Genomic DNA, 57671 nt, shown 5'->3' with positions numbered 1-57671 from the left:
AGTTTGGTTGGGTTCTCGCATCATAAAGCCTCCTTCTTAAACATTGAAACGGAAAAGCATAATATCACCGTCTTTGACCAGGTATTCCTTACCTTCCGACCGGTAATGACCGGCTTCTTTGACAGCGGACTCTGAACCGTAAGTGATCAGGTCTTGATAAGACATGGTCTCCGCTCGGATAAAGCCACGCTCGAAGTCCGAGTGGATCACACCAGCTGCTTGAGGTGCCTTCATTCCTTGCTTGAAGGTCCATGCCCGCACTTCCTTCTCACCCGCTGTAAAATAGGTCGCTAAGCCTAATAAGTGGTAAACGGATTGGATCAACCGGTCCAAGCCAGATTCGGTCATGCCATAGTCTTCTAGGAAGGACGCCTTCTCATCATCATCCAATTCCGCAATCTCTTCTTCCAGGCGGGCCGATACTGGAACGACTTCAGCCCCTTGTTGGCTGGCCAGTTCACGGACCTTAGCCAGGTGGGGGTTGGCTTCAGGATCTGCCACTTCTTCTTCCCCAATATTCGCCACATAGAGCATCTTCTTCCGTGTTAAGAGGAAGAGGTTCCGTACGTAAGGCAGCTGCTCATCATAGAAGTCGACCGCATTGGCCATCTGGTTATTTTCCAAGGCTTCCTTAAGCTTAATCAGGACTTCATACTCGGCGACTGCCTCTTTGTCCTTGGTTTTGGCAATTTTACTCACCCGTGTCAAACGTTTGTCAATGGTCTCTAAGTCAGCCAGGATTAATTCGAGGTTGATGGTCTCAATATCATCGATCGGATCCACCTTACCAGTCACATGGGTAATATTCGAGTCGTCAAAGCACCGTACGACATGACAAATGGCATCCACCTGTCGGATGTTGGCTAGGAACTTATTCCCCAAGCCTTCTCCCTTACTCGCCCCTTTGACAATCCCAGCAATGTCTGTAAATTCAATGGTCGTTGGAATGGTTTTTTGGGGATGGTAGATGGTAGCAATCTGGTCCAGCCGTTGGTCCGGCACTTCGACCACGCCCACATTAGGGTCAATGGTGGCAAAGGGATAGTTAGCGGCTTCGACACCCGCTTTGGTAATGGCATTAAATAGGGTTGACTTCCCAACATTAGGAAGTCCGACAATACCTGCTGTTAAAGACATATTTTCACTCTCTTTCTATTCTTGGTCTTGATGGTGGACGAGGACGCGCTTTAACTTCTTCTCGAAGTCGCGCCGTGTCATGGTCACGACATGGGCACAGTTTTGACATTTGATTCGAATGTCCATCCCCATCCGGATGACTTGCCAGGCATTGCTTTGACAAGCATGGGGTTTTTTCATTTCGACAATATCGTATTTGTCATAGTTCTTATCAACCATTGTTTCCTCCTCTGTCAAATGGTCCCTTAGCTTTGAATCTCAAGAATCTCTAGGATCCTTGTCAAATCTGCATCACTGACATATTCGATTTGAATCTTCCCTTTATCACCCTTTGACACAATCGTCGTGGTCGTGCCAAACTTCTCTTCCATCTTTTGCTCGAGGTCGCGGATAAAAGCCGGTTTCTTGGTGGGTTTATTGGGTTTCTTTTTGACAGGTTGCGTTTGATTATAGGTCTGGACTAATTCTTCCAGTTGGCGGACTGTCAAATGGTCTTTTACAACCCGTTGGGCGACTTTGATCATCTGTTGCTTATCCTTCAAGCCTAGAATGGTTCGGGCTTGACCCATTGACAACTTGTCTTCATTGACAAAGGCCTTGATCGGATCAGGCAATTGCAGGAGTCTGAGGTAATTGGCAATGTAAGGACGACTCTTACCGATCCGTTCAGCTACATCGGCTTGGGTCAAGTTCAAGGTCTCCATCAACATATTGTAGGCCTCAGCTTCTTCTAAGGGACTCAAGTCCTCCCGCTGCAAGTTCTCAATCACTGCGATCTCAATCATGGCTTCTTCATCTAAGTCCCGGATAATAGCTGGGATCGTCTCCTTACCTGCGAGGCGGGAAGCACGCACACGGCGTTCCCCTGCAATCAACTCATAACCCTTAATGGTCGACTTACGCAGAATGATTGGTTGGAAGACACCGGTCTTCTGGATCGAATCGGCTAATTCCTTCAAGCTGGCTTCATCAAATTGCTTACGTGGCTGGTAGGGGTTGGGTCGAATCTGGTCCAAGCGAATCTCAGTTACCACTTCATTGTCATTGGGAATCTCTTCATAGATGTTACCGAAGAGGGCATCCATTCCACGCCCTAGGCCTCCCTTAACCTTCTTATTGGCCATTCTTCACCACTTCCTTTGCAAGTTCTTTATACATGAGGGCTCCACGTGACCGGGGGTCATAATCAATGACGGACAAACCATAAGAGGGGGCTTCAGAGAGGCGGATATTGCGGGAGATGACCGTATCATAGACCTTCTCTTGGAAATACTTACGGACTTCATCTACCACTTCATAGCCTAAATTCGTCCGGGCATCGAGCATGGTTATTAAGACACCCTCGATCCGAAAGTGTGGGTTGTAGGATTTCTGGACCAGCCGAATGGTATTTAACAATTGGCTGAGTCCTTCTAAGGCATAATATTCAGCTTGGACTGGGATCAAAATGGTATCCGAAGCAGTAAAAGCATTAATTGAGAGCTGCCCCAATGAAGGCGGACAATCGACTAGGATATAGTCATACTGGTCCCTGACCGGTTGGAGAGCTTCTTTAAGCCGCGACTCACGGCCTTCAAGGTGGATCAATTCAATCTCAGCTGCTGCGAGGGAGATAGTTGAGGGAACAATATCTAAGTGGTCTCTTGAGGTATGGAGGATACTTTCTTCAATACTCACACCATCAATGAGCACTTCATAGAGACTATTCTTCACATCGCCTCGTTCAATCCCGAGACCTGAACTGGCATTGCCTTGAGAGTCTGAATCAATGATTAAGACTTTCTTGTCCATTGCCGCCAAGGCAGCTCCCAGATTGACAGTAGTCGTGGTCTTACCGACCCCGCCTTTTTGGTTTCCGATTGCGATCATTTTTCCCATTGAATCCCTCCTTGATTAGTGAATGGGTTGCTTGCTGGGCTTACCAGCCTTACGTGGGTACTTGTTCGGCGTGTCCAAGGTCTTCTGAACCTTTACCAGGCTGCGCTCTCCTGCCTGGTGGGGTAAGTGATAACACTGTACCCCTTCCAATTTACCCCCCAGGGTCTTGATGGCTACTTGGCCCGCTGCTACTTCTTCTTGGGTCTGTTGGTGGCCACCCTTTAAGGCGATGAAGTAGCCGCCTTTTCTAACCAGCGGTAGGCAGTATTCAGCTAAGATATCTAAGCTGGCTACCGCCCGTGCTGTCACCAGGTCAAATTGGCCGCGGTAGGCTGGGTTTTGCCCGACATCTTCTGCCCGGCCATGGACTAAGTGGAGGCCTTGCAAGCCTAGGTCTTCTTGGACCTGGTGGAGAAAGTTAATCCGCTTGTTCAGTGAATCCACAATAGTCAATTCAATTTCAGGATGGATCAACTTGAGGGGAATTCCTGGAAAGCCGGCTCCTGCCCCCACATCACATAGCTTCATTTGATAATGGTCAAAAGGTTCTTGCCACAAGACTGTCAAACTGTCAAAGAAGTGTTTCAAATAGACTTCTTTACGGTCGGTAATGGCGGTCAAATTCACCTTTTGATTCTCATCAATTAATCGTTGGTAGTAGCGGTCAAACTGGTCGATTTGTTGTTGACTGAGCTGAATGCCTACCTGGGCCAATGCTTGGATAAATTCTTCGAGGGTCATTCCCATCAGCTCCTTAAAGGGTTAATCTGTGAAACAATTGTTCCACGCTCTCCTTCACTTTACTAAAGTTAAGAATAAATAGCAATCACTTGAAAGATGATAATAACATTAAAAAAAGGAATGATAGCGGTTGTTTTATTACAAATTGTATTTATTACAATTGGAAAAAATGCTATAATTTCTCCTACTGTGGCTTTAACTGGCTTCATAGCCTGGTTTAGCTAGTCCTTATTTTAATAATTGTAATAGGAGGAAATTTCAGTGTCCGTATTTATGTCGAATGCTAAATTAAGACGTCTTCAACTGATTGAATACCTGGAGGATCAGATCCAGGTCAAGACTTTTAAAGAAGTGGCCGATCATTTTTCGACCACCCGGCGCAAGATCTATGAAGACCTCTTACATATTAAGTCAGTTTTTCCCGAGATCCTCATCAAGACCACACCCGAAACAATCTATTTGCAACTACCTGGCTATAAACGGATCGATTATTACTACCAACAGATGATCCAATCCTCCAACGCCTTCAAGCTCTTGAACCTGCTCTTGCGGGAAAATCAAATTGAACGTCCAGAAGCCATTCGGCGCTTAGAAGTCAGCCAGTCCTCCCTCTACCGTCTCGTCCAAGACTTAAATACAAATTTGCTGGAGGATTACCAACTGAACCTTCAGATCACCCCGCTGAGTCTGGATGGGAGTGAGGAAGCCATTCGGCGATTCTATTGCCAGCTCTTCTCTGAAACCTTCTCCATGATGGATTGGCCCTATCCGGAATTGGACGTCCACCAAGTCCACCAGGTCATGCGCTTAGGGGCCAAGGCCTTTGACTTTCACTTAAGCTTTGACAAGGTTCACAAATGGATGACACGAACGGCGATCAACCTGGTCCGCAATCATTATGGTTATTATTTAGATCTTGAGGAGGACTTGTTGAATTATGTCCACCAGCAGATCCAGCAAAGTCCTGATTGGCCAGCCTTCCAAGCAGCTTATCAAGCAGCAACCCATCTGACCTGCACACCCCGCCTCTTGATCGAGTGTTTCTATCCTCATATTCACGAAGCCTTTTGCATGGATCAACCCAAGTCCAAGCAAGAAGAAGCCAACCAGAATACCTATCAAGCTATTCAAGACTTTTTAGCGGGTTTTACAGACCATTTTAAGATTGAGCTCGAGGATACCCACGACTTAGTTCAAGACCTCTATGAAACCATCCAGCTAAACCAGCAAAACCTATTGCGTCCACTCTTTGTCAGTCGACGCGATCAGTTTATTCAAGGTTTCCGCATGGACTTCCCCCTCATCTATGACTATTTGACACAAGAGATTACCAGCATTGCCAACCACCTAAACTTGAAACCTTGCGAGGAGGATAGTCTCATTCACCAGCTCGTCTATACGGCAATTATTAAGCTCAGTCCTCTATTTGAACAGGTCTACCGCGAACAAACTAAGATCAAAGCACTCGTCGTCACAGATTTAGAACCCCAACAGCGACAATTTATCATGATTTGGCTCAAACAACGGATGGGGGACCTGGTAGAAATCATTAATTTCGCGGGTGAAACCCCCTGTCCCTACGAGATTAACAAGTATGACTGCGACATTATTGTGACCAACTTCCAGCTAACTGGTATCCAGGACCGCCCGATTTTGTGGGTCGAAGAATACCCTTCCGCCAAGAATTATATCAACTTGGCTTATATGATTAATGAGTGGCTTTACTTGCGAAAGTAGGATTTGACAAGCTAAACAAAAAGGATTTGACAAGCTTGTCAAATCCTTTTTTTATTTGTCATCCGGCTCTTTTTACGGTTTCACCCGGTCCGAAACACGCGCAATCTTACCTTGTTGGATATAGATGGACAGGATGGCGATGTCAGCGGGGTTCACACCCGATATCCGGCTGGCTTGACCAATATTTTCCGGTTGGATCAATTTCAGCCGTTCACGTGCTTCGGTGGCTAAACTATCGACAGCATCATAATCAATATCTTCCGGTATTTTCTTAGATTCCATGGCTTTGACTTTGTCAATCTTATGGAGGGCCTTGCGAATATAGCCCTCATACTTGATCTGAATCTCAACTTGCTCGGCTACTTGACGGGAAATCGGCTGGGGGGGAAGTGGGAGGAGGCTGGCCAAGCCGGCATAGGTAATTTCAGGCCGCTTCAAAAGTTCACTAGCGAGAATCCCATCCTTGAGGGGGGTGGAATGAACTTGCTGGAAGTATTCAGCAAGGCCTGGCGTCTTCGTTGTTAACCGAATCTTAGCTAACCGGTCTAATTCATCAGCCACTGCCTGCTGTTTGGCTATAAAGGCCTGATACCGGTCTTCAGACAGCAAACCAATCGAATAAGCCAATTCACTCAAGCGCAAGTCCGCATTATCATGGCGTAAAAGCAGCCGGTGCTCCGCTCTTGAAGTCAGGAGCCGGTAGGGTTCCGTCGTCCCCTTGGTAACTAAGTCATCAATCATCACACCAATATAAGCTTGTGACCGGGGGATGATGACGGCTTCCTTATCTAAAGCCTTATGAGCGGCATTAATCCCCGCTATAATCCCCTGACCTGCGGCTTCTTCATAACCTGAGGTGCCATTCATTTGACCGGCAGTAAAGAGGCCGGGGACCTGGCGGACCTCTAAACTGAGAGTCAACTGGTGAGGCACTAGGACATCATATTCAATGGCATAGCCGGGTCGCATTAGTTCAGCCCTCTTGAGACCTGGTACTTGGTGCAGAATCTGGAGTTGGACATCCTCTGGCAGGGAAGTTGACAGCCCTTGTACGTACATCTCCTTGGTGTGACGTCCTTCTGGTTCAATAAAGATTTGGTGGCGGGGCTTATCTGAGAATCGAACAATCTTATCTTCAATCGAAGGACAGTAGCGGGCTCCAACCCCTTCAACCATACCCGAGAACATGGGCGACCGGTCAAGGTTCTGCCGGATCACTTCATGACTGGCATCATTTGTATGGGTCAACCAGCAAGAAATCGAATCTTGGAGGTAGTCCTCATCCGGTGTCTCGTAAGAGAAGTGGTTTGGCTTTTGATCGCCTGGTTGCTCCTCTGTCTGGTCAAAGTCCACCGAATCGCGGTGAACCCGTGGCGGCGTTCCGGTCTTGAAGCGAACGAGGTCTAAACCTAATTCTTGAAGGTGGTGCGATAATTTGACCGAAGGTAGGGTGTTATTGGGCCCCGAAGCATAATTCAATTCTCCAATGATAATCCGACCTCTTGATGAGGTTCCAGTGGTTAGAACGACCGACTTAGACCGGTAAATGGCACCAGCTGAAGTGATGACACCATGACACTCCCCATCTTCAATGAGGAGTTGGTCGACCATGGCTTGTTTCAGGTCTAAGCCCACTTGGTTCTCTAGCGTCTCCTTCATTTGAACGGAATAAGAAGCCTTATCGGCTTGCGCTCTTAAGGCTTGAACGGCTGGGCCTTTACCTGTATTGAGTAGCCGCATTTGAATATAGGTCTGGTCAATATTCTTGCCCATCTGACCACCGAGCGCATCAATTTCTCGGACGACCACTCCCTTAGCGGGGCCACCGATCGAAGGATTACATGGCATGAAGGCAACCATTTCCAAACTGATCGTCACCAGCAAGGTCTTACAACCCAACCGGGCAGAGGCCAGGGCCGCTTCACAGCCTGCATGGCCGGCTCCAACGACAATGACATCATATTGTCCTGCTTCAAATTTTTCCATTAGATTGACTCACTCCTTTCTGGCATAAAGTCCACTTGGTAATCCATCAACCGACCATCGGCATCATAGCTAAACTTGGCCCAGAAGAAGGGCTTATGATCGAATAGCCACTTGAGGTAGATCAAGTCCCCTTCCCAGGTCGGTAGCTTTAGAACTTGATCATAGTCTACCCAAGCTAGGGTCCCCTCATCACAATCTTCAATCAAGTCTCCTTCAAATTCCGTCACCCGGTAGACAAAGGAGTACCAGTCCTGACCATCCTGAGTGAAGTTGGGGAAGGAAATAAATCCTTGAGGAATCAGGGTAATCGCCCGAAGCCCAGTCTCTTCTAGGATTTCTCTCTTGGCACAGTCGATCGGGCTCTCACCGGCTTCAAATTTGCCTCCGACACTGACCCATTTACCTTGGTGGATATCATGAGCCTTTTTATTCCGGTGTAATAAGAGAAATTGATGACCATTATCCAGATAACAGATGGTTGATAATTGTTGTAACATCTTATGCCTCCTATTTTCCTAAGCAGAATTGGCTAAACAATTTGTCCAAGAGTTCATCTTGAACACTTTCTCCAGTAATTTCACCCAGGAGGTCCCAGGCCCTGACGTAATCAATCTGGATCAGGTCAACTGGTAGTCCTGCTTGACTGGCTTGAATGACTTCATCCAGGGCTTGAATAGTTTGTTTCAAGAGTTGGGTATGTCGACTGTTCAAGAGGTAATTAACATCCTTCATATTAAGGCCACCTTGGTAGAAGAAATCCGCAATCCGGTCTTCTAGGGCCTGGAGATTTTGATCGGCAACCATTGACAAAACAATCCATTCATCCTTTGTCGCAAGCTTTGACAGTTGGTCTAAGTCCATTTGACAGGGTAAGTCTTCTTTGTTTAAGACAATCAGACGCTTTTGGTCCTTTGTCAATTCTAATAATTCTTTGTCGGTGTCGGTCAAGGGTTCGCTTTGGTTTAAAACCAAAATAATCAAATCAGCCTTAGCCATGATTTGTCGGCTCTTTGTCACACCGATTTGCTCAACCACTTCATCCGTCTCACGGATCCCAGCTGTATCAATCAAATGCAGGGGGACCCCTTTGACATTAATATATTCTTCAATACTGTCTCGGGTTGTCCCCTCGATCTCGGTAACAATTGCTTTGTCAGATCCTGTCAAACGATTTAACAGACTTGACTTGCCAACATTGGGCCGTCCAATGATGGCCGTTTGAATTCCTTCTCGGAACAAGCGTCCTCCCTGAGCTTCTTGTAAAATAGATTGGACTTGTTCTTTGACAGTCAAAGCAGTCTGACGCAATTGGTCATTTGACATGTCATCGACATCATCATATTCAGGATAGTCAATCGTTACTTCAACTTGGGCCAGGGTCTCCAGCATCTCTTGCCGGAGAGCACTGATCTTAGTGGAGAGAGAGCCTTGTAGTTGGTTCATTGAAGCTTCCATGGCCTGACTCGTCTTGGACTGGATGACATCCATTAGAGCTTCCGCTTGTGACAAATCAATCCGCCCGTTCAAGAAGGCCCGCTTGGTAAATTCTCCTGGTTGGGCCAGACGCGCACCCAGTGATAAACAGACATCGAGAATTGATTGAACAGCCATCATGCCACCATGACAGTTAATCTCGACAATATCTTCTCGCGTATAGGTCTTAGGCCCTCTTAAGATTGTCACCATGACTTCATCAATCACTTGGCCTTCTTGATTACAGAGATGCCCATAATGAATGGTGTGGGAAGCTACTTGATTCAAGTCCTTGCCCTTAAAGACTTGGCTGACCCAATCAATCGCTTCGGGCCCACTCATCCGAACAATGCCAATCGCGCCTTCACCCAAGGCAGTCGAAATCGCCGCAATGGTATCCGAAATGTACATTAGAAACGCTCCTTTCTCTTTCATATAAAAAAGTGCTCGACGAAGAACCCGGTTGGATCGATTCGTAAGCACTTTGACTGCTTTTATAATTGCTTTGGTTATTGTAGCAAAACCTCACCCAATCCGCAAGCCAGACTTAAGGACCCAGTATCAATTCTTCTGTCATTACAGCAGCTTCAGCTTGCTCACTCGCCTGAAGCCAATTCGGGTCGACCTGATAGGTTGAAGCAGGTGGTGCAGGGAAGGTGGTGGTTAACATCCAATTTCCTTGAACCAGGACTTGGACTTGTTGAACCTTGAAATGGTCTGCCACATTCTGGACAATGGCCGCAATCACCGCATATTCTCCAGCGGGATGCTGGCTAAAGCTGGCGACCACACCGGGACTAAAACTCACAGTGGCAATGCCTTGTTGGTTTAATGAGACATCCAGGACTTGGATATCTGGACCGATCCAAGCTTGGTCTTGGAAGAGCCGTTGAAAGGATTGAGCCAGGCCATCATTGGTCTGCCAAGTTCTGGCGACCCTCTCAGACTCCAGCATCGGTCCAGTCGTAGGGCCAGAGGCCTTGGGGATGTATGTTGGAGCTTGATAAACAAACATCACATCATCTTTGACGGATTTTAATAGGCGAATAGGATTAGCAGCCTCCTGCCAAGCAGCCACGCAGCCCAGCTGGGCCACATAGACTTCATGTAAATCTCCCCCTTCTTCTTGGGTGACCACTTCAATTGCATGTTGGTAGTCTTGGCCCGCAATGTGAATCTGGTCATAGAGGGCCACGATTTTACTTTGCTGGTTGGCGGTTCTTTGCCAAGTTTGACCCTCTTGTAAGGGGGCCTGCAAGATCACCTCAGCCTGGTCTAGTTGGTTTCCCTCCAAGGCTTCCTTTAGATAATTCGTTAAGGGCACTTCTGGAACCACTTGACCATAATGCTCAATAGACTGGTCATTCCAGCGGTAGAGTTGGTTGGTCACCTGGTCCCCTTGAAGCTGACGGACCTGCAGGGTCTTCTGGCTGTCATCTAAGTATTCCACGTATTCTTTGGTCCCAGATTGGTCGATCTTTAACTGGTTAGCGCGATAAGGGATGAAGTCTTGTAAATCATAGACCGCGGCCTGGTCTGCTGAGGTCCAAGTAGTTGGGTCAATCAAACTAGGAGACTCTACAGTGGTTTCCTGGGGTGATTCTGATAGGGAATCCCCTTCACGACTGGTCATTTTCTCTTGTAATTTTGCTTGATTTTCTTTACTCAACTGAATCATCGGTTCACTACTACATGCCGTTAAAGTCAAGAAGAATAAAGACAATAAGAATAATCGTTTGCTAATCCTGTCCACCCCCTTAAAGTAACTTTTATTATACCACAGACCATAGGTGTGTTCATACTTTGATTATCAGATATTAACCCTCAAAAGTCTCGCTAATAAAATTCCCTTAAAATAAAGCAAAAAACACCGAATGTTTAATGGTAGGAAGCTTGATGCAAGAGGTATACTTTTGCAGCTGGATCCCACTCTTAAAGGACCACTGAAAAACTATCAAGGAGAACAAGTGGTTGGTCCTATTTTACATCAAACATTCGATGTAGGATGGTTTCAAATTTGGAATTCTTCTCAAATGATTTGGGCAGTCGAGAAGGGCAGAGGATCATCTGATTAAATTAACTAAAGCGATAAACAACCGTTTCAAAAGCGTCCAAAATCAATTGGTTCTGGCCTTGATAAGTAGCTGGTGAGGCCCCATTTCCGATAAGCTTCTCAGCTTTTCGCCCTTGAAATTCTTCAGGAAGGTCTACTTCAAGACGTCCTTCACCAAAGTGGCCTAGTACGAGTAGTTGGTCAAGACCTTGATCGGTCTCTAATTCCCGCACATAAGCCATGATGGACGGATGGTCGAGCAAGAGCCCCCGATAGCTTCCTTCTTGAATGACGGGTAAGGCCTTACGAAGACGGATTAAGGACTGGTAGTAAGCGAAGATGTGGTCTTCTTCTCGTTCTCTGGCCACATTGACCTGTGGATAATTGCTGGCCACTGCAATCCAGGGCTGACCTTGGGTAAAGCCTGCATGGGCTTGGTCATTCCACTGCATAGGGGTCCGCGAATTATCCCGCGACTTGGCTTGGATAATAGCCAAGGCTTCTTCTTCAGACAGCCCATCCGCCAGCATTAATTGATAGTAATTCTTGGTCTCCACATCCTGATAGTCATGAATCGAGGTGAAATTAGGATTGGTCATCCCAATCTCTTCGCCTTGATAAAGATAGGGCGTTCCTCTTAGAAACTGGATGGTGGTGGCTAGTAAAGTCGCTGTCTCATAAGGGTATTGGTCAGGGTTACCGAAACGACTGGTTGCTCGGGGTTGGTCATGATTATTCAAGAAAAGGGCGTTCCAACCTTGAGTCATGCCGACTTGCCATTCATCAATAATCCGTTTGAATTTGAGGAAGTCGACCGGTGGATTGGACCATTTCTCACCCTCTGCATAGTCCACCTTCAAATGGTGGAAAGAGAAGATCATCGATAACTCTTGTTCTTGAGGATTGGTATATTGAACCCCAGCTGGTACAGAAGTGGAAGACATCTCGCCAACTGTAATAAAGGTCGGGTCCTTAGCAAAGGTGGCTTGGTTCATCTCCTTAATCCACTCATGCACAATCGGTTGGTCGGTATAAAGGGCCCGTTCCTCCAGCGAACCAGGTATCTGACTATCGACTAGGTCAGTTGGCTTGCCGATCACATTCAAGACATCAAAGCGAAAACCCTTGACTCCCTTATCGAGCCAGAAATTAATAATCCGGTAGATTTCCTGGCGCACCTGTGGGTTATGCCAATTCAAATCTGCTTGCGTACGATCATAGAGGTGCAGGTAATATTGGTCTGTTTGACCAAATCGTTCCCAGGCAGGTCCACCAAATTTGGAATGCCAATTGGTCGGTAGAGACCCATCGGCCTTCAAGGGACGTAGATAATAATAGTCTTGATAATAAGGATCTCCTGCCAGGGCCTTCTGGAACCATTCATGTTCGGTCGAAGTGTGGTTGAAGACCATGTCGAGCATGATCTCCATCCCACGTTCCTTGGCTTGCGTAACCAATTGGTCAAAATCCACCATGGTCCCAAATTTCGGATCGACTGCGCAGTAGTCTTGAACATCATAACCATTATCATTCTGAGGCGAAGGGTAAAAAGGGCTGAGCCAGATCATATCCACACCTAAATCGGCTAGGTAATCCAGTCGCTGGATGACCCCTTGTAAATCTCCAAATCCATCGCCATTACTATCTTGGAAAGATCGAGGATAGATCTGATAGATTACACGTTGGCCTAAATTCATACTGAGCCTCCTATTTGTTCTGGTTAAAGAATGGCAGGTCAAAGTCTAAGCCGGCATCTGTTAAGAAGTTGATCTTCTTAAATAAGAGGGTTAATCCAAAAGGTACGACAATCGCAACGAGCATGGCGATGATAAACCAGAGCATGGAAGGTTGTTGGATCACGAGGAAGCCAGGAAGACCCCCAACCCCGATCGAATTGGCTGTGACACCCGTCATGGTTGAAATCAGTCCCGCAATACCTGAACCTGTCATCGCGGCAATGAATGGGAAGACATACTTCAAGGTTACCCCGAACATGGCAGGCTCCGTTACACCGAGATAGGCTGAGATATACGAAGGAACGGTAATCTGGTTCTCTTCTTCATTCTGACGGGTCATCCACCAATAAGCCAGAACAGCAGACCCTTGAGCAATATTTGATAGGGCAATCATTGGCCAAAGCACAGTTCCACCATTGGAAGCAATCAATTGGGCATCGATCGCATTGGTCATATGGTGAAGCCCTGTGATGACTAGCGGTGCATATAAAGCACCAAATAAGAAGCCAAAGATGGCCTTCAATGGACCGGTTAAGCCCCATGTTACGCCCTTAGCAATCCAGTCCCCAATCCACCAACCTACAGGTCCAAGAATGGTATGGGCTAGGATAACCGCTGGTAAGAGGGCTAGGAAGGGCACAAGAATCATTGAGAGGTATTCAGGGATGTGTTTACGCCAGAATTTCTCCAGCCAAGCCAGGGTAATCCCTGCAAACATCGCAGGTAGAACTTGGGCTTGGTACCCAATCATGTCGAGCTTGAAGAAGCCAAAGTCCCACTGAGGAACGGTCCCTTGACTGATTGCATCAGCAGCCTCATAGGCATTCAAGAGTTGGCCCGATACTAAGGTAATCCCTAGGATAATCCCTAGGATCTGAGTGGTCCCCATCTTACGAGTGACGGACCAGGTAATTCCAACTGGTAGGAAGTGGAAGATCGCTTCCGCAGGTAACCACAAGAAGGCGTTCACCCCTGACCAGAATTGAGAAACATCGGTAATCGTATTCCAGATAGGTGTTCCATCGGCATTGGTCTGTAGGACGCCATCCACTACCTTTTGGCCGAGGCCTTGGAAGCCAACCCCTTCGAGAATGTTCCGGAAACCTAAAATCAAACCACCGACAATGATCGCTGGAATAATCGGTGCAAAGACTTCCGCTAAGAAGGTCATCAGCTTCTGCCACCAGACCTGGTTACTCTCAGCTGCCGTCTTCACGTCTTCCTTGCTTGAAGCCTGAATCTGAGTATGTTTAGCAAATTCTTGGTAGAAATCTGCCACCTTGTTACCGATAATTACCTGAAATTGCCCCGCTTGGGTAAAGGTCCCCTTAACGGATGGCAGGGCTTCGATTTCCTTCACAGCTGCTCGAGCTGGATCTTTAAGGGCAAAGCGCATCCGGGTCGCACAGTGAGTCACTGCCTGGATATTTTCATCGCCCCCAATGAGTTCGTGCAATTTTTTTGCATCTTCTTGAAAGTTTGCCATATGTCTTCCTCCTTTATATCTTGAAGATAGTTTGATCATACCATGAAAACGTTTGCTTCACAAACTTTTAGACAGGTAAAAATCAAGATTTTTCCCAAAGAAAAAACTTTCTCCCAGATATCTGGAAGAAAGTTGTGAAATATTATGCTTCATAATCAACAACTAGGTAGCGGTTAGGATCTTTCCCCTCTGAGTGAGTCGAAATATGGTCCACCTTACTTAAGTAGGCATGGATTTGTTTACGTTCGTAGGCTGGTAAAGGATCTAAAATCATGGTCTGCTTAGTCCGTAAGACTTCTTCTGCCGTACGTTGCGCCATCTGCTCTAGCACATTTAAGCGACGATCACGATAGTCGCCCACATTTAATAAGACAGACAAGCGACGACGGTTGCGGCGGTGGATGAGTGTCTGAACAAGAATTTGCAAGGAATTAATGATCCGACCATGCTTACCAATGACAAGACCCGACTTATCCGTCTCAATATTAAAGATCACTTGGTTATCGCTGGCAACATAGTGAACCTTGGATTCTGCCCCATATTCGCGGACAACAGCTTCTAAATAAGCGCAGACTTCATCAAATTCTGGGTAATCTTCAACTGCAGAGGCAACCTGTTCTTCAACTTCAGGCGAAGGTTGAATCGTGGATTCACCTAATTCATCCTCACTTGATGGAAGTGGTTCCTCGGCATCTTTAGATGCAACGACCTCTTTGGAATTAACTGCTGAAAGGACTTCATCTTGATTGTCATCTTCTTGATTGTCAGTTGAATCGAGTGGTTCAACCACTGGATGACTGGCTTGGTCTTGAGGGGCATCTTCATGCCTAGAAGTAATGGCTTGTTTTACGGGTTCATCGCTTTCTTCAAGGCTGACCGCAGCTTCCTCTCTTTGTTGATTATTTTGCTTGATATAATCCGCTGTCTTGGATGGTTTCTTAACCGATACCGTCTCAAGAGAGGACGCTTGGCGACCTGTTTCCTTTTCTAATTCACGCGTCATCTCTTTCATGGAAAGATCGGATTGACTGGTAATACTGACAACTGCTTCCTGCTTCCCAAAGCCTAGAAAACCTTTCTTCCCTTCGCTAATCACACGAATCTCTGCTTGGTCTTGAGTAATGCCTAACTGGTCCAAGCCTTTTTGGATAGCAAGTTCTACACTCTCAGCACGAATCACTGCATTCTTTAACATTGTATTTCCTCCTCTTCTTCTACCGACGCTTCTTGGCTTTTTTGAGCGCTTTGCGTAATTCCCGTTCACGTTCTCGCTCAGCTTGCAACTTGGCTTCCCGTTCTTGAATAATTGTGTATGGATTATTGAAGACGAGTGTCGTGACAACGGAGACAATATTTCCGACCACCCAATAGAGGCTGACGGCACTTGGTAAGCTCATTGAAATAAAGAAAATCATCAAGGACATCAGATACATCGGATACTTGGTGGCTGGATTTTGAACTGGATTTGCTTTCATATTTAAATAAGTCGTCCAAAATGTCAAGCCAGCTGCTAGAATTGGCAGAATAAAGTAAGGATCTTTTTGCCCTAAATTCATCCATAAGAAATGGCCCTGTCTTAGAACTTCCGTTCTCGAAATCGCTTGATATAAGGCCATCATGATCGGTAATTGAACCAAGAGGGGCAGACAGCCCGCAAATTGATTGACCCCTCGCTCTTCCATCAAGGCTTGTTGTTCAGTCTGCATCTGTTCCATCGAAGCCCGATCCTTATTGGGATATTTGGCCTTAATCGCCTCAATTTCAGGCTGAATCTCCATCATCTTACGCTGAGACTTCATCTGAAAAAGGTTCAAGGGCAGTAAGAGTAGGCGAATGACCAGCGTAAAGACAATAATTCCCAAGGCATAAGAGCCACCCAATAGTTGGCTTAACCAGATAATAAATTGGGAGAAGTGATACAGGATCACACCATCCCAGAGTCCTGTTGACTGTGAGGTAATCGGTTCATTGAGATTCCCACAAGCTGATAGAAGGACTACCATCCCCAATAAGGCGATTTGTTTCCATTGATTACTTCGATTTCTTTGCATGTTGACCCCCTGGTGATTGCTTAATTTGTGTCACATCGATAATATTGGCCAGCTTCATCACATGAATCAGTGATTCTTTGACTTGTTCGACTGATCGTCCTCGAATATCTTGGCGTGCGATCAATAAAAAGTCAATATCCGGCTTGATGGCAGCCTCTAGTTCATGGAGGGCTTGTCTTAGATAGCGCTTAATTTGATTGCGAACAACCGCATTGCCCAACTTCTTACTAACAGACAGCCCGACCCGAAAATGGTCTTGACCAGGCTTGGGATAAACATAGACCACCACTTGACGATTGGCAATGGACTTGCCTTGATGAAAGACACGCTGATATTCTTTTTCCTTTTTGACACGATATATTTTCTTCAACTGATTCCCTCATCACTTTATAAAGTCACTCTATCCATTATAACAAAAATGTTCTTAAATGAAATCTGAACCGATCTGAAATTTAATAAAAAAAGGATTCCCCTGAGGGAACCCTTGCTCTGGATTAAGCAGATAATTTCTTACGTCCCTTTAAGCGGCGTTTGCTTAGGACACGACGGCCATTCTTAGTACTCATACGAGCACGGAAGCCATGTACTTTACTGCGGTGACGTTTCTTTGGTTGGTATGTTCTTTTTGACATGCAATCCACCTCCTCTTGAAGATTTCTAAAACAATACTTAAATATCTTATAAGAATTGAGGATATAAAGTCAAGTATTTTTCGTATTTATTCACGAATTCTATCAGACCTTTTGGATCATGTCTTTCAATCCGATCAATCAGGTCTCTCACGATCGAATCCACCCTGGCTAGAAGGTCAAGGTCAAGCTTTAGAGGCTAGGCCGCCCCTTATTCTTATAATCCATCATGTAATCCCTACTTTAATTTATTTTGGTCTTTTCAAGAAATACAAAGACCAAGCCTTAATACCGGCTAAAATTAGACCCTAATCAACAGCTTATCCACAGGTCTGTCAAAATCTTGTGGATTCTTATTGCTTTTTTCCAACCTTATCCACCCAGGATTTATTTTTTATCCACTCATTGATTGGAAATGAAACTTTTAAAAACTTATCCACAGAAATTGTTGATAAGGTCTATAAAGCTTGATAGTGATTGGTTTTAATCCTATCTTTTATCCACAATTACCAGTTAATAACAGCTATTCTTTCAAGAGATCCACAACTTTTATTCACCTGTTGATAAGTGAGTCGTGGATATGTCAATAAGGTAAAGTCTGCCATTTTTGCTTGTGGAAAAGTCTAGATATGATACAATAAAAACAAATAAGCGCATAATGTTTAAGAGGTGATAGATGTGGAAGAAAAAGACCTCTTCTGGCAAGGTGCTTTAGATTACTTAAAAGATATCCTTTCAATTTCCTCCTTTAATGCCTGGGTCTCCCCTGCTAAGTTGACCCGGATTGGAAATCAATCGATCACAATTGCAGTTCCTAACCCAATGACCAAGAAGTATTGGGAGAACCACCTGGTAAATTTCATCCTGCAATATAGTCGAGATCACTATGGGGTTGAATACGAGCCCCAATTTATTATCTATAAGGAAACTAAAGCCCCCTCTCATGAGAATGCCATCAATGAAGACCAGCCGGTAGAAGTCCCCATGTTCTCTGATTCACGGCTCAACCCTTCCTATACATTTGATAATTTCGTCATTGGAGAAGACAATAAGATGGCAGCAGGTGCCGCCTTGGCTGTCAGTGACGGTCCGGGTAAGACCTATAATCCTTTTCTGATCTATGGTGGGGTCGGTTTGGGTAAGACCCACTTGATGCAAGCAATTGGGAATGAAATCCACCGCAAAAACCCACAAACTAAGATTAAATATGCGACCAGTGAGTCCTTTGTAAATGACTTTATAACGAGTATCCAGAATGGTTCGCAAAAGCAATTCCGTGAAATGTATCGCGAGATCGACGTCCTCTTAATTGATGATATTCAATTTCTCTCCAAGAAAGACGCTACCCAGGAAGAATTCTTTCATACCTTTAACGAACTCTACAATAATAGTAAACAAATCGTTCTAACTTCTGATCGTTTACCCAATAATATTGATAATCTTGAAGAACGGTTGATTTCCCGCTTTAAATGGGGCTTATCAACAGATATTACTCCTCCTGATTTGGAGACGCGAATTGCGATTCTACGCAAGAAAGCAGCGAATGACCGACTCGATATTGATTCTGAGACCTTAACTTATATTGCCAATAATGTGGATACCAATATTCGTGAATTGGAAGGAGCCTTAATGCGGGTCATTGCCTTTGCCGCTATTGAAGGGCGTGAAATTACCAGTAACCTCGCCTCAGAAGCACTGGCAAGTATCTTCGGTCAGGACCAAGAAAAATCCCTGACACCGGACTTGATTATGGACCGGTGCAGCCAATATTATGGGATTCCCGTTAAGGAAATTATCGGTAAGAAACGCAATAAAGAAATCGTCCATGCCCGTCAAGTCGCTATGTATCTGGTCCGCGAATTAACTGAGCTCTCATTCCCTAAGATTGGAGAAGCCTTTGGTAATAAGAATCACACAACCGTCATTCATGCCTACGAGAAAATTCATGCTGATCGTAAGTCTGATCCTGAATTACAGGATTCCATCAATGCCATCAAAAAAATCCTCACTTAACCCCTTGTGGATAAAGAGGAATTGATCAACAAGTAATAAACAACCCTATCGACAGGTAATTACCGCAACAGGATCGCCTTTCACCGCTTTATCGGCAGAATTCACATGCCCTACTATTATTACTTATTTAAAAAAATAATTATATAAAGGAGTTCCCCTATGAAATTCACCATTAACCGTGCTAGCTTCACGCAACAAATCAACCATGTTCAAAGAGCGATTCCCACTAAGACCACGATTGATATTCTCTATGGAATTAAATTAACGGCTAATTCAGAGGGTCTAACCTTAATTGGGAGTGATGCCGATATTTCAATCCTCAGTCTGATTGCTGCAGATGACTCGATGGCAGATTTAGTGATTGAGGAAGAAGGCGAAGTGGTTTTACCTGCTCGTCTATTAAATGACATCATCAAGAAACTACCCGCAGATGAAGTTTCCGTTTCTGTTAATGAACGACATGTTGCTACCATCCGGTCAGCTAAAGCCGAATTTCAAATTGCAGGTAAGGATGGCAACCAATATCCACGATTACCTGAAATTGATGCGACCACTGAGATTCAACTTCCAACCCTAGCCTTTAAGAATTTAATTAATCAAACGATTTTTGCAGCTTCTAACCAAGAATCTCGCCCCATCCTAACAGGTTTGCATTTAACACTTGAAGAGGGTTATATTAATGCAGTGGCAACAGACAGTCACCGTCTCTCACAACGGCAAATTCCATTAGAATTATCAGACCAACAAAAAGTCTTCCAAGCTTTGACTATTCCTAAGAAGACTATGAATGAATTGTCAAGGATTGTCCCTGATGAGGCTCAATTGACCCTGACCGTGTCAAACCAACAAATTATCTTCCATTTTGACGCGATTACAATTTATTCACGGCTCTTAGAAGGAAACTATCCTGCTACAGATCGTTTGATTCCTGAATCAAGTGAGACAGACCTAGTCGTTAATTCGCTCGATTTCCTCCAAGCGATCGAACGGGCTTCCCTAATGGCCCATGAGGGTAAGAATAATATTGTCCAATTAGACTTACAAAATAACCAGGCTGAACTTTCGGTAACAGGGAATGAAATTGGGAATGTCGCTGAAATGATTGACTATGAATCCTTGACCGGACCTGGTCTTAAGATTTCCTTCAATCCTGATTACATGAAAGAAGCCTTACGATCTTTCGGTGATTGTTCAATTCGGCTACAATTTAATTCACCTGTGCGTCCTATGCTCTTATCCCGTCTTGAAGTGAGTGAAGTGCCACATAATGAATTGATTCAATTACTCACTCCTGTTCGCACCCATTAATCATTTAATAATAAAAGCCGAAAAATTTTCGGCTTTTTTTGTTGGCTTAAAATAAAGGGTAAAATCTCGCAAATAAGCAAGATCACCTAGTCAGATGATCATGGGTATTTATAAGGGGGAAATAAGGCTAAAATCGACTTATTTCGCCAAAAATTTGAGTTTTAGGCCAATTAAGACTATAATTAAACTATCAAATAAATGGCTGAGAGGGATTCGATGGAGGAAGAAATCATTGTATTAGAAGATTCATTTATTACGCTCGGACAGGTTCTAAAGTTAGTGAATCTTATTTCAAGTGGTGGGATGGCTAAGTGGTATTTGAGTGAATTTACCATCCGTGTTAACGGTGAGATCGAGGATCGACGAGGTCGAAAGTTGTATCCTGGTGATCAAATTGAATTTGTAGAGGACCAATTAAAGGTGATTCTACAGGATCAAGAAGCTTAATCACCATGCAGATTGATCAACTCAATTTAACAAATTTTAGAAATTATGCGTCACTTGATTTGACATTACATCCAGGATTGACCCTAATCACTGGAGAGAATGCCCAAGGAAAGACCAACCTCCTTGAGGCAATTTTTTTGTTATCACTGGCCAAAAGTCATCGTACCAACCGTGACCAAGAGCTCATTCGTTGGGGAGCTGACTTTGCTAAGGTAGCTGGTCAGATTACCAGTAAGAATCAGACCTTTCCCTTGGAAATTCGCTTAACTGCTAAGGGAAAAGTTGCCCGCTACAACCATTTAGACCAAGCCAAGTTAAGCCAATTTATTGGCCGGTTAAATGTGATTCTCTTTGCACCAGAGGATATGCAATTTATCAAGGGATCGCCGCAATTACGCCGTCGCTTCCTGGATAGTGAGTTGGGTCAAATTCATCCTGTTTATTTACAGACCCTCTTGGATTACCACCGTCTACTCAAACAGCGCAATACCTATTTGAAACAAGGTCGTGATCAACAGCAATTGGATCCCTTGTATCTGGAGATCTTAACAGACCAGCTAATCGACCAGGCGGTCACGATTATCAAATACCGACTGACCTTTATTCAAAAGCTACAATCTATCTCTCAAAGCCTCCACCATCAATTATCTGATCAACGTGACCATTTGGAAATTGTCTATAAGGCTTCCTCTTCCCGCCTCGACTATCAAGCAGATCAGACCATTAAAGACCAATTGGAGGCCCTCTTTGCCCAGGCGAAGTCAAGAGAATTGGACCAAGGTGTGACCCTCTATGGCCCTCACCGAGATGATCTCTTATTCTATTTGAATGAGAATCTCGCCGCTCACTATGCTTCACAGGGCCAACAGCGGACGATTATTCTCAGCCTTAAACTAGCTGAGTTAGAGCTCATGAAGGACTTGACAGGCGATTATCCAATATTGCTATTGGATGACGTGCTTTCTGAATTAGATTCTAAGCGGCAATTGATCTTGATGAATCAAATTGAAAATAAAGTCCAGACCATTCTAACCAGTGCCACCCTTGACCAAGTCCAGATTAAAGATTTAGATCACGCTGAATTATTATGGGTACAACAAGGAACCGTAAGTAAAGGAGCAATTAAATAATGGCAGATACAAATCAAAATCAACAGTATAATGCAGACCAAATTCAAGTATTAGAAGGACTTGAAGCGGTCCGGAAGCGACCCGGTATGTATATTGGTTCAACCTCAAAGGAAGGACTCCACCATCTTGTCTGGGAGATTGTCGATAATGCGATTGACGAAGCCTTGGCAGGCTATTGTACCCATATTGAAGTGACCATTGAAGCAGATGGTTCGATTACGGTTGCGGATAATGGCCGGGGGATTCCGGTTGATATCCAGGCTAAGACCGGTCGACCAGCAGTCGAGACCGTCTATACGGTACTGCATGCCGGGGGTAAATTTGGTGGTGGTGGTTATAAGGTATCAGGTGGACTCCATGGTGTGGGGGCTTCTGTAGTGAATGCCCTATCCAGTCAGTTGTCAGTTGAAGTGGCTCGTAATGGCCAGATCCACCGCATTGAATTTGAACGTGGCAAGATTTTAAGTGAGTTACAAGTAGTTGGCCAACAGTCTGAGACTGGAACCAAGGTCAACTTCTTCGCTGATCCAACCATCTTTACTGAAACAACCGATTATCATTACCAAACGCTCAAGGAACGAATCCGAGAGCTCGCCTTCTTGAATAAGGGGCTCAAGATTAGTTTAGAAGACAAGCGATTAGACCGCGAAGTAGCAGATTCCTACCAATTTGAAGGTGGTATTAAGTCTTATGTGACCTATTTGAATGAAGATAAGACGGTCATCTTTGATGAACCGATTTACCTGGAAGGTGAAATGGATGGCATAGCCTTGGAAATTTCCTTGCAGTATACGGATTCCTACTATACCACCATTGCTTCCTTTGCCAATAATATTCATACCCATGAAGGGGGAACTCATGAATCTGGGTTCAAGACCGCTTTGACCCGGGTCATTAACGATTATGCCCGTAAAACCAATCTGATCAAAGAGAATGAAGAAAATCTAACGGGTGAAGATACCCGTGAAGGCATGACTGCGATTATCTCTGTCAAGCATCCAGACCCCCAATTTGAAGGGCAAACAAAGACCAAGTTAGGGAATTCAGAAGTGCGAACGGTGACTGACCGGTTATTTAGCCAGCACTTTGAGACCTATCTCTTAGAGAATCCGAAAGTGGCTCGGACGATTGTCGATAAAGGGATCTTAGCCGCTAAAGCTCGTCGAGCAGCCAAACGGGCCAGAGAGATGACCCGGAAAAAATCCGGCCTGGAAATTGCCAACTTGCCAGGGAAATTGGCCGATTGTTCTTCTAAAGAAGCTGAGAAATGTGAACTCTTTATCGTCGAAGGGGATTCAGCGGGTGGATCAGCCAAGCAAGGCCGGTCTCGGATGTACCAGGCAATCCTTCCAATTCGTGGTAAGATCTTGAATGTCGAGAAGGCTTCGATGGATCGGATTTTAAATAATATGGAAATACGGTCCCTCTTTACTGCTATGGGAACGGGCTTTGGCGAAGAGTTTGATGTCAAGAAGGCCCGCTACCATAAACTCATTCTGATGACGGATGCGGATGTGGATGGGGCACATATTCGTACCCTCCTCTTAACGCTCATTTTCCGCTATATGCGCCCTCTTCTGGAAGCAGGTTATGTGTATATTGCCTTGCCCCCTCTTTATAAGATTAAGCAAGGTAAAAAGGAATGGTACCTTGATACCGATGAGGAATTACGGACTTGGCAGGCTGAGAATCCTGATGCGCGGTATTCTCTCCAGCGTTATAAGGGTCTTGGTGAGATGAATCATGACCAATTATGGGAAACAACTATGAATCCAGCCAACCGGCGGATGCAACGTGTGAAGATTGAAGATGCCGAACAAGCCGATCGAATTATGGAAATGTTGATGGGAGAAGAAGTGGAGCCACGTCGAGATTTTATTGAGAAGAATGCTGTATATGTTCGTAATCTAGATGTCTAGTGATCCCTGGTTGAGTGGAGAAAGAAAGGAAACAAAATGACTGAAGAAAATTTTGATACAGCTCAGCAGACTTTTGAAGAAATTAATTTGCCAGATGAGATGCGCACCTCCTTCCTCGATTATGCGATGTCGGTCATTGTAGCACGTGCCTTGCCGGATGTGCGGGACGGTCTAAAGCCAGTTCATCGTCGAATTCTCTATGGGATGAATGAGCTCGGTGTGACACCAGACAAGCCCCATAAAAAATCGGCACGGATTGTCGGAGATGTCATGGGTAAGTATCACCCCCATGGGGACTCCGCGATCTATGAGGCCATGGTACGGATGGCGCAGCCTTTCTCTTACCGTCAGTTACTAGTCGATGGCCATGGTAACTTCGGTTCAGTGGATGGTGATGGTGCGGCCGCTATGCGGTACACTGAAGCAAGAATGTCCAAGATTGCTCTGGAAATGCTTCGAGATATCAACAAAGATACGATTGATTTCCAAGATAATTATTCTCAAGAAGAAAAGGAACCCGTTGTTCTGCCCAGCCGGTTTCCCAATATCTTAGTGAATGGGGCTTCTGGGATAGCTGTGGGAATGACCACCAATATTCCCCAGCATAATCTGGAAGAAGTGATTAATGCCCTGCAATTATTGATGAAGGATCCTGATATCAGTGTGGAAGAATTGATGAAGGCCATACCGGGACCTGATTTTCCTACTGGGGGAATCATTGTTGGCCGATCAGGTATTCGCAAGGCCTACAAGACAGGTAAAGGTAAAATCATTGTCCGTGGCAAGGTAGAGATCGAGCATTTCGGTCAGAACCTTGAACGGGAACGGATTGTCGTCACTGAGATTCCTTACGGCGTCAATAAGGCCAAATTGGTTGAGCGAATTGCTGAGTTAGGTCGGGAGAAGCGGATTGAAGGAATTACCTATATTGCCGATGAATCCAACCGTGACGGGATGCGGATTGTTGTCGAGGTTCGACGTGACATCTCCGCCCAAGTGGTCCTCAATAATTTGTACAAACAGACCGCCCTACAGACGAATTTCGGTATTAATATGCTGGCGATTGATAGGGGGGTTCCAAAGGTCCTCAATCTCAAAGATATCCTTGTAAAATACCTCGTACATCAAGAAAATGTCATTACACGCCGGACCGAGTTTGAAAAGAAGAAGGCCCAAGAGCGTGCCCATATTCTAGAAGGACTCCAGAAGGCCTTAGATGTAATTGATGAAATTATTAGCTTGATTCGTTCATCTAAAGACCCAGAGACTGCCAAAAATGGCCTGATGAATCGTTATGATTTTACACCTCTGCAAGCTCAAGCTATTCTGGACATGCGGATGATCCGGTTGACCGGTCTTGAACGGGATAAGATCAAGGCAGAACTTAATAATTTACGTGAATTAATTGACCGTTTGACAGCGATTCTTAGTTCACAAGAGCGGATTTATGAATTAATTTATGATGAGCTCCTAGATATTCAAAAACGCTTTAATGATCCTCGCCGGACGGAGATCCAATCCGGTGAAATCAACCATATTGAAGATGAAGACCTGATTGAAGAAGAAGATATTCTTCTCGCCCTCACACGCACAGGCTATATTAAGCGGATGGGTGAAGATGAATTCCATGTGCAAAATCGTGGCGGTCGAGGAGTGAAAGGAATGGGACTGGCAGATGAAGATTCCATCCAATGTCTGGTCTCAGCTTCAACGCATGACAGCTTGCTCTTCTTTACCAATTTCGGTAAGGTCTACCGGACAAAGGGCTATGACATCCCTCAATATGGTCGAGCTTCCAAGGGGCTACCGATTGTCAATCTCTTGAACCTCGATGAAGGTGAGTTTGTCAAAGAAGTTGTCAATAGCCGTCCTCAGGATGACAAAGAGAGCTATTTGACATTTGTCACCAAATTTGGAGTTGTCAAACGAACGGCTGTCAAAGACTACGATAACATTCGAACCAACGGGTTAATTGCAATTAACCTACGTCCAGGCGATGAACTGATTAATGTCTTGGTGACAGATGGGCAACAAAAGATTCTGATTGCCTCACGCCAGGGCTATGCGGTCAGCTTCAATGAAGCAGACATCCGGGTGATTGGTCGGAGTGCAGCCGGTGTCAAAGGGATGACCCTCCGGCAAGAGGATGCAGTCATCGGTGCCATTCTGCTCGAGGCGGATAAACAAGTCCTCGTCGTCACTGAGAATGGCTACGGCAAACGAACAGTGATTGACCAATATGCGATCCGCAACCGGGGAGGTAAAGGGGTCAAAACAGCCAACCTTTCAGCTAAGAGTGGCCAGTTAGTGGCGGTAGCATCCGTCAGCGAAGCCGATGACCTCCTGATTATGACGAATGAAGGCATTGTGATCCGAATCCACGCTGCAACCATCTCCTCTTCTTCACGCGATACCCTAGGTGTCAAAGTGATTCGTTTAGATGAGGGAACCACGGTCGATAAAGTTGTGGTTATTCAGACTGGTTTAGAAGAGGAAGAAGCGTCGGACGAAGAGGATTCAGTCAGTGAAGAAGATGAAAGTCTCGAATCCGATGATAGTTCTCAAGCTGCAAATGAAGTGGCAGATCCTGATGACCTTGACCAAGCAAAAATTCAAGACCTCTTAGACCGGGCAAAAGAAGATTCAGAATCCCCTGAAGAATTCTAGTCGAACGGTTGCAGTGAAGGTCTGACATCATTTAAAAAAGAAAGACATCGAATGTTTCACGACTGGGGACCACCCTTCAAGCTTTGCTTTGGAGGGCGGTCCCCTTTAATTAAGCATTGGAGACTGCCTTCTTGTTTTTTTTCTCCCCAATCATCATTTTGATTTGCCATAAGTTGAGCCATGGTCCTTTATAGTTGATAAAGAACGACTATCTTACTGAATTAAACTTGCAAATAGCTGGCAAGGATGGTAGAATCTCTGAATGTGAGTTATTAGCTATCTAGCTACTACTCCTTGCTCATTTGAGCCATTAGACCAAAAGGAGGTGCAGTCATGGAAAATTCAACAAAATATGAAATTCTTTATATTATTCGTCCTGATATCAATGATGAAGCGAAACAAGAATTAATTGCGCGTTTCGACAAGATCTTGACCGATTTAGGAACGGAAATTGTTGAGTCTAAAGACTGGGCGAAAAAACGTTTAGCATACGAAATCAACGATTATCGTGAAGGGATTTACCACCTTATCACGCTTAACGCTGAGAATGCGGACGGAATCAACGAATTTGATCGTCTAGCACGAATCAATCGTGATATTTTACGCCACATGATTACTAAAGTTGAAGCTTAATTAATGTTTCACGTGAAACACTGATAGGAGGAAGGAATCATGAATACAGTGCAATTAGTAGGGAGATTGACTAAGGAAGTCGATTTGAAATTCACTTCTTCAGGAACAGCTGTAGGGAGCTTCACACTTGCTGTGAACCGTAATTTTACCAACCAGCAGGGTGAGCGCGAAGCGGACTTTATTAATTGTGTGATTTGGCGTAAGGCAGCAGAGAATTTAGCGAACTTTACACGCAAAGGATCTCAAATTGGTGTAGAAGGACGCATTCAAACGCGTAACTACGAGAACCAGCAAGGTCAACGTGTTTATGTTACGGAAGTGGTTGTCAATAACTTCCACTTATTAGAACCTCGATCTGTGACCGAGCAAAGACCTAAAGACTCTCAACCATCAAATCAAGGGAATTACCAAGGCTATAACCAAGGGAATTACCAAAGCAACCATGATTCTTCCCAACAAAATGATTCGAACTTCGGATTCAACCAGAATTTCAGCCAATCGGGTCCAAACCCATTTGCTGATAGTCAAAAAGTGGATATTTCTGAAGACGATTTACCATTTTAATCGATAAGGAGGAATAATTATGGCACAACGTCGAGGAGGAAGACGTAGAAGAAAAGTATGTTATTTCTGTGCTAATCACATTGATTACATTGACTATAAAGATACAGACTTACTTAAACGTTTCATCTCAGAAAAAGGTAAGATCTTACCTCGCCGTGTAACAGGTACTTGCGCAAAACACCAACGTACACTGACTGTTGCGATTAAGCGCGCACGTGTGATGGCACTCTTACCATTTACCGTTCAAGACTAATTCATTAGGCCGTCTCTTAGGAGATGGCTTTTTAATTTGTAGGAAGATGTTTCACGTGAAACATTGTTCAGCTAACCTTCGCTAACCAGGCTCGTTTATGGTAAAATAGGAAGGATTAGAAAAGAGGTGGAACGTGATTAACTTAGGAAAATTAAAAGAGTTTTTTCATAATTTTCATGCTTTAGAGATCTCTTGGCAAATTTATAGTTTGTTGGCGATTTATGCCACCATTACAATTATTGCCCTCTGGCTAGAATGGCGGATCGGCTGCCTCCTGATCTTAATGCTAGTGGCCGTTATTCTATTCTTCTGCTTTAATATCCGGCATTTTATACGGGATTTGACCATTATGGCGGGACAAATGTCTAAGAATGTGGCCTTGGCTCAAGAGTATGCGATCTACCATGCACCGATTGGCGTTCTCTTATATGATCAGTTGAACCGGGTGACTTGGGTCAACCCAGCCATGCAAGATTTATTTGCGGGCAAAGATTTAATTGGAGAAACAATTGAAAATATTGATAGTAAGCTCGCTCCCTTGTTCAACCAGACCAGTTTAGACCAGTGGCAAGAAATCAGCTTAGACTCAGGCTATTACCGGTTTTTACACCAGGCTCAATACCGAGCTCTCTACTTGTATGATATTACGCATGATATTGCCATGCAGCAGATGACCCAGCAGACGACCGTTGTGATGGGAAACTTGTTCTTAGAGGATTATGATGACTTGCTCTATGCCATGAATGATGAAGAAAGTGCCCGCTTTGAATCAGACTTAATTGTCCAATTGAACCGCTGGGCGGACGACTATCACATTTTCTTGAAGCAGACGGATGAAGACCATTTCCTATTGCTGCTCAATCGTCATGCCCTGTCCAAACTTGAAGAAGAGAAATTCAAGAGCTTCAATGAAATCCGCCAACACTATCATGATCAAAATATCCCCATTTCGATGGCCTTGGCTCTGGCCTTTGTCGATGATATAAAGCAGGATATGTTGGCTGTTAACAAGCAAGCGAAGGCCAATTTAGACCTAGCCTTAGGTCGCGGGGGGGACCAGGTCGTTGTCCGGTCGATTAATGGGAAGGCGACTTTCTATGGTGGAAAGTCTGCAACGACTGAGAAACGCTCGGATATTCGGGCGAAGATGTTCTTTAAAGCGCTCAAGAGTGCCGTTCAACCAGTTGATAATGTGGTAATTGCCGGTCACCGGTTCCCTGATACAGACTCCTTGGGTTCTGCACTAGGTGTCTATCAGATCGTGAAGAATTACCACCGTGAGGCTCGAATTTTAATTGAACCGAATGAGCTGAACCATGATATTAAAGAATTATTGAGCAATGACCATTTCCAAGATAATTGGGATGCCCTCTTCCTGACGCATGAAACGGTCGAAGACTTTTTACAAGATAAGACCCTCTTTATCCTGGTTGACCACCATCGCCCATCGATTTCAGAGGCCCAAGCTTTTATGGAACCTTATGATAAGATTGTCATCGACCACCACCGGCGGTCGGAAGAATTCCCTAATCAAACAGTTCTGACTTATATTGAACCTTCTGCCTCATCGACAGCAGAACTTTTGACTGAGTATTTCCAATTTGTCGAGGATACCAATTCCAGTCTAGATAAGATGACGGCAACCGCCTTATTAGCAGGGATCATTGTGGATACTAACCAATTCTCATTAAGGACAGGATCGCGGACCTTTCAATCTGCTGCTTACTTAAAAGCTCAAGGAGCCGACACTTTAGAAATTCAATATTTATTGAAAGAGAGTTTGGCGACCATTACGGCGCGCAATCGTTTAATTGAGCGAATGCAGATCGAAGTCGAGGGCTATGCGATTACCATGGGTGAGGAAGACCAAGTCTTGGATAGTATGACGGCGGCGCAAACAGCGGATGAGATGTTAGGAATTGATCAAGTTGAAGCCTCCTTTGTTATCTACCGGCGGTCACCCGATCAAATCGGAATATCCGCACGGAGTCTGGGAAATATCAATGTTCAGACCCTGATGGAAGCCTTAGGTGGCGGTGGTCACCTATCAAACGCTGCGACGCAAATCAAGGGCAAAACGATTTCCGATGCCTATCAAGACTTAATTCAAGTCATCAAAAAACGAGAGGATGAAGGATAAATGAAAGTTATTTTATTGGAAGATGTACGTAAAAAAGGTAAAAAAGGGCAAGTGATTAACGTTTCGGATGGGTATGCAACCAACTATCTCATTAAGAATGGTTTAGCAAAGGCTGCCGATTCTCATGCCATGAGCGAATTAAAGGGTCAACAAAAAGCCCAAAAACGCATTGAAGCAGAAGAGTTAGCCGAGGCTGAGGAATTAAAGGGTCAGATTGAGAAGGAAGAGACAGTGGTGACCATTCAGGCTAAAACTGGAGAAGATGGCCGTTTATTTGGGACCATCCCGTCAAAACAAATTGCTGAAGAACTCAATAAACAGTATGGTCTTAAAGTGGATAAGCGCAAGATCGACTTAGAGAATAACCTATCTGCTTTGGGTTACTATAATGTTCCAATCAAACTCCATCCTGATGTGATGGCTACCATCCGTGTTAAAGTTGAGGAAGAAGCGTAAGAAAATCAAGCAAGAAATTAGGGTGAAAAATGGAAAGTTCACAATTTCAACAAGTGACTGCACCGCAAAATCTTGAAGCTGAAAAATCCGTTCTGGGCGGTCTATTGCTGGACCCAATTAAACTTGCCAGCATCCAGCCCCTTATTAAAGAAGAAGATTTCTACAAGGTAAGTCATCAACAAATCTATGCGGCCATGGAAAGAATCTACGATCGCAATGGCACCCTAGACACCTTAATGTTGATTAACCAACTTGATGCCTATGATCAGTTGGAGAATGTAGGAGGGGCTGAAGCAATTGTTGATTTGGCCAGTTATACACCAACCACTGCCAATATTGAACAGTATGCCCAGATCATCCGCGAGAAGTCGATTCTTCGCCAGTTAATCAATGCCGCCAACCAAATTTCCAAGTCTGCCTATGAAGAAGGCGCAGCGGTTGAGGATATTGTCGATCAGAGTGAGCGATTGATCTTGTCGATTGGCGAAGGGTCGCAAAATAACCGGCCACAAGAAATGCGTAAGTTAATTATTGAAGCCTTTGATAAACTGGTAAAGTTATCGGAGGAAAAAAGAGAGATTACAGGTCTCCCGACTGGGTATATTGACCTAGACCGGCTGACTTCCGGCTTCCAAAGTGACCAACTGATTATTCTGGCAGCTCGACCAGCGGTCGGCAAATCAGCCTTTGCCTTAAATATTGCTCAAAATGCAGCGACTAAGGCGAAGACACCAGTTGTGATTTTCTCCTTGGAGATGGGAGCCATTGACTTGGTGAATCGGATGATCTGTGCCGAAGGGAATATTAATGCTTCCAACCTGCGAACGGGTCAGTTAAGCGACGATGAGTGGAAGAGCTTTACGGTGGCAACCGATATCTTGAAGGACGCCCCCATCTTCATTGACGACTCGGCAGGGATCCGGGTATCCGAAATTCGTGCCAAGTGCCGCCGCCTCAAGCAGGAGCATCCAGACTTAGGCTTAATCGTGATCGACTATTTACAACTCATTGAAGGAAACGGACGTGAAAACCGCCAACAAGAAGTATCTGAGATTTCTCGTCAACTAAAGAAGTTGGCCAAGGAACTGAAAGTGCCTGTCATGGCCCTCTCACAATTATCACGGGGCTTAGAGCAACGGAACAACAAGCGGCCAATCTTGAGTGATATCCGGGAATCAGGATCCATTGAACAGGATGCGGATATTGTCGCCTTCCTCTACCGAGAAGACTACCACCGGCAGGAGGATGGTGAGGAAGAGCCTGTTGATGATCTTCCTGACAATACAGTTGAAGTCATCGTCGCCAAGAACCGGTCTGGTGCACGAGATACAGTCAAATTATTATTTAAGAAGGAATATAATAAGTTTTCCAGTCTTTCCTTTCAAAAAGAACCTTTTACACCTTAGGTGTCAAAAGGTTCTTTTGACATTTGACATTCAAACATTTGTCATTTAACTTGAAAGATTTGACAGTCTAAGTTAAAATAGGCCTTACCGATACACTTGGGGAGGATACTATGTCAAAAGAACTGACGGCTCAACAATTTGCCGATAAATTAGAAGTGACCCGCCAACTGATCTACTATCATGCCAAAAAGATCCCTGCTCAGGACAAGGTCTACAATGAAGAGAATAAGTTGGTCTTCACTCCCGACCAACAAGAGTTTTTGATGTCCTTTATGACCGATACTTTAGCCAAGGAAGAAGCTGGGGAAGAGGAAGACCTGGATTATTCGGGCTATGAAGAGGAAGAAGGACCCGATATCGAATGGGAGCGACCTGAATTTACCTATGACCCCGAGCTAGCCAAACAGATTGCTTTGGTTTTACAGAATGAAAGTCTCGCCAAACAAAAGAGGGAAATGCCCCATGAAGACCCAAGTTCTGAAGCGGCTCCTTCTCAAACAAAGGCCAGCCAAAGGATAGCGTCTGACAAAGCCCTTCACCGACAAGTGGGGGGCGATCAAGAGAAAGTGTCAAAATCCTCAGTTCCAATCAAAGAGTCAAAAGATCAAAGATCTGACAAAATGACAAATCGATCAAATGATAAACTGGTCAAGGGTGCTCGTCATGACAAAAAACAAACAGACAAAGAGACAAACGACAAAGAGACAAACGACGGTGACAAAGCTCCCTCTAAAAATTTCCAAGCAGAGGCTGAATCCACTCATGGGAGCCAACATGATCTTGAAGGACAGGCTTCCTTCTTGCGAAATGAGGCGGCGGTTTTGGATTATATCCAAGAGGCTGTTCGCGACCAATTGCAGGACAAGTGGCGGCAGGATGAAGAAGAAAGACAAATGTTGTTAGATGAGTTAAATACCAAGAACCAGCAAATTGCTGATTTACACCAATTACTGGACCAGCAGCAACAATTAATGCTGGTGACCGAACAGAAGCATCGGCAATTGCTAAATCTTGTTAACCAGCAGGCCTTACAATTGGCTCATTCCCCCTTTGTGAGAGGAAGAGAAGATTGGATTCCAAATAAGTCCTGGCTTAAGCATGCTTTTAAGGAATAACCCGTCTGTCTATGGTTCTTGCCGTATTTTTTTGACGGATTTTAGGAGGAATAAATGAAGAAAAATGAAGTGGTCATTGTGGCTGGCTTTCGGACTGCTATCGGGAAATTTGGAGGTAGCTTGAAAGATTTATCGGCAGTTGATTTGGCAAGTCAACTTGTTGTAAAGGGCCTTGAACGGGATCAAATTAATCCAGAACATATCGATGAAGTGATTTTTGGTAATGTCTATTCGGCAGGCTTGGGTCAGAATATGGCCCGCCAAATTGCCATCCAGTCTGGTATCCCCCAGCGGGTTCCTGCAACAACAATCAATCAGGTCTGTGGGTCCGGCATGAAGGCCTTGATGTTAGGCTATCAATCGATTCTTGCGGGTCTGAATGAGGTCGTTCTCGTCGGGGGAAGTGAAAGCATGAGCAATGTACCGTATTTGGCCAAGGACCACCGTTGGGGGTCGAAGCTGGGCGATCGCACTCTAGTGGACGGCTTGTTAGCCGATGGCCTGATGGATGCCTTTGGGTCCTATCATATGGGGATGACTGCCGAGAATATCGCTGAACGCTACCATATTTCACGCCAAGACCAAGATCTATATGCTGTTAACAGCCATAATAAGGCAGCCAGAGCCCAGGCTGAGGGTCAATTTGCTGATGAGATTATTCCGATTCGCCTGGATACTGGCAAAGGTGAAGCCCTTGTCTTTGACCAAGATGAATCTATCCGCCACAACCAAACCCTTGAACAAATAAGCCGGTTGAAGCCGGTCTTTAAACAGGATGGGACGGTGACACCAGCTAATGCCTCTCCACTGAATGATGGCGCAGCTGCTCTGGTCCTCATGACTCGTGAACGGGCAGAGGCCTTAAACCTCCCCATCCTGGCTCAGATTGCAGCCAGTGCACAAGTCGGTGTGGATCCAGCCATCATGGGAATTGGACCGATTCCTGCGAGTCGGTTAGCGGTTGAGCGTGCCGGCTTAGCCCTCGCGGACATCGATTTAATTGAAGCGAATGAGGCCTTTGCTTGTCAGGCACTTTATGTTCAAAATGAGTTAGGCCTAGACCCTGGGAAGGTAAATGTAAATGGAGGCGCGATTGCCTTAGGTCATCCAATTGGCTGTAGTGGCGCCCGAATTATTGTGACCTTAGTCCATGAGATGAAGCGTCGTCAAGCCAAATATGGCCTGGCAACCCTTTGTATTGGTGGCGGCCAAGGAGATGCAGTGGTCCTTCAGGCCTAGACACTTGGAAGATTTTCTCTAATAAATTAAAAGACAGCACCTGACGAGTGCTGTTTTTTTGTGTCTGTAAAGTGATGAGATTGATAGCAATCGACCTAGTTAGCAGGATCGCTATTTTTGCTGGAACCGTGGTAAGGTTCAACGTGGATGTCCACATCTTGAAGGTGGTGCTTCATGGCAAGAATATATTCGACCTCTTCCGTTACGATATGGGAGTTCTCGACGGACATCTGGGGGTCTAAAGCAATGGTGACATCTAAGAAAATATGGTGGGTACTGGTCCGGGCGCGAATAGCGGGGATGTCGGCCACCTTAGGATGGTTGAGAATCGATTGCCTGTAGCTGGCTAAGAGGTCTGGATCAAAGCCATCAGATAGGGTGAAGGTGGCTTCAGACAGGATCTGGTAGGCACTGTAGAGGATGATGAGACCGACGAGGAGGGAAATGATGCCATCCATACGAGGATAACCTAGTCGGCTGGCCAGGGTTCCGAGGATGGTAGCTGCAGAAATTAAGAGGTCATTTCGCATATCGCGGGAAGTGGCTTTGAGACCAATCGACTGGGTCTTGTTGGCGAGTTGCTTGAGATAGGCTTGACCAAGATAGAGCAAGATAACAGAAGTAAAGGTCACGACGAGAATGAGGGGGGAGAAAGTTGCCGGATTCGGATGAATGATCGCTTGAATGCTGGTTGAGCTGACTCGTAGACCGATGAGAATCATGAGGATGGAGACAATAAAGCTAGACAGGGTTTCATACTTCTCATGGCCAAAGGGGTGGTTGTAGTCAGCTGGGCGGTTGGCTAATTTTAGGCCCAGGAAGACAGCCAGAGAAGCGATGATATCGGAGAAGTTATTGAGGCCGTCCGCTTGAACCGAACCTGCTTGGTAGAGGGTGCCTACGGTTAGTTTACTGATCGCAAGCAATAAGTAGAGGATCATGCCGAGATGGGCCCCTCTACTGGCTAATTGATAGGCTTGATCATCATTCATTTCATTCCTCCTTGGACGCTTGCCATCATGAAAAAAATAGTCAAAGTTAAACATGTAACTTTGACTTTATTGGTAGGCCCAGTAATTTAAGCCTTCTCGATAGAAGATGGCTTCATCAATGGGTTGAATACTGTGCATCTTTTGGGGGTCATCATTGGGATCATTCACATAGACCTTGCCATTCTCATAACCCCGGATGACCAAGATATGCCCCACTTCGGTAAAGAAACCTGGTTGGACGGATGCAATCACCACTCGACCTTCTTGGACAGCTTGCATGGCTTGGTCAAAACGGTTACCAAAATTCTCATATAAGAGGTCATGGTCCAAGGCATAATCGTAGAAGATCTGCCAAGAGGTCCCTTGGTTATGATTGTAATAGGTTTGGCCAGCCCATTCGAGCACATCCGTCGGTTCGATCTTACTGCCCTTAATATAGGAGTCGATCATGGCGAGCGAGACGATGGCACAGCCATTCTCAGCTAGGGTCTGAGACCCATTTGAACCATAGGCGAGCGGCCCATATTGGCTGGACTTTTGTAAGTATAAGGGGACATCCATCTGAGAATCTGCGGAACCTGTAACTTGGGCAGGATGGTCTGGGATAAAATATTCACCCAATTGTGTGGCATCGAGTCCTTGTTGGTCAATCGCTGAAAGGATATCGTCTTGAGCGGTTGCCAGATCCCCTTGGTAGTCTGCCTTGAGGATGGTTTGAACTTTGGCTAAGAGTTGCTCTTTGGATGGGTTTTGGTCTTTAAGACTAGCAAGCAGTTGGTTAAAGTTGACAATTTCCTCTTGGGTTGTCGTGGTCTCTTCTGGGATAGGCTTTTCTGGTAAGGGTTCTCTTGGTTCAGACACGCTTTGATTCGGACGATATTGTGAAAGAATCGTATTGTCTTTTTCAGTCAAATGACCTAAATAGTGGATCATGAGGACGGAACCTACCACCATCAATAATGAGAAGATGAGCGGTAATCGCTGAGAGAATGGTTGCTTATCGCGCATAAAGCTCCTCCTAAACTAGCCAGTGGCTAGAAAAAATACGTTACCATAATAGCATAATTTAAAAAAAAATACTGTATCAAGCTCATTTAATTCTTGTTTCTTTACTTTTAAATCGTGTTTTTTATGTAATATAATGTTACATAAGATGTAAGATTATTTTTGCTTTTATCAAATATTTTTTTATAATTGGACCCATTAAGGAGTGAAGACAATGACTGCCAAGGCCTTTCGCAAGTCTTTAGCTGTCTTTCCCATCGGAACCGTGATGGAATTGACGGGATTAACAGCGCGCCAGATTCGCTATTTTGAAGACTATCAATTGATCCAACCCAAGCGGAGCCAGACCAATCGGCGTCTTTATTCTTTAAATGATGTTGACCGGATCTTGGATATCCAAGACCTCTTGGAGGAGGGAATGACTCTTAGAGGCATTCAGCATTACTTTGACCGGCAAAAGGAGTCCCCTAAGGGTCAACCTTCGCTGACGGATGCGGATGTTCGGCGGATTTTACGTGATGAGATGGAAGCGCAAAATCGCTTCATGCACGACTATTAGCTAATTGGAAAGAAGGAAATTGAATGACAGAGTGGACCCGTGAGGCTATTTTAGCAGATGCTAAAGAACAGAATGTTCGCTTTATTCGCTTGATCTTTACGGATATTAACGGGGTAATTAAGAATGTTGAAATTCCCCAGTCGCAATTGAAGAAGGCAATGGATAATAAGATGATGTTTGATGGCTCATCGATTGACGGCTTTGTGCGTATTGAAGAAAGTGATATGTACTTGGTTCCTGACTTATCGACCTGGTTGGTTTTTGATTGGAAGGAGACGGAAGCCGATGCCAAGATTGCCCGCTTGATCTGTGATATTGAATTGTCCCACCGTCAGCCCTTTGCTGGGGATCCGCGGACGAATCTGAAGCGGGTCATGCAGAAGATGTATGACATGGGCTTTACCCACTTTAACTTGGGACCGGAACCTGAATTCTTTCTATTTAAGTTGAACCAGGAAGGTGAAGCCACTAAGACCCTCTATGATAATGGTGGTTACTTTGATTTAGCGCCGACCGACTTAGCAGAGAATTGCCGGCGCGATATTGTCTTGGAGTTGGAGGATCATGGGTTTGAGATTGAAGCCAGTCACCATGAGACAGCGCCTGGTCAACATGAAATTGATTGGAAATATCTAAATGCGGTAGAGGCGTGTGATGCTATTCAAACCTTCAAGCTGATTGTTAAATCAGTGGCGCGCCGCCATCATTTACATGCGACCTTTATGCCCAAGCCCGTTTACGGGGTGGCGGGTTCTGGTATGCACTGTAACCTTTCCTTATTCAATGAAGCGGGGAATGCCTTCTATGATCCATCAGCCAGTGATGGCCTATCGCAAGTCGCCCGTTACTTTATTGGCGGTATTTTACAGCATGCCAGTGCCTTAACAGCCATTTGCAATCCAACGGTTAATTCCTATAAGCGGCTTGTCCCTGGTTATGAGGCGCCGGTCTATATTGCCTGGTCCAGCCAGAATCGCTCACCTTTGATTCGGATTCCTTCTGCTAGGGATCAATCAACGCGGATCGAGGTGCGGAGTGTCGACCCATCTGCCAACCCTTATTTGGCGCTCGCTGTTTTATTGGAAGCGGGTCTGGAAGGGATCCGTGACCAGATTGAACCGCCGCAAGCCATTGACCGGAATATTTATACCATGTCTCACGAGGAACGAATTGCTGCAGGGATCCAAGATTTACCAGGGTCCTTACGTGAAGCCTTACAAGCCTTACGAGAGGATGAGACAGTCTTAAATGCTTTAGGCGATCATATTGCTTCTAATTTTATCACCAGTAAGCGGATGGAATTCTCATCTTACCAAAAGCGGGTTACAGAATGGGAATTTGAGAAGTATTTCACCTCAATCTAAGCTGGATAGCCTTGTCATAAGACGCTAAATGATTCAAAAGAACGAAACGCACTAACTGTATAAGTGAGAGCCACGACTCTAGGTAAGAAAAGGGGTGGCTGCCCCCCTTATTTTGACCTTTTGCGGGTGGGGCGGATACAGGGGGCGGTTTGTTCTTTTTTATTTTAGCCAGCTTAAGGGAAAAGACCTCCTGTAAAAATAATCGTTAAACGAGGGTGAGACTTTTGTCACCGCCCTTAATTTGTGCTTAAATATAGGAAGCAATACAAAGGAGAAAGACCATGGAGAAGAACCCTTTATTGATGCAATATTTTGAATGGTATCTACCGAATGATGGCCAACATTGGCAGCGTTTAATTGAGGATGCAGAACATTTAAGCCAGATCGGGGTGGATAACGTGTGGTTTCCACCCGTGACCAAGGCGACTTCAACCGATGATGTGGGATATGGGATTTATGACTTGTGGGACTTGGGTGAATTTGACCAGAATGGTGCGGTTCGTACAAAATATGGGGACAAGGCCAGCCTCCTCCAAGCCATTCAAGCTTTAAAAGCTGTCGGGATCCGGCCAATTGCCGATCTGGTCTTGAACCATAAGGCCAATGCGGATGGTAAGGAGCGGTTCCGGGTCTTGAAGATGGACCCTAACCAGCGGAACCAACCTCTGTCCGAACCTTATGAGATTGAAGCTTGGACCTACTTTTCCTTCCCCAACCGCCAGCAACAATACGATGACTTTGAATGGCACTGGTATCACTTCTCAGGCATTGACTATGATGCCAGCCATGATGAGATGGGGATTTATATGATCTTAGGTGACCAGAAGGGTTGGGCCAACAATGAGACGGTGGCAGCTGAATATGGCAACTATGATTATTTGATGTTTGCTGACATTGATTATCGGCATCCGGAAGTGGTCGACCAGACCAAGAAGTGGATTCATTGGTTTTTGGAGGAGACGGGCTTTGAGGGCTTTCGCTTAGATGCGATCAAGCATATTGATGCCAGCTTCATGAAAGGATTGATTGGTGAAATTCAAGCCAAAAAAGGGGAGAATTTTTATATTTTTGGGGAGTATTGGAATCCAGACTACCACGATACCCGTCATTATCTGGGCCAACTGGATTATCAATTGGATCTTTTTGACGTGGCCTTGCATATGAACTTTTATCAAGCCAGTCATGGAGGCAACCAGTATGATATGCGGCAGATTTTCCAAGGATCCTTGGTAGAAGACCATCCGATGATGGCCGTTACCTTTGTCAATAATCATGACACCCAAGCGAATCAGTCGCTGGAAAGTCAGGTCGATGATTGGTTTATTCCTTTGGCCTATGCCCTGATTCTTTTGAGACAAGGGGGTCTGCCGACCCTCTTCTATGGGGACTATTATGGCCAAGGTGAAGGGGGGCATCCGACCGCCTTCCAAGATCAAATTGATCCCCTCTTATACTTACGCTTACACCATGCTTATGGCGACCAGGTGGATTATTTTGATCATGGAAATACGATCGGCTGGACCCGCTTAGGGAACGATGACCATCCAGAGGGGATCGCGGTCGTTTTAACTAATGGCGATGCGGGTTATAAGGAAATGTCCATGGGAGCGTTAAATGCTGGTAAAATCTTCGTCGACTATTTAGGCAATCACGAGGGTCAGGTCCAATTAGATGACGCGGGCAAGGGCCAATTTCCAGTGAGCCCAGGATCTGTATCGGTCTGGATCCATCAAGACTGCTGCCCAGCAAAATAAGCGCAAGAGATTGGGCAAGTTTCTTTGAACTCCTGGCTAAAATGGAGTAGAATGAAAGCGATTATAGCAAGTTCAGAATATGGATCTTAGTCAAATAAAAATTACGCGATTAGAGAAGGTGAGCAAAGGAATGACCCAAGACTCCTTACGTGGCTTTCAAGTAATTCAAGCCTATCAAGACCAAGCCATTCGCCTGCCCCAACGGCAGACACCCCATTCAGCCGGTTATGACTTAGAAGCGGCTGAGACCGTCATTTTGCCGAGCTTCTGGAAGAGAACGATCCGTCATTACTTCCATGTATTGAAGGGGACTTTAACAGGTGAAAGTGACAATGAGGGCGATCTCGGTGCGCTCTGGCAGGCCACTTTGGTCCCTACGGGCTTGAAGGCCTATATGCAAGAGAATGAATACTTAAAGATTGTCAATCGTTCTTCTGGTTCATACAAGCATCAAACAACGCTTCCTAATGGGATTGGAATCATTGATGCCGATTATTATGACAATCCGAATAACGAAGGCCATATTTATGTGCAACTCATCAATTATGGACTCAAGGATCGGACCATCCACAAGGGTGAGCGGATCGCCCAAGGCATCTTCACCCAATATCTCTTAGTGGATGGCGACCAGGCGCGGGTGACGCCCCGACGCGGTGGGTTTGGCTCTTCTGACCGAGACCCACTTGAGAGGAGTTTGTAGCCATGGCTAAGGCAAAAGTGATGTATGAATGCTTAGCTTGTGGTTATGAATCGCCGAAGTGGCTGGGGAAATGTCCCAACTGTGGCGCATGGAATCAGATGGAAGAACAACCGGCTGAATTCAGGTCCTCCTCACCGACCATGGCCTTTAAGCCAAGCCAGAAGACTGGGGAAGCCAAGGCTTATCGCTTGGATGAGATTCCCAGTCAAATTGAGCAGCGGGTGGCGACTCAATTTGCTGAGTTTGACCGGGTCTTAGGCGGTGGGGTCGTTGCCGGATCCCTCGTCTTAATCGGTGGGGACCCAGGGATTGGAAAGTCAACCCTCTTGTTACAAGTCTCGGTCCAACTGGCTAATTTAGGACAAAAAGTCCTCTATGTTTCAGGGGAAGAAAGTCTCTCTCAAATCAAATTACGGGCTGAGCGCTTGGCCTTGGATGGCCAAGATTTTTATCTGCTGGCGGAGACAGACCTGGCCGTGATTCATCAAGAAATTAGCCAGATTGAGCCAGATATTGTCATTATTGACTCCATTCAGACGATGACGGTACCAGACAACCAAGGCGCAGCGGGGGCGGTCTCACAGTTAAGAGCTGCCACAAATGTCTTGATGCGAATTGCCAAGGATAATCAGATAGCAGTCTTTGTTGTCGGACATGTGACCAAGGAAGGCAGTATTGCTGGTCCGCGAATGCTCGAACATATGGTAGATACCGTACTTTACTTTGAAGGGGAGCAGCATAATCGGTTTCGGATTCTTAGAGCGGTCAAGAACCGGTTTGGTTCGACCAATGAGATTGGTGTCTTCGAGATGTTGGACGTGGGACTGAAGGAAGTGCGCAACCCTTCGCAACTCTTCCTAGAAGAGCGGCTCAGTGGCGCGACAGGCTCAACTGTTGTGGCTGCCCTAGAGGGGACACGAACGATTCTAGCCGAAGTCCAGTCACTCATGACGCCGACAGTTTATGGAAATGCCAAGCGGACAGCTTCTGGTATCGACTATCAACGGGTGGCCCTGCTTCTGGCTGTGATGGAGAAGCATTGTGGCCTCTTAGTCCAGAACCAAGATGCCTTCTTCAAGACCACGGGTGGAGTACGGTTAGATGAACCCGCGATTGACCTGGCGATTGCTGTCAGCATCGCTTCTAGCTATTGGAATCGTGAAGTGAGAGTTGAGGATGTCTTTATTGGGGAGATCGGCTTAACGGGTGAGATTCGCCGGGTGACCCAGATTGAAGACCGGATTAAAGAAGCGGATAAGTTAGGCTTCAAACGGGTCTACATTCCGTACAATAATTACCAAGCGCTTAGTCAATTAGACCTGGCCATTGAGGTCATTCCTGTCAAGACCATCAAGCAGGCGATTTATTTAGTCTTTCCCAAGTAAGGAGGTGAAATGATGACACGAAAAGTAATTATGGCAATCGCCCTGATTGTAGGCCTGAGTCTTGGGTTTACCTTGGGGCCTCTGCTTTGGCAGACTTTGGGGATCCGGCAGTCTTTATTTATGAATCCGTTGGTTAATAGTATCGCGGCTGGCATTATTTTTATTTTATTGGGTAGCCTGCTGGCTCCTTGGATCGAGCGTTTAATTGCCCGGATTATTGACCACTTAGAAGCCTTACCGACCGCCCACCTGGTGATGGGCTTTATCGGGGCTTTTACTGGGCTCTTGTTGGGATATTTTCTTTCTTTGCCTTTTGGCTTTATTCCGGTGGCTTCTTCAATCTTACCGATTATCTTCTCCTTACTAGGCGGGGTGATTGGTTATCGTTTGATGTTAAATCGCAGCGAGGAATTCTTGAACTTCTTCAACCGAGGTGGGCAACGCCCTCTTAAGGCTCACCCTAAAGAAATAAGTCCCACCCATCCGGTAGCCACCAGTCAAGGCCCCACTTATAAGATTCTCGATACCAGTGCGATTATTGATGGACGGATAGCGGAAGTTGTTCGGACCGGCTTTATTGAAGGGACGCTGATGGTACCCAAATTTGTTCTCGCAGAGCTACAGCATATTGCTGATTCGGCTGATTCCCTCAAAAGAAACAAGGGCCGGCGGGGGCTGGATATTTTGAATGCCTTGCAGAAGGACGGCTTATGTCCGGTTGAATTCTATGAGGGAGATTATGAGGCCATTCAGGAAGTAGATGCTAAGTTAGTCCAATTAGCCAAGGACCTATCTGCCGTCTTGATTACCACCGATTATAATCTCAACAAGGTCAGCCAATTTCAAAATGTGCCCGTCTTGAATATTAATGAGTTGGCCAATGCCTTGAAGCCAGAACTCATTCCAGGAGAAGAGATGCGGGTGCAGATTCTCAAAAGTGGGACTGAGCGTCGCCAGGGAGTGGCTTATCTATCGGATGGCACCATGGTGGTGGTGGAAGAGGGGGCAGACCATATCAATGAATGGTTGAATGTCACGGTGACGTCCTCCTTGCAGACAGCGGCTGGTCGGATGATTTTTGCCAAGATTAATGGTTAAGGGGGTTTGAATCCCTGCCTTCGAACCGTTACAATAGGTACGTATATCGAATTAAAGGAGTAATGGAAATGAGTGACAAAATCCGGGTGCGTTACGCCCCTAGTCCAACTGGTGAATTACACATCGGCAATGCGCGAACAGCATTATTTAACTATTTATTTGCTCGTTCACAAGGCGGCGACTTCATCATTCGGACGGAGGATACCGATACCAAGCGTAACATTGCCCATGGCGAACAGAGTCAATTAGACAATCTTGCATGGTTAGGCATGGATTGGGATGAATCAGCGGTCAACCCTGGTGAATATGGTCCCTATCGTCAATCCGAACGTCTGCATATTTATCAACCCTTGGTGGATGACTTAATTGAGCGGGACTTGGCTTATCGCTGCTATATGACGGAAGAAGAATTGGAAGCCGAGCGCGAAGGACAGAAGGCGCGCGGTGAAATGCCACATTATGGCGGACAGCACGCCCATCTCACGCCTGAAGAAGAGGCGGCTTTTCAAGCCGAGGGACGCCAACCCGTCGTGCGTTTCCGGGTACCGCAGAATGTGACCTATCAATTTGATGACTTGGTGAAGGGGCCAGTGACCTTTGAATCAAAGAATATCTCAGGTGACTGGGTGATCATGAAGCGCGACGGCATGCCGACTTATAACTTTGCGGTGACCGTCGATGACCATTACATGGCGATCACCCATGTCTTAAGAGGGGATGACCACATTGCTAATACCCCTAAGCAAATGATGATCTATGATGCCTTCGGTTGGGAATACCCCCGTTTCGGCCATATGACCTTGATCATTAATTCGCAGACCAATAAGAAGCTCTCTAAGCGTGATGGAGGCATTCTGCAATTTATTGAGCAATATCGCCGGTTAGGTTACCTACCAGAAGCCATGTTTAACTTTATTGCCCTTTTAGGTTGGTCACCCAAGGGAGAAGAAGAGATTTTCTCACGCCAAGAACTGATTGAACAATTTGATCCAGACCGGTTATCCACTTCCCCTGCTTCCTTCGATAAGAAGAAGTTAGAATGGATCAATAACACCTATATGAAGCAAGCCGACTTGGATACCGTTGTGGACTTAGCCTTGCCCCACCTGCAAGAAGCAGGGCGGGTGAGTCAAGAACCGGACAGTCAAGAAATGGAATGGGTGCGTCAATTAGTCAGCATCTACCATGATGAGATCTCATATGGTGCTCAGATCGTTGAGGCTTCCGATATCTTCTTTAAGGAAAGCTTGACCCTAGATGAAGCTTGCAAGGAAATTCTTGCCAGTGAGACTGCTCCAACTGTGATTAAGGCTATGCGCCAACAATTAGAGGTCTTGAGTGACCAAGACTTTGTCGCTGAAACGATCAAACCTTTGACAAAGGTGATTCAAAAAGAGACTGGTATTAAAGGGAAGTCTCTCTTTATGCCGATTCGAATTGCGGTTTCAGGGTCTATGCATGGTCCAGAATTACCGAATTTGATTGCCTTACTGGGTAAGGAGAAGGCTCTGAACCATATTGATCAGGTGCTGGATCAAATCTAAGAACTTGAATGATACACTTAATCCGCTCACTTGGCCTTAAAGGCTTAAGAGAGCGGATTTTTGCGGTCAATTGGCAGTCACATTAACGTAAAATTTGATAATTTTACGACTTAAAAACAGTCCTACCGATTATTCATTACAGGGGACCGCCTTTCAAAGCGGAGCTTTTCAGGGCTAGTCCCACTAGGCAATGCCTAAGCGGTGAACCGTAAGGCATTGCAAGCTATGTGGGCCTTCCGCTTACCTGTGATAAATAATCGGTAGGACCTGTTTTTTCTCGCTATGCGAAAAATGATCCACTTCAGTGGATGCTATCTTATATTTAACTGTTATCTAAAAGGGGCAGTAAGCGTGTCGAAGCCGATCAAAGGACTTCCATTATTTATTAGATAGTCTAAAAAATAATCGGGTTTAAATGGAATAGCTAGGACTATCGAACGAATGGAACCTTCTTTTTGTCTGCTTCTTTATTCTCATGATTAAATGATAAAGAACATAATAAATATTTTGACCTGTGTCACTGAACGATCTCTACCTGTGACATAAGGCTTAAGAAAGCGGATTTTTGCTTGAGATTTAGGGGGAAGAGTGCCATAATAGGGTCAGAATGTCGTCATTTGAAAGGAGCTTATTATGTATTTCGTTGATAATGAGAATAACTATGATGCGAGTGTGAACATTGCACTTGAGACTTATTTAGTCGAGAATCGGTTAGTCGATGAGCCGATCTTGCTCTTCTATATTAATAAGCCTTCAATTATTGTTGGACGTAACCAGAACACTTTCGAAGAGATTAACCAATCTTATGTCGATGAACACGGCATTACGGTTGTCCGTCGGATGTCTGGTGGTGGCGCGGTTTATCATGACCTCGGCAATTTCTCATTCTGTTTCATTAAGGATGATGATGGGTCTTTCCGCGACTTTATGTCCTTTACCAAGCCTGTTGTCTCTGCCCTTCATAAGATGGGAGCTAAGGAGGCAGTCTTAGAAGGCCGCAACGACCTTCTGATTGAAGGGAAGAAATTCTCTGGAAATGCCATGTATGCTAAGAACGGCCGTATGACGGCTCATGGTACGATCCTGTTTGATGCAGACCTCGATGAAGTGACGAATGCTTTGAAGCCAAATAAGGCGAAGATTGAAGGTAAGGGGATTAAGTCCATCCGCTCGCGTGTGACGAACATTAAACCCTATGTTGATGACCAATATAAGGACCTTTCAACCGAAGAATTCCGTGATAAGATCCTTTTAGAGATCTTTGGAGTGGACAAGCGTGAAGACGTGAAGGAATACCATCTAACGCCAGAAGACTGGGAGAAAGTCTACCAAATCCGGGAAGAACGTTTTGGCAACTGGGATTGGAACTACGGCCAATCCCCCGAATTCGATATTAAGGCGGCTAAGAAATTCCCAATCGGCTTCATTGATATGCGGTTTGCGATCAAGCAAGGAACAATCGAGAATGTGACGATCTTCGGTGACTTCTTTGGACTTGGAGAGATTCAAGACGTTGAAGAGGCATTGAAGGGCGTTAAGTTTGAACGCCATGCTGTAAAAGAAGTCTTTGACGGCGTGGACTTAAAGAAATACTTTGGGAATATCGAATCCATTGATCTAGTGGACATGATCTTCTCTTAAGCCAACCAATGAATGACAATGAAGAAAACCCCTGGGAAAACCAGGGGCTTTTTATTTACCAGTCATTGCTTGGTTGAATGCAGTCTATTCTTAGGGGGTAGGTGCCATTTGGATCACCTCCGGCGGGAAACCGCGGATGAGGTGGGTGATCAGTGGCTGACTTCTTAAGGGTTTGCCGGCCGGGAAAATTAAAAGGCCATGACATGCGAGTGAATGGACCGCAAAGTCATGGCACGTTATGGAAAATCGGGTCAAAGGTTGATCAAGAGAGGGTAAGGCTGGGTGGGACCAATGGGTGGCTTGGGACATGTAAGCGTTCCTCCTTATTATCAAGATCAATAGGCAACAATTGACACTTCCAATATACCAGTTATAAGAATTAAAAGCTCATAAAAAGCTTTAGTCGAACAGAAGGGAGGTTAAATGGTATAATGGACAAAAGCAAAGAGAGGAGCTTAGAAAGACGGATGACCATTCAAGTATATAATACACTGACAAGACAGAAAGAAGTCTTCACCCCCCAAGAGGAAGGCAAGGTGACTTTCTACGTTTGTGGGCCAACGGTTTATAACTACATCCATATCGGCAATGCGCGCTCAGCAGTGGCCTTTGACACGATTCGTCGCTATTTAGAATATAAAGGTTATGAAGTGGTCTATGTATCCAACTTCACAGATGTTGACGATAAGATTATCAAAGCCAGTCAAGAGGAGGGGCTAACGCCCAAGGATTTGGCTGATAAGTATATTGCGGCCTTCAAGGAAGATACCCAGCAAATTAATGTCAAAGAAGCGACTCTTCATCCCCGGGTGATGGAGAATATCCCAGAAATTATCGACTTCATTCAGGTCTTAATTGATAAGGGTTATGCCTATGAGAGCCAAGGCGATGTTTATTACCGTACAGACCGATTCGACCATTATGGGCAATTATCGGACCAATCAATTGCTGACTTGCGTCAAGGGGCGAGTGAACGAGTCCGCGATGAAGAGCGACAACGCAAGGAACAGCCGCTGGACTTTGCCCTGTGGAAGCAGGCGAAGGAAGGAGAAATTGCTTGGCCTTCGCCTTGGGGACATGGGCGTCCAGGTTGGCATATTGAATGCTCAGTGATGGCCACCAAGTTCTTAGGAGAGAGCCTGGATATTCATGGAGGTGGCTTTGACTTACAATTCCCCCACCACGAGAATGAGATTGCTCAATCCGAAGCGCATGCAGACCATGACCACCCCTTTGCTCATTATTGGTTACATAATGGCTTTGTGACGATTGGCCAAGACGATGAGAAGATGTCCAAGTCTTTGAACAACTTTGTCCTATTGCGCGACCTGTTAAAGGACCAGGATCCGATGGTGGTCCGCTATCTACTTACCAGTGTGCATTATCGCCGTCCCTTGCGGTATGACCGCCAAAGTCTGGAGGATGCCCAGGCAACGGTTGAAAGGTTAAGAGAAGTCCTACGACGAATGGCTTACCGGATTGACCATCCGGGCGGAGACCAGCAAGTAGCGAGTGAGGTGGTTCAAGACCAAGTGGACCAACAAGTGCGCGCCTTTGAAGCGGCTATGGATGATGACTTTAATGTAGCCAATGCCTTATCGGCCCTCTTCGAGATGGTCAAGATGATCCATCGCTACCTAGACCTGCCTGTCATAAATTCAGATCAGGTGAGAGGCTTTCAAGGTCAGCTAGAAGCCTTATTGATGATTCTAGGCTTAGATTTGACGGTTGTGGAAGACCTTGATGCAACCATTCAAGCGCTGATTGATGAGCGCCAAGCGGCCCGTCAAGCCAAAGACTTCAAGCGGGCGGATGCGATTCGTGACCAATTGAAGGCGCAAAACATCTTACTCGATGATACCCCCCAAGGAACGACTTGGAAGCGAGGTTCGTAATGCAACAGCCTTCACGTAACAACCAAGAGATTCAACTCCTAAATGGAGCTGCCTTGGCTTATGTCGGGGATGCCGTCTATGAATTGGCGGTTCGCCAACATGTGATCCATGCAGGCAAGACCCAGGCGAATCAATTGCACCGAGCCGCCATCCATTATGTATCAGCCATCAAGCAAGCGCAGGTGATGCGGGCTTGGTTACAAGAGGACGGCCTCCTCACATCAGAAGAGATTCAAATCTACAAAAGAGGCCGCAACCATAAGGCAAATACCAAGGCCAAGAATGCCAGTATTGGAGACTACCGCCAAGCAACCGGCTTTGAGGCCTTAATCGGCTGGCTGGCTCTGACCGGCCAAGACCAGCGTGCCCAGACCCTCATCCAACACGCGATTGAGGACCTGGACCAAGAAGAGGAGTGATTTCATGAATGAGCGATCTAAACGTCATCGATCCAACCATCCTTCAAGCCCCAAGTCAAAATCAGGGGCCTCCCATCTTTATAGTCAATCCGAATCTGAATACATTTATGGTAAACATACTGTTAGCAACCATTTAAAACATAAAAATCAAAGTAATCGATTATTCATACAAAAAAATATTGTAAATGACCAAGTAGCTCGTATACTAAAATTAGCTCAAGAGAATGGTGTCGTTTACCAAGAAGTTCCCAAGGCAAAGTTAGATGAATTATCCAACCAGGGGAACCATCAGGGCGTTGTACTCTCGGTGCCGCCTTTTGAGTATTCAACGTTAGAGGAAGCTTTTGATTTAGCCCAAGCAAGAGAAGAGGATCCTTTCTTATTAATCCTGGATGGGATTGAAGATCCCCATAATTTGGGTTCAATTTTGAGGACAGCTGATGCTGTAGGTGTCCACGGGGTCATTCTGCCTAAACGGCGTTCAGCCAGTCTGACCGGTGTGGTCGCCAAGACGTCGACAGGGGCGGTAGAACATGTTCCTGTGATCCGAGTAACGAACCTCTCTCAGACGATCAGCCAGCTCAAAGAAAGAGGGATTTGGGTCTTTACGACGGCTATGGACGGCGAAGATATGCGTGAATGGCAGAGTCACGGGCCGATCGCCTTGATTATCGGGAATGAAGGTCAAGGCGTTTCGCCTCTGGTTGCGCAATCAGCGGATGGAACGGTCACCATCCCCATGGTCGGTCATGTCCAGAGCCTGAATGCCTCCGTGGCAGCGGCGGTTTTGATGTATGAAGTGGCCCGTCATCGGATTGGAAAGTAGGCGGGTCGGATGAAGTACAAGCGTCAGGAAATTTTGTTTGTGGATGGTTATAACATGATCGGTGCCTGGCCAGAACTAGCCAAACTGCAACGAGCGGATGAACTAGCTCAGGCACGCGATCAGTTGTTATTTGAGTTATCAACTTATCGCAAACGAAAAGACTTGATGATCATCGTTGTCTTTGATGCGCAATTTGTGCCAGGAATAACCAAGAGTTACAGTCAGTATCAAGTAGAGGTGGTCTTTACCCAAGAGAAGGAGACCGCTGATGCTTATATTGAAAGAGAAGTGAGTCAATGGATCTCGCCTTTGAATCGAGTCATTGTAGCAACGAGCGATCAAGCCGAGCAGTGGCTCATCTTTCAACGTGGCGCCTTGCGCCTATCGGCCAATGAGCTCTTGATGCAGATTAATGAGACCAAGGACCAGGTTGCACGTGAGGTAGCCGATTATTATTCCCAGCGGATGCGCCGACATAGCCCATGGAAATTGGACCAGCTTCAGTTGCTGAGTGAATTGAGACACTTCCTCCATCATAAAAAGGAGTGAGGGATTGTTGTGCTATCAGGAAAATACCAATGAAGAATTGATTGAAATCTTACAGCAGGACCAGTCAAATGAGCGGGTCTTTCTGGTCTTAGTGAGTCGCTTTCATTATTTGTTACATAAATATGCCAATCACTACCGGATCAATGGCTATAATCGCGAAGATTTATTGCAGGAAGAGACCCTCTTTTTGTATATCTGCGCCCAGAAATACCCCCTTCAAATTGGTCAATATTTTGCACCCTACTTTGCCAGAGCCCTGCATAATTTTATGGTTAACTTACTCAGGCAGAGTCACCGCCATCAAGGGCCCAAGATTACTCTCAATAAGGACTATGACTTGCTGAGTCAGTGCGATATGCATGAGAATTTGCACCAGTCGACCTTTGGCAAGAGCTACCAGTGGTATGATTCGCCCGAGACCCAATTTCTTTTGCAGGAGAAGTTTGAGGCTTATCAGGCCACACTGAGTGCCAAGGAACGGCTCGTGGTCGACTATGCCTACCATCTACAATTGACCAATAAAGAGATTGCGGATTTAACGGGCTTATCCCCTGACACCGTCCGCCACTCAAAACGGAGAGCCAAGGATAAATACAGGAAGTTTATGCAATAAGTCTTTGGTAGAGGGTCCTTTTGTGTTATAATGCTCCTTGCTGGAAACCAGCACTATGATTCTTCGGTGGATGAAGCCACCCTATAAAGTCCTTTGGTCATAGTTATTGAGTAGGGGGTTTCCCCTATAAAGGAGAATGAACATGAAACAAAAAATAGCGACTTACGACTTGACGATGGTCGGCCTGGTGGCGGCTGCTTATATTGTCCTGACCATGATCCTAGCCCCTTTATCCTTTGGGATCGGCTTACGAATCAGTGAAGGACTTAACTTCCTAGCCCTCTATAATAAGCGCCACATCTATGGGATTACCTTGGGCGTCTTCGTCGTCAATTACTTTGCCTATGGAGTCAGTGATATGATTGTCGGCTCCTTATCCAGCCTAGTCTTTCTCTTTCTAGGTAAATTATTAGCTGAATGGTTGATTGATGAGAAGCACTTATTCAGCCATTTGAAGCTGGATCCCATGATCCTAAAGTATCTCATTATTGGAACGCTTTTCTCCATCTCAATGTTCACTATTGCCATCTTAGTTGTCGTTTTAGGCGCTGGTTGGGGTGCTTTTTGGGTGATCTATCTCCAGATGGTGGTCATTGAAGCGATTAGTTTGGCTCTAGGTGGAGTGATCCTCTATTTAGTCAGCCAACGCGTAGATCTTACTAAATAATTACACACTTGGTGAATTTGAAGGACGATTCGCCAAGTATTTTTTTATTTATTTGAGGAGCTGATAGTAATCGAGGTCATGGGCGATGACTTCCGGATCCAGTTGGAAGAGGATCTGCAGGAAGTGGGTAAAGAAGTGGCGGGAGTCAACTGTTTGGGAGACCTGGATGGGACCTTATGGCTGGTAGGTTACACAGGATTGGCCCCGACAGTCCCCTTGGGTCTGAATGGTTACATGGGCGGGCTTAAAAGTCACCATAGGCTCCAAGAGGTCTGCCACCACCAGCGGGTCATTAATGACGCAGCCAAGGGTGCGCTCAGCCTGCCAGTGAAAGTCGACATAGAACTGGGTGATGGTCCAGACGAATTGAGCCAGTGGTCGGCGCAACTGGTGGATATATTCGCGGAGGTTGGGTGTCATCAGAATCGAATAGGTGACATCGAGGGTATAGAGATAAGTCGGAGGCAGGTCCGCTTGGTCGAAGAAAAGCTGGGCCGCATGGGGATCACACCAGAAATTATACTCGCCGACCGGGGAACAGTTGCCTTGAACCGTGTGGACGCCGCCCATGATCCGGATTTCCTTGAAGCGGCTTAAGAGACCGGGGTCTGCTTGAGCCACCTGGGCGAGGTTGGTTAAGGGGCCGAGGGCGAGGAGGCTAATTGATTGTGGGAAGTGGTCGACAGCTGATCGATAGAAAGATAGGACATCTTGGTCGCAAGAGCGATCTTCGGATGCGAAGATCTGATTACTCAACCCATCTTGGCCATGCGTGTCGCGGGCGTCTTGATAGGGGATGACAAGCGGCCGGTCCGCTCCTTTAATGATGGGAATTTGATGCTGGTTCAAAAAGTCCAAGACATAGGTCGCATTGCGTGCTCCTTGGTCACTGTCGACATTGCCTGATACAATGGAGACACCCAAGATTTCAAAGGGAGTCGCCATGACGGCCAGGATCAGGGCCAGACTATCATCAATGCCAGGGTCTAGGTCAAGAATTACTTTGTGGTGAGTCATAAGGCACTCCTTACTGCGGTCTTTATTGATCCTATTATAGCATGGCGCGATGAGATTTACTTAAGGTCCACTTTATGGTAGACTTATTACATAAATTAATAACATGTGAAGTAAAGGGGAGCCTGACGGCTGAGAGTGGATAAGATCCTGACCCTAGAACCTGATAACGTTAGTCCGTGCGCAGGAATTACTTGAGGGGATTCGTCTGCCCATTTGCTCTTTACTTTACGAGAAAGTAGGGAGTTTTTTTATGGGAAATAATAAACAGGTCTTATTAATGGTTCAAGCAGCCATCTTCGCGGCGGTTGCCATGGTCTTATCACTCTTACCGACAACGATCGGGTCTTCCTTAACCATTTCTTTGGGAATGATTCCACTGACGATCTTCTGCTTGAAGGCAGGCACCAAGTGGGGCTTATTCTCAGCCTTCATCTGGGGATTACTTCACTTTGTTCTAGGTGACGTTTACTTCTTGGGCCCGATTCAAGTCTTTATTGAATATGTGGTGGCCTTCTTCTTCGGTGGGTTTGCCGGGGTAATGGCTGAGAAGTTCCATACTGAGCCGGACAATGCCACTAAGAATATTGTGCTAGCGGCCTTGATCGGGACCTTCGCCCGCTTCTTCTGGCACTTTATTGCCGGCGTGATCTACTGGGGCGAATACGCACCTGAAGGTTGGTCGCCTCTCTTCTTCTCCTTCGTGATGAATGGTGCAAGTGCGCTCTTAACAGCCGCAGCGACTGCCGTTGTGGTAGTCTTGATCTACCGTACCAATCCGAAGCTCTTTAAGAAGAATGCTTAATAATTAAATGACGGCTAGCCCATGAGGTGGGCTGGCCTTTTCTTTTTACCCTTGCAAATCTAGCCCTAAGGCGTATAATGAGACCTATCGTTATTAGGCCGACTTAGCTCAGTTGGTAGAGCAATTCATTCGTAATGAATAGGTCGTAGGTTCAAGTCCTATAGTCGGCATTCAGAGCAAGGAAAAGAATGAAATATAAAAAATCACGAAGCGTTATAATTGGCTAACCATAGCCTTTTGTAGCGCTTTTTACTATTTTTAGAAAGTATAAGAAAGGAATAGAAAGTCAAAAGTTTTTGCACCATTTTGCACTGTCTGCCAAACGATAGATCGCCTTTAGCGCTAAATATTTTCTTTTCCATTTATTTTATCGAGTATGTGGCTGTATGTTTTTGGGGTCACTATAAGTGAGGTGTTTTATTTATTTCGTTCTGATTCCGAATGATTGAAGTGTTTCAAGTGCTTTTGGATTGTTATTAAGTAAATTTCTTGCTGACGTATAGCTAATCTGTTTAATTTTATTATACGTTCATTATGCGGTACCCTTTCTTCAATCATTTGAGCATTGTGGGATTGAAGGTTGTTTAAGATTGCTAACTGTTCAATAGTTGCATTATCTCTAAGGTTTCCTTCTGTTTCAGGGAATTGTTCTTTATATTCCTTAGCGGTCATACCAAATAAAGCTATATTTATCAAATCAGCTTCAGTTGCATAAGTATAAGCTATTTTTTTGCTTAATGTTGGAGTAATCAAATAATTTCTTATTGCATCAGTTTGAATAGTGTAGTTTACTTTAGATAACTCTCTATTTGCGATCCACTCTATTTGGTTACGGTAGCTTTCTTTTTGTTTTAGTCGTTGGTAGTCCTGGATAACATATAACTTGAACTCAGGAATAAATTTTAATTTTACTTTAGATGAATTCAGAAATTTTTACTAAGTGATAGGAGTGAGAATGTGGCAAAAATAAAAAATGAGATATATACCAAAAATGTAATCATTTTAGCCTTAATTCAGATAATTAATGTCTTTGGTGATGACTTTTTTAACTTTGCAGCAATGTGGATTATTTATAGGGATTCTCGGTCTGTATTTTTAACAAGTCTAGTAGGAGTAGTCTGGCATTTAAGTGATGCTATTATTTCTCCAATTTCTGGAATTGTCGTAGACCGTTATAGCAAGAAGAAAGTAGTTATATTTTCAAATGTATCCGCTTTTATATATAGCTTGATTCTCTTTATTATTATCATTACTACTGGTAGCTTCCCAGTTTGGTTAGCAATTACTTCGATGGCAGTACTTAACTGTCTTACATCTTTTGTTTCGCCTGTTAGAAAAGCGATTGTAATTAGTGATGTTAAGAAGGAGAATCTAAACAATGTAAATGCATTATTCTCATCTGCAGTTCAGACATCCTCTGTACTTAGTTCAAGTATTAGCGGAATTGCTTTTTCACTGATTGGAGTGGCAAGCTGTATTTTTTTAAACTCGTTAAGCTTTTTATTAGTCATTATTGGTTTTCTAATCTTTGATTGGAAAAAAGTGCAAATTTTACCAAGTCAAAACGCAAATAATTTTTCATATACAAAAGACTTTTTAGATGGAATTAAGTATTTAAATAAGAATGTACCACTCAAGAAAATATGTGTCATTAGTATGTTAGTAAATGTTACTAGTTACACAGGCACCTTGTTTACGGTACTTATATTCGAAAATTTTCAAGGAAATGCTACTTATTTAGGATTTTTTCAAAGTATTGCGGCTATAGGTTCAATAGTAAGTGGTTTATTAATTATGAAACTGACTATTAAAAGACAAGACGTTTGGCTCAGCTTTTCAATAATGATAATGGGAATTTTAACAGGATTGATGGGATATGTTACTAATGCTTGGATTATGTCAATGACAGTCTTTTTAATGTACTTTTTTAGGTCATTTAATGGAATTATAGTTGAATCTTTATTTATGAAGTTTTTAGATTTTGAATATGCCGGAAGAGTAAGCGGTTTAATGAAAACACTATCAATAAGTTTGATACCTTTTTCTACTCTTTTAGCTGGTTATTTAGGAAACGTGACTTCAGTGCAAACGATGTTTTTCTTTACAGGGGTGTACCTAACTGTGTGTGGCATTCTGGTAATATTTATGATTAATCTAAATGCCAAATCTAAATCATCTTAAAAACTCATTTTATTCCTATTAACAGATTCTAAAGTCATTTATTTCTTGCTCTAATGGCACCCCTCACATCTGCATGAGATGGTGCAACATTAACACTATCTTCACTCATCATGACTGTATTGATCATTTCTTTTAAGTATTGGACAACTCAGAATATCTAGAGAAAGCGATCAGACTGACAATCACCTTCTACCCGGTCAGAAATCACTATAATCTTATCAAAATTCAAAACCCAATTGAATGTTCCTTTGAATTTGATCTAATTTATTGAGTTAAAGGTTCTTCCACAGCCTACCAATAGCTTGAAATCTGGTCTCAACTAAAGCGCTTCTATTTTGAAAACAATAAATTCAATAGTCTTTAAGGATTATTTATGGTATCCATTCTATCATAAAGAAAAGTTCACCTTGGTAGTTGATTATAATGTCTCGCGTTCTTTAAATAATAAGCGACTTTAACTCTCAAATTCTTAGAAGGTTTTTTTAAAGTTATATTCATATCTAAAGAATGCATTTGACTAACATACGTTTATAAATGCTAAAGGAATATGAGCTTCAAATCATTTAAAGAAATATTAATAATAACGCCAATTGAAGCCAGTCTCTATAAATGTAAAAGAATGGATTGGCTAAATTGGTGTCAATATTTCCAACTCATGAAGCCTGCCTTAGAGCTTCACTTACCAATTTTCGAACTCATGAATGATTTCAGCTTCTATATATTGATTTCTCTACTGTTATTGATCAACTGCCTAATCACCTGGTCATATTCTATATTTTTTCAATATGCTACGATCATACTTAACTAAATTGTAAAATTTTCCACACTTATTTATAATATTATTGAATAATCTATAAAATTTGGGATATATATAAATTGGTTTTTAAATAATTTCGGCTTTATGTCAAATAGGGTTGATGGTATTGAAAGTAGACTAAGCAACAAGTTGTTGCTTGGTCTCTTTTCTTTTCTTACGGACACATATAGTCGCGATAGTATAAGAATGATGGTCTTGATATGGATATTGTTACGTTAGTCAAGTGGCTAACTGATACTTGAAGTTTACGAGAGAAAGTTCCATTGAATACTATGATTAATTTTCTAAATTAAATGAGATAGCATTGGGATGATAGTACCGTTTAATATGAAATTGATTATTTCCATACAAATCTAGAATGTAAATATTAAAACGTAGTACTGGTTTGTTGGGCTCTAATCTAAGTATTTTTTTTAATCTCTTCGTTCCAGGGACAACTTCAACAATTTGTTGTTGTCCACCGATTGGAATATTGTGATAAGTTAATATGCTTTCTAGAGAGTAAACGGTAGTGTCAATATGAGATAAATTAGGTAGTAAATTAACAGCACAATAGTTTTCCTCATACCAAAGTGGGGTGTCATTCCTTTTTACCAATCGTTCAATATAATAAATATCATCTTCTGGTTGAATATTCAGAACCATTGAGTAAAGACAACCTGCCCGTCGAATGTATTTTCTAAGCTCATTAAATTGTATATGTTCTTCATTATTCATTGAATTTAGGTTGAGTGTTATCCCTTTACTAGTGAGTGTTTCTTGATATCGTATATCAAGAACAAAAAATGAAGAGTTTACTTTTATCAGGAAGCCTTCTGTTATTAATGATTCTATTACAGAAAGGACTAGATCTTCATTTACTAAATATAAATTAGATAGCTCTCTAGTAGATGGAAGTTCAGAATTTGGGGGATATGTTTGATTTTCAATACTTTTTATTAAATCTTGTCTTATATAAGAGTATAATTGATTAAATTTTTCATTATTGATAGCCATTTAATCACCTAGTATTTATAAGAAGTTAATTTAAATTTATCTGCTCTATATAGTTGTTTAAAAGTTTGCAATGGAGTACCATCTTCTAAAAATTTAACTCCTTTAATAATTATTAGGGGGTCATTTGACTTAATTCTTAAAAGTTTTGCTTCAGTTGGATTAGCAAATCCAACACTAAAGCTAATTGAGCGAACCCTTAGATTATAATGATAGATATTCTTGAGTGTAAAAGACAAAGATCTCTTATAATTATAGTGTATGTCTAAGTTAGGAGTTAATGATTTATTTATATTGATTGTTTCAATCGATGTAGGTAAGAAATCAATTTTTCGTAGTCGATAGATCTGATAAACATCTTGATTTTCACTCAAATTTAAAAGATTAATAATTGATTTATTTGGTGAGGATGAGTTAAAGGAAATTAGGTCAGTTTGGAAATTAGAATCCGCTTTTCGCAGAGCGTTCATGAAATTATCACCTTCAAACAAGCCAATAGAATACTTGCTTTGAGAAGTTTTAGGTGACATATTAGGAGTTCGTTCAATAATATGTTCACATTCCAGAATTTCTAAAGCAGACCTTAAAGTAGTCCGGGTAATATTAAGTTCTCTAGTTAGTTCTTTTTCTGTTGGCAGCTGTTTTCCCGAATG

Annotated in this window: 53 protein-coding genes, 1 tRNA gene and 1 riboswitch (2 of these 55 only partly in view); of the genes, 32 read left to right on the top strand and 22 right to left on the bottom strand. The window is 44.4% G+C overall.

Annotated elements, in window-relative coordinates:
• The 6 genes in view from HMPREF9708_RS03575 to rsmG are tightly spaced (at most 26 nt apart) and all read right to left on the bottom strand, a layout consistent with a single transcriptional unit that may run on beyond the window.
• Positions 1-21, bottom strand: the beginning of a protein-coding gene (locus HMPREF9708_RS03575; protein WP_006308732.1) for a DUF1129 domain-containing protein. It extends 828 nt beyond the left edge of the window; only the first 21 of its 849 coding nucleotides appear in the window; the start codon lies at positions 19-21; its stop codon lies beyond the left edge, outside the window.
• Positions 22-36: 15 nt separating this feature from the next.
• Positions 37-1137: a redox-regulated ATPase YchF gene (gene ychF, locus HMPREF9708_RS03570; RefSeq protein ID WP_006308731.1), complete on the bottom strand. Its 1101-nt coding sequence runs from the start codon at positions 1135-1137 to the stop codon at positions 37-39.
• 15 nt (positions 1138-1152) lie between these two features.
• Positions 1153-1356 carry a DUF951 domain-containing protein gene (locus HMPREF9708_RS03565; RefSeq protein ID WP_006308730.1) on the bottom strand — a complete coding sequence of 68 codons (204 nt, stop codon included), beginning with the start codon at positions 1354-1356 and terminating at the stop codon, positions 1153-1155.
• A gap of 26 nt (positions 1357-1382) precedes the next feature.
• Complete coding sequence (locus HMPREF9708_RS03560; RefSeq protein WP_006308729.1) at positions 1383-2261, bottom strand: ParB/RepB/Spo0J family partition protein; 879 nt, start codon at positions 2259-2261, stop codon at positions 1383-1385.
• Positions 2251-3015, bottom strand: a complete 765-nt coding sequence (locus HMPREF9708_RS03555) for a ParA family protein (RefSeq protein WP_006308728.1) — start codon at positions 3013-3015, stop codon at positions 2251-2253. Before HMPREF9708_RS03555 ends, HMPREF9708_RS03560 begins: the two co-directional genes overlap by 11 nt.
• A 15-nt stretch (positions 3016-3030) precedes the next feature.
• Positions 3031-3756 (bottom strand): 16S rRNA (guanine(527)-N(7))-methyltransferase RsmG, encoded by a 726-nt coding sequence (gene rsmG / locus HMPREF9708_RS03550; RefSeq protein WP_006308727.1) that lies wholly within the window; start codon positions 3754-3756, stop codon positions 3031-3033.
• Positions 3757-4017: 261 nt separating this feature from the next.
• Between rsmG and HMPREF9708_RS03545 the strand changes: the two genes are divergently transcribed.
• The gene (locus HMPREF9708_RS03545) at positions 4018-5493 is read left to right on the top strand and encodes a helix-turn-helix domain-containing protein (RefSeq protein WP_006308726.1); all 1476 of its coding nucleotides are present in this window, start codon (positions 4018-4020) and stop codon (positions 5491-5493) included.
• 72 nt (positions 5494-5565) lie between these two features.
• Here HMPREF9708_RS03545 and mnmG read toward each other — a convergent pair whose 3' ends face one another.
• The 10 genes from mnmG to rpmH all read right to left on the bottom strand — a co-directional run bounded on the left by mnmG (position 5566) and on the right by rpmH (position 16910).
• Positions 5566-7479: a tRNA uridine-5-carboxymethylaminomethyl(34) synthesis enzyme MnmG gene (gene mnmG / locus HMPREF9708_RS03540; RefSeq protein ID WP_006308725.1), complete on the bottom strand. Its 1914-nt coding sequence runs from the start codon at positions 7477-7479 to the stop codon at positions 5566-5568.
• A complete protein-coding gene (locus HMPREF9708_RS03535) occupies positions 7479-7976 on the bottom strand; it encodes an NUDIX hydrolase (RefSeq protein ID WP_006308724.1) in 498 nt (165 codons plus the stop codon). The genes mnmG and HMPREF9708_RS03535 overlap by 1 nt, the downstream gene beginning before the upstream one ends.
• A 10-nt stretch (positions 7977-7986) precedes the next feature.
• Complete coding sequence (gene mnmE, locus HMPREF9708_RS03530; RefSeq protein ID WP_006308723.1) at positions 7987-9363, bottom strand: tRNA uridine-5-carboxymethylaminomethyl(34) synthesis GTPase MnmE; 1377 nt, start codon at positions 9361-9363, stop codon at positions 7987-7989.
• Between the two features lie 136 nt (positions 9364-9499).
• The gene (locus tag HMPREF9708_RS03525; protein WP_040447759.1) at positions 9500-10675 is read right to left on the bottom strand and encodes a GerMN domain-containing protein; all 1176 of its coding nucleotides are present in this window, start codon (positions 10673-10675) and stop codon (positions 9500-9502) included.
• A 353-nt stretch (positions 10676-11028) separates the two neighbouring features.
• On the bottom strand, positions 11029-12702 hold the full coding sequence (gene treC, locus HMPREF9708_RS03520; protein ID WP_006308721.1) for an alpha,alpha-phosphotrehalase: 1674 nt from the start codon (positions 12700-12702) through the stop codon (positions 11029-11031).
• 10 nt (positions 12703-12712) lie between these two features.
• The gene (gene treP, locus HMPREF9708_RS03515) at positions 12713-14227 is read right to left on the bottom strand and encodes a PTS system trehalose-specific EIIBC component (RefSeq protein WP_006308720.1); all 1515 of its coding nucleotides are present in this window, start codon (positions 14225-14227) and stop codon (positions 12713-12715) included.
• A 142-nt stretch (positions 14228-14369) separates the two neighbouring features.
• Entirely contained in the window at positions 14370-15422 is a 1053-nt protein-coding gene (gene jag / locus HMPREF9708_RS03510; RefSeq protein ID WP_006308719.1) for an RNA-binding cell elongation regulator Jag/EloR, read from the bottom strand.
• 19 nt (positions 15423-15441) lie between these two features.
• Positions 15442-16278: a membrane protein insertase YidC gene (gene yidC / locus HMPREF9708_RS03505; protein WP_006308718.1), complete on the bottom strand. Its 837-nt coding sequence runs from the start codon at positions 16276-16278 to the stop codon at positions 15442-15444.
• On the bottom strand, positions 16259-16648 hold the full coding sequence (gene rnpA, locus HMPREF9708_RS03500) for a ribonuclease P protein component (RefSeq protein ID WP_006308717.1): 390 nt from the start codon (positions 16646-16648) through the stop codon (positions 16259-16261). Before rnpA ends, yidC begins: the two co-directional genes overlap by 20 nt.
• 124 nt (positions 16649-16772) lie before the next feature.
• A complete protein-coding gene (rpmH, locus tag HMPREF9708_RS08110) occupies positions 16773-16910 on the bottom strand; it encodes a 50S ribosomal protein L34 (protein ID WP_006308716.1) in 138 nt (45 codons plus the stop codon).
• A gap of 675 nt (positions 16911-17585) precedes the next feature.
• On the opposite strand from rpmH, the gene dnaA reads away from it, so the two are divergent.
• The 14 genes from dnaA (at position 17586) to HMPREF9708_RS03430 (ending at position 34197) form a co-directional block, all read left to right on the top strand.
• The gene (gene dnaA, locus HMPREF9708_RS03495; protein ID WP_006308715.1) at positions 17586-18920 is read left to right on the top strand and encodes a chromosomal replication initiator protein DnaA; all 1335 of its coding nucleotides are present in this window, start codon (positions 17586-17588) and stop codon (positions 18918-18920) included.
• 159 nt (positions 18921-19079) lie between these two features.
• Positions 19080-20228, top strand: coding sequence for a DNA polymerase III subunit beta (gene dnaN, locus HMPREF9708_RS03490; RefSeq protein WP_006308714.1), 1149 nt, complete (start codon positions 19080-19082; stop codon positions 20226-20228).
• A 216-nt stretch (positions 20229-20444) separates the two neighbouring features.
• Positions 20445-20675: a S4 domain-containing protein YaaA gene (gene yaaA / locus HMPREF9708_RS03485; RefSeq protein ID WP_006308713.1), complete on the top strand. Its 231-nt coding sequence runs from the start codon at positions 20445-20447 to the stop codon at positions 20673-20675.
• Positions 20676-20680: 5 nt separating this feature from the next.
• Positions 20681-21805: a DNA replication/repair protein RecF gene (gene recF / locus HMPREF9708_RS03480; RefSeq protein WP_006308712.1), complete on the top strand. Its 1125-nt coding sequence runs from the start codon at positions 20681-20683 to the stop codon at positions 21803-21805.
• Positions 21805-23724, top strand: coding sequence for a DNA topoisomerase (ATP-hydrolyzing) subunit B (gyrB, locus tag HMPREF9708_RS03475; RefSeq protein WP_006308711.1), 1920 nt, complete (start codon positions 21805-21807; stop codon positions 23722-23724). The genes recF and gyrB overlap by 1 nt, the downstream gene beginning before the upstream one ends.
• A gap of 36 nt (positions 23725-23760) precedes the next feature.
• A complete protein-coding gene (gene gyrA, locus HMPREF9708_RS03470; RefSeq protein WP_006308710.1) occupies positions 23761-26391 on the top strand; it encodes a DNA gyrase subunit A in 2631 nt (876 codons plus the stop codon).
• A 333-nt stretch (positions 26392-26724) separates the two neighbouring features.
• Positions 26725-27024, top strand: a complete 300-nt coding sequence (rpsF, locus tag HMPREF9708_RS03465) for a 30S ribosomal protein S6 (protein WP_006308709.1) — start codon at positions 26725-26727, stop codon at positions 27022-27024.
• A 39-nt stretch (positions 27025-27063) separates the two neighbouring features.
• The gene (gene ssb / locus HMPREF9708_RS03460; protein WP_006308708.1) at positions 27064-27588 is read left to right on the top strand and encodes a single-stranded DNA-binding protein; all 525 of its coding nucleotides are present in this window, start codon (positions 27064-27066) and stop codon (positions 27586-27588) included.
• A 19-nt stretch (positions 27589-27607) separates the two neighbouring features.
• Entirely contained in the window at positions 27608-27841 is a 234-nt protein-coding gene (rpsR, locus tag HMPREF9708_RS03455) for a 30S ribosomal protein S18 (protein ID WP_006308707.1), read from the top strand.
• A gap of 133 nt (positions 27842-27974) precedes the next feature.
• The gene (locus HMPREF9708_RS03450; RefSeq protein ID WP_006308706.1) at positions 27975-29981 is read left to right on the top strand and encodes a DHH family phosphoesterase; all 2007 of its coding nucleotides are present in this window, start codon (positions 27975-27977) and stop codon (positions 29979-29981) included.
• Positions 29982-30437: a 50S ribosomal protein L9 gene (gene rplI, locus HMPREF9708_RS03445; RefSeq protein ID WP_006308705.1), complete on the top strand. Its 456-nt coding sequence runs from the start codon at positions 29982-29984 to the stop codon at positions 30435-30437. It begins immediately after the preceding gene.
• Between the two features lie 29 nt (positions 30438-30466).
• Positions 30467-31843 carry a replicative DNA helicase gene (gene dnaB / locus HMPREF9708_RS03440; protein ID WP_006308704.1) on the top strand — a complete coding sequence of 459 codons (1377 nt, stop codon included), beginning with the start codon at positions 30467-30469 and terminating at the stop codon, positions 31841-31843.
• Positions 31844-31953: 110 nt separating this feature from the next.
• Positions 31954-32958 (top strand): hypothetical protein, encoded by a 1005-nt coding sequence (locus tag HMPREF9708_RS03435; protein ID WP_006308703.1) that lies wholly within the window; start codon positions 31954-31956, stop codon positions 32956-32958.
• A 54-nt stretch (positions 32959-33012) separates the two neighbouring features.
• A complete protein-coding gene (locus HMPREF9708_RS03430; RefSeq protein WP_006308702.1) occupies positions 33013-34197 on the top strand; it encodes an acetyl-CoA C-acetyltransferase in 1185 nt (394 codons plus the stop codon).
• A gap of 95 nt (positions 34198-34292) precedes the next feature.
• On the opposite strand, the gene HMPREF9708_RS03425 is transcribed toward HMPREF9708_RS03430, so the two are convergent.
• Complete coding sequence (locus HMPREF9708_RS03425; protein WP_006308701.1) at positions 34293-35189, bottom strand: cation diffusion facilitator family transporter; 897 nt, start codon at positions 35187-35189, stop codon at positions 34293-34295.
• Between the two features lie 66 nt (positions 35190-35255).
• Positions 35256-36197, bottom strand: coding sequence for a C39 family peptidase (locus tag HMPREF9708_RS07890; RefSeq protein ID WP_006308700.1), 942 nt, complete (start codon positions 36195-36197; stop codon positions 35256-35258).
• A gap of 211 nt (positions 36198-36408) precedes the next feature.
• On the opposite strand from HMPREF9708_RS07890, the gene HMPREF9708_RS03415 reads away from it, so the two are divergent.
• The 14 genes from HMPREF9708_RS03415 to HMPREF9708_RS03345 all read left to right on the top strand — a co-directional run bounded on the left by HMPREF9708_RS03415 (position 36409) and on the right by HMPREF9708_RS03345 (position 51208).
• On the top strand, positions 36409-36753 hold the full coding sequence (locus tag HMPREF9708_RS03415; protein ID WP_006308699.1) for a MerR family transcriptional regulator: 345 nt from the start codon (positions 36409-36411) through the stop codon (positions 36751-36753).
• Between the two features lie 23 nt (positions 36754-36776).
• Positions 36777-38117 carry a type I glutamate--ammonia ligase gene (gene glnA, locus HMPREF9708_RS03410; RefSeq protein ID WP_006308698.1) on the top strand — a complete coding sequence of 447 codons (1341 nt, stop codon included), beginning with the start codon at positions 36777-36779 and terminating at the stop codon, positions 38115-38117.
• Positions 38118-38398: 281 nt separating this feature from the next.
• On the top strand, positions 38399-39871 hold the full coding sequence (locus tag HMPREF9708_RS03405) for an alpha-amylase (RefSeq protein WP_006308697.1): 1473 nt from the start codon (positions 38399-38401) through the stop codon (positions 39869-39871).
• 130 nt (positions 39872-40001) lie between these two features.
• Entirely contained in the window at positions 40002-40571 is a 570-nt protein-coding gene (locus tag HMPREF9708_RS03400) for a dCTP deaminase/dUTPase family protein (protein WP_006308696.1), read from the top strand.
• Between the two features lie 2 nt (positions 40572-40573).
• A complete protein-coding gene (radA, locus tag HMPREF9708_RS03395) occupies positions 40574-41956 on the top strand; it encodes a DNA repair protein RadA (RefSeq protein WP_006308695.1) in 1383 nt (460 codons plus the stop codon).
• Between the two features lie 12 nt (positions 41957-41968).
• Positions 41969-43054 carry a PIN/TRAM domain-containing protein gene (locus HMPREF9708_RS03390; protein ID WP_006308694.1) on the top strand — a complete coding sequence of 362 codons (1086 nt, stop codon included), beginning with the start codon at positions 41969-41971 and terminating at the stop codon, positions 43052-43054.
• Positions 43055-43122: 68 nt separating this feature from the next.
• Entirely contained in the window at positions 43123-44598 is a 1476-nt protein-coding gene (gene gltX / locus HMPREF9708_RS03385) for a glutamate--tRNA ligase (protein ID WP_006308693.1), read from the top strand.
• A gap of 633 nt (positions 44599-45231) precedes the next feature.
• Positions 45232-46239 carry a lipoate--protein ligase gene (locus HMPREF9708_RS03380; RefSeq protein WP_006308692.1) on the top strand — a complete coding sequence of 336 codons (1008 nt, stop codon included), beginning with the start codon at positions 45232-45234 and terminating at the stop codon, positions 46237-46239.
• A 467-nt stretch (positions 46240-46706) separates the two neighbouring features.
• A complete protein-coding gene (gene cysS, locus HMPREF9708_RS03370) occupies positions 46707-48134 on the top strand; it encodes a cysteine--tRNA ligase (RefSeq protein ID WP_040448052.1) in 1428 nt (475 codons plus the stop codon).
• Positions 48134-48553, top strand: a complete 420-nt coding sequence (locus tag HMPREF9708_RS03365; RefSeq protein WP_006308689.1) for a Mini-ribonuclease 3 — start codon at positions 48134-48136, stop codon at positions 48551-48553. Before cysS ends, HMPREF9708_RS03365 begins: the two co-directional genes overlap by 1 nt.
• A gap of 4 nt (positions 48554-48557) precedes the next feature.
• Positions 48558-49379: a 23S rRNA (guanosine(2251)-2'-O)-methyltransferase RlmB gene (gene rlmB / locus HMPREF9708_RS03360; protein WP_006308688.1), complete on the top strand. Its 822-nt coding sequence runs from the start codon at positions 48558-48560 to the stop codon at positions 49377-49379.
• Between the two features lie 9 nt (positions 49380-49388).
• A complete protein-coding gene (locus HMPREF9708_RS03355; RefSeq protein ID WP_006308687.1) occupies positions 49389-49928 on the top strand; it encodes a YacP-like NYN domain-containing protein in 540 nt (179 codons plus the stop codon).
• A 4-nt stretch (positions 49929-49932) separates the two neighbouring features.
• Positions 49933-50541, top strand: a complete 609-nt coding sequence (locus tag HMPREF9708_RS03350) for an RNA polymerase sigma factor (protein ID WP_040447752.1) — start codon at positions 49933-49935, stop codon at positions 50539-50541.
• A gap of 142 nt (positions 50542-50683) precedes the next feature.
• Positions 50684-51208, top strand: a complete 525-nt coding sequence (locus tag HMPREF9708_RS03345) for a QueT transporter family protein (protein WP_006308685.1) — start codon at positions 50684-50686, stop codon at positions 51206-51208.
• A 174-nt stretch (positions 51209-51382) separates the two neighbouring features.
• On the opposite strand, the gene HMPREF9708_RS03340 is transcribed toward HMPREF9708_RS03345, so the two are convergent.
• Complete coding sequence (locus HMPREF9708_RS03340; protein WP_006308684.1) at positions 51383-52225, bottom strand: nucleoside hydrolase; 843 nt, start codon at positions 52223-52225, stop codon at positions 51383-51385.
• Between the two features lie 104 nt (positions 52226-52329).
• Positions 52330-52429: riboswitch (TPP riboswitch) on the top strand.
• A gap of 46 nt (positions 52430-52475) precedes the next feature.
• On the opposite strand from HMPREF9708_RS03340, the gene thiT reads away from it, so the two are divergent.
• Together thiT and HMPREF9708_RS03330 are read left to right on the top strand one after the other, a co-directional pair.
• Positions 52476-53027 (top strand): energy-coupled thiamine transporter ThiT, encoded by a 552-nt coding sequence (gene thiT / locus HMPREF9708_RS03335; protein WP_006308683.1) that lies wholly within the window; start codon positions 52476-52478, stop codon positions 53025-53027.
• A gap of 97 nt (positions 53028-53124) precedes the next feature.
• Positions 53125-53197: transfer RNA gene (locus HMPREF9708_RS03330), tRNA-Thr, on the top strand.
• A gap of 247 nt (positions 53198-53444) precedes the next feature.
• On the opposite strand, the gene HMPREF9708_RS03325 is transcribed toward HMPREF9708_RS03330, so the two are convergent.
• Positions 53445-53780, bottom strand: coding sequence for a hypothetical protein (locus tag HMPREF9708_RS03325; RefSeq protein ID WP_050814290.1), 336 nt, complete (start codon positions 53778-53780; stop codon positions 53445-53447).
• A 204-nt stretch (positions 53781-53984) separates the two neighbouring features.
• On the opposite strand from HMPREF9708_RS03325, the gene HMPREF9708_RS03320 reads away from it, so the two are divergent.
• Positions 53985-55208 (top strand): MFS transporter, encoded by a 1224-nt coding sequence (locus tag HMPREF9708_RS03320; RefSeq protein ID WP_006308682.1) that lies wholly within the window; start codon positions 53985-53987, stop codon positions 55206-55208.
• Positions 55209-56301: 1093 nt separating this feature from the next.
• On the opposite strand, the gene HMPREF9708_RS03315 is transcribed toward HMPREF9708_RS03320, so the two are convergent.
• Both HMPREF9708_RS03315 and HMPREF9708_RS03310 read right to left on the bottom strand, forming a co-directional pair.
• On the bottom strand, positions 56302-57021 hold the full coding sequence (locus HMPREF9708_RS03315; RefSeq protein WP_006308681.1) for a UTRA domain-containing protein: 720 nt from the start codon (positions 57019-57021) through the stop codon (positions 56302-56304).
• Between the two features lie 8 nt (positions 57022-57029).
• On the bottom strand, positions 57030-57671 hold the 3' portion of the coding sequence (locus tag HMPREF9708_RS03310) for a GntR family transcriptional regulator (RefSeq protein ID WP_006308680.1). Its footprint extends 75 nt past the window's final position; 642 of the gene's 717 nt are visible here — the last part of the coding sequence; the start codon falls outside the window, past its right edge; the stop codon is at positions 57030-57032.

It is taken from the genome of Facklamia languida CCUG 37842 (genome assembly GCF_000245795.1).
Classification (GTDB): Bacteria; Bacillota; Bacilli; order Lactobacillales; family Aerococcaceae; genus Facklamia; species Facklamia languida.
This window is presented reverse-complemented; position numbering and strand designations above follow the sequence as displayed.

Excerpts from the sequence above, each read along its gene's own strand:
- HMPREF9708_RS07890 (WP_006308700.1), bottom strand. The coding sequence starts at position 36,197 with ATGCGCGATAAGCAACCATTCTCTCAGCGATTACCGCTCATCTTCTCA.
- dnaN (WP_006308714.1), top strand. The coding sequence starts at position 19,080 with ATGAAATTCACCATTAACCGTGCTAGCTTCACGCAACAAATCAACCAT.
- HMPREF9708_RS03390 (WP_006308694.1), top strand. The coding sequence starts at position 41,969 with ATGACACGAAAAGTAATTATGGCAATCGCCCTGATTGTAGGCCTGAGT.
- HMPREF9708_RS03535 (WP_006308724.1), bottom strand. The coding sequence starts at position 7,976 with ATGTTACAACAATTATCAACCATCTGTTATCTGGATAATGGTCATCAA.
- HMPREF9708_RS03365 (WP_006308689.1), top strand. The coding sequence starts at position 48,134 with ATGCAACAGCCTTCACGTAACAACCAAGAGATTCAACTCCTAAATGGA.
- recF (WP_006308712.1), top strand. The coding sequence starts at position 20,681 with ATGCAGATTGATCAACTCAATTTAACAAATTTTAGAAATTATGCGTCA.
- HMPREF9708_RS03315 (WP_006308681.1), bottom strand. The coding sequence starts at position 57,021 with ATGGCTATCAATAATGAAAAATTTAATCAATTATACTCTTATATAAGA.
- HMPREF9708_RS03340 (WP_006308684.1), bottom strand. The coding sequence starts at position 52,225 with ATGACTCACCACAAAGTAATTCTTGACCTAGACCCTGGCATTGATGAT.
- glnA (WP_006308698.1), top strand. The coding sequence starts at position 36,777 with ATGACAGAGTGGACCCGTGAGGCTATTTTAGCAGATGCTAAAGAACAG.
- ssb (WP_006308708.1), top strand. The coding sequence starts at position 27,064 with ATGAATACAGTGCAATTAGTAGGGAGATTGACTAAGGAAGTCGATTTG.
- treP (WP_006308720.1), bottom strand. The coding sequence starts at position 14,227 with ATGGCAAACTTTCAAGAAGATGCAAAAAAATTGCACGAACTCATTGGG.
- HMPREF9708_RS03400 (WP_006308696.1), top strand. The coding sequence starts at position 40,002 with ATGACCCAAGACTCCTTACGTGGCTTTCAAGTAATTCAAGCCTATCAA.
- gltX (WP_006308693.1), top strand. The coding sequence starts at position 43,123 with ATGAGTGACAAAATCCGGGTGCGTTACGCCCCTAGTCCAACTGGTGAA.
- rlmB (WP_006308688.1), top strand. The coding sequence starts at position 48,558 with ATGAATGAGCGATCTAAACGTCATCGATCCAACCATCCTTCAAGCCCC.
- dnaB (WP_006308704.1), top strand. The coding sequence starts at position 30,467 with ATGGAAAGTTCACAATTTCAACAAGTGACTGCACCGCAAAATCTTGAA.
- yidC (WP_006308718.1), bottom strand. The coding sequence starts at position 16,278 with ATGCAAAGAAATCGAAGTAATCAATGGAAACAAATCGCCTTATTGGGG.
- rpsR (WP_006308707.1), top strand. The coding sequence starts at position 27,608 with ATGGCACAACGTCGAGGAGGAAGACGTAGAAGAAAAGTATGTTATTTC.
- gyrB (WP_006308711.1), top strand. The coding sequence starts at position 21,805 with ATGGCAGATACAAATCAAAATCAACAGTATAATGCAGACCAAATTCAA.
- ychF (WP_006308731.1), bottom strand. The coding sequence starts at position 1,137 with ATGTCTTTAACAGCAGGTATTGTCGGACTTCCTAATGTTGGGAAGTCA.
- radA (WP_006308695.1), top strand. The coding sequence starts at position 40,574 with ATGGCTAAGGCAAAAGTGATGTATGAATGCTTAGCTTGTGGTTATGAA.
- thiT (WP_006308683.1), top strand. The coding sequence starts at position 52,476 with ATGGGAAATAATAAACAGGTCTTATTAATGGTTCAAGCAGCCATCTTC.
- rplI (WP_006308705.1), top strand. The coding sequence starts at position 29,982 with ATGAAAGTTATTTTATTGGAAGATGTACGTAAAAAAGGTAAAAAAGGG.
- treC (WP_006308721.1), bottom strand. The coding sequence starts at position 12,702 with ATGAATTTAGGCCAACGTGTAATCTATCAGATCTATCCTCGATCTTTC.
- gyrA (WP_006308710.1), top strand. The coding sequence starts at position 23,761 with ATGACTGAAGAAAATTTTGATACAGCTCAGCAGACTTTTGAAGAAATT.
- HMPREF9708_RS03560 (WP_006308729.1), bottom strand. The coding sequence starts at position 2,261 with ATGGCCAATAAGAAGGTTAAGGGAGGCCTAGGGCGTGGAATGGATGCC.
- HMPREF9708_RS03380 (WP_006308692.1), top strand. The coding sequence starts at position 45,232 with ATGTATTTCGTTGATAATGAGAATAACTATGATGCGAGTGTGAACATT.
- rsmG (WP_006308727.1), bottom strand. The coding sequence starts at position 3,756 with ATGACCCTCGAAGAATTTATCCAAGCATTGGCCCAGGTAGGCATTCAG.
- yaaA (WP_006308713.1), top strand. The coding sequence starts at position 20,445 with ATGGAGGAAGAAATCATTGTATTAGAAGATTCATTTATTACGCTCGGA.
- HMPREF9708_RS03555 (WP_006308728.1), bottom strand. The coding sequence starts at position 3,015 with ATGGGAAAAATGATCGCAATCGGAAACCAAAAAGGCGGGGTCGGTAAG.
- rpsF (WP_006308709.1), top strand. The coding sequence starts at position 26,725 with ATGGAAAATTCAACAAAATATGAAATTCTTTATATTATTCGTCCTGAT.
- HMPREF9708_RS03415 (WP_006308699.1), top strand. The coding sequence starts at position 36,409 with ATGACTGCCAAGGCCTTTCGCAAGTCTTTAGCTGTCTTTCCCATCGGA.
- HMPREF9708_RS03430 (WP_006308702.1), top strand. The coding sequence starts at position 33,013 with ATGAAGAAAAATGAAGTGGTCATTGTGGCTGGCTTTCGGACTGCTATC.
- jag (WP_006308719.1), bottom strand. The coding sequence starts at position 15,422 with ATGTTAAAGAATGCAGTGATTCGTGCTGAGAGTGTAGAACTTGCTATC.
- cysS (WP_040448052.1), top strand. The coding sequence starts at position 46,707 with ATGACCATTCAAGTATATAATACACTGACAAGACAGAAAGAAGTCTTC.
- HMPREF9708_RS03435 (WP_006308703.1), top strand. The coding sequence starts at position 31,954 with ATGTCAAAAGAACTGACGGCTCAACAATTTGCCGATAAATTAGAAGTG.
- rpmH (WP_006308716.1), bottom strand. The coding sequence starts at position 16,910 with ATGTCAAAAAGAACATACCAACCAAAGAAACGTCACCGCAGTAAAGTA.
- HMPREF9708_RS03425 (WP_006308701.1), bottom strand. The coding sequence starts at position 35,189 with ATGAATGATGATCAAGCCTATCAATTAGCCAGTAGAGGGGCCCATCTC.
- HMPREF9708_RS03565 (WP_006308730.1), bottom strand. The coding sequence starts at position 1,356 with ATGGTTGATAAGAACTATGACAAATACGATATTGTCGAAATGAAAAAA.
- mnmG (WP_006308725.1), bottom strand. The coding sequence starts at position 7,479 with ATGGAAAAATTTGAAGCAGGACAATATGATGTCATTGTCGTTGGAGCC.
- mnmE (WP_006308723.1), bottom strand. The coding sequence starts at position 9,363 with ATGTACATTTCGGATACCATTGCGGCGATTTCGACTGCCTTGGGTGAA.
- HMPREF9708_RS03355 (WP_006308687.1), top strand. The coding sequence starts at position 49,389 with ATGAAGTACAAGCGTCAGGAAATTTTGTTTGTGGATGGTTATAACATG.
- HMPREF9708_RS03405 (WP_006308697.1), top strand. The coding sequence starts at position 38,399 with ATGGAGAAGAACCCTTTATTGATGCAATATTTTGAATGGTATCTACCG.
- HMPREF9708_RS03345 (WP_006308685.1), top strand. The coding sequence starts at position 50,684 with ATGAAACAAAAAATAGCGACTTACGACTTGACGATGGTCGGCCTGGTG.